General features: G+C 72.1%; 52 protein-coding genes (1 of these 52 cut by a window edge). 35 read left to right on the forward strand and 17 right to left on the reverse strand.

All coding sequences use genetic code 11. The features are described from left to right. Positions 1–119 precede the first annotated feature (119 nt). A complete protein-coding gene (locus ACIBVL_RS26315) occupies positions 120–1,403 on the reverse strand; it encodes a DUF1015 domain-containing protein (RefSeq protein ID WP_399100436.1) in 1,284 nt (427 codons plus the stop codon). Between the two features lie 95 nt (positions 1,404–1,498). Here ACIBVL_RS26315 and ACIBVL_RS26320 point away from each other — a divergent pair, with 95 nt between their 5' ends. From ACIBVL_RS26320 to ACIBVL_RS26335, 4 genes are read left to right on the forward strand one after another with little or no spacing between them, the layout of a single operon-like run. Further along, on the forward strand, positions 1,499–2,527 hold the full coding sequence (locus ACIBVL_RS26320; protein ID WP_399100438.1) for an HAD hydrolase-like protein: 1,029 nt from the start codon (positions 1,499–1,501) through the stop codon (positions 2,525–2,527). A 51-nt stretch (positions 2,528–2,578) separates the two neighbouring features. Further along, a complete protein-coding gene (locus tag ACIBVL_RS26325) occupies positions 2,579–3,622 on the forward strand; it encodes a FecCD family ABC transporter permease (protein WP_399100440.1) in 1,044 nt (347 codons plus the stop codon). After that, positions 3,619–4,689: a FecCD family ABC transporter permease gene (locus ACIBVL_RS26330; protein ID WP_399100442.1), complete on the forward strand. Its 1,071-nt coding sequence runs from the start codon at positions 3,619–3,621 to the stop codon at positions 4,687–4,689. The genes ACIBVL_RS26325 and ACIBVL_RS26330 overlap by 4 nt, the downstream gene beginning before the upstream one ends. Next, on the forward strand, positions 4,686–5,579 hold the full coding sequence (locus ACIBVL_RS26335) for an ABC transporter ATP-binding protein (protein WP_399100444.1): 894 nt from the start codon (positions 4,686–4,688) through the stop codon (positions 5,577–5,579). Before ACIBVL_RS26330 ends, ACIBVL_RS26335 begins: the two co-directional genes overlap by 4 nt. On the opposite strand, the gene ACIBVL_RS26340 is transcribed toward ACIBVL_RS26335, so the two are convergent. Beyond that, entirely contained in the window at positions 5,563–5,910 is a 348-nt protein-coding gene (locus ACIBVL_RS26340) for an SCP2 sterol-binding domain-containing protein (RefSeq protein WP_399100447.1), read from the reverse strand. The genes ACIBVL_RS26335 and ACIBVL_RS26340 overlap by 17 nt on opposite strands. Before the next feature lie 42 nt (positions 5,911–5,952). On the opposite strand from ACIBVL_RS26340, the gene ACIBVL_RS26345 reads away from it, so the two are divergent. The 5 genes from ACIBVL_RS26345 to ACIBVL_RS26365 all read left to right on the forward strand — a co-directional run bounded on the left by ACIBVL_RS26345 (position 5,953) and on the right by ACIBVL_RS26365 (position 11,178). Next, positions 5,953–6,261: a hypothetical protein gene (locus ACIBVL_RS26345; protein ID WP_399100449.1), complete on the forward strand. Its 309-nt coding sequence runs from the start codon at positions 5,953–5,955 to the stop codon at positions 6,259–6,261. Positions 6,262–6,268: 7 nt separating this feature from the next. Next, on the forward strand, positions 6,269–7,084 hold the full coding sequence (locus ACIBVL_RS26350) for a TlyA family RNA methyltransferase (protein WP_399100451.1): 816 nt from the start codon (positions 6,269–6,271) through the stop codon (positions 7,082–7,084). After that, positions 7,081–7,986: an NAD kinase gene (locus ACIBVL_RS26355; RefSeq protein WP_399100453.1), complete on the forward strand. Its 906-nt coding sequence runs from the start codon at positions 7,081–7,083 to the stop codon at positions 7,984–7,986. Before ACIBVL_RS26350 ends, ACIBVL_RS26355 begins: the two co-directional genes overlap by 4 nt. An 80-nt stretch (positions 7,987–8,066) precedes the next feature. Continuing rightward, positions 8,067–9,785 (forward strand): DNA repair protein RecN, encoded by a 1,719-nt coding sequence (gene recN / locus ACIBVL_RS26360; protein ID WP_399101219.1) that lies wholly within the window; start codon positions 8,067–8,069, stop codon positions 9,783–9,785. Between the two features lie 265 nt (positions 9,786–10,050). Then, positions 10,051–11,178: a glycosyltransferase family 4 protein gene (locus tag ACIBVL_RS26365; protein WP_399100455.1), complete on the forward strand. Its 1,128-nt coding sequence runs from the start codon at positions 10,051–10,053 to the stop codon at positions 11,176–11,178. Between the two features lie 6 nt (positions 11,179–11,184). Here ACIBVL_RS26365 and ACIBVL_RS26370 read toward each other — a convergent pair whose 3' ends face one another. From ACIBVL_RS26370 to ACIBVL_RS26380, 3 genes are all read right to left on the reverse strand, one after another. Continuing rightward, positions 11,185–12,864, reverse strand: a complete 1,680-nt coding sequence (locus ACIBVL_RS26370) for a PucR family transcriptional regulator (RefSeq protein WP_399100457.1) — start codon at positions 12,862–12,864, stop codon at positions 11,185–11,187. 67 nt (positions 12,865–12,931) lie between these two features. Further along, complete coding sequence (locus ACIBVL_RS26375; RefSeq protein WP_399100460.1) at positions 12,932–14,314, reverse strand: FAD-binding oxidoreductase; 1,383 nt, start codon at positions 14,312–14,314, stop codon at positions 12,932–12,934. 149 nt (positions 14,315–14,463) lie between these two features. Then, a complete protein-coding gene (locus tag ACIBVL_RS26380) occupies positions 14,464–16,266 on the reverse strand; it encodes a glycoside hydrolase family 15 protein (RefSeq protein WP_399101221.1) in 1,803 nt (600 codons plus the stop codon). Between the two features lie 492 nt (positions 16,267–16,758). Between ACIBVL_RS26380 and ACIBVL_RS26385 the strand changes: the two genes are divergently transcribed. The 11 genes from ACIBVL_RS26385 (at position 16,759) to ACIBVL_RS26435 (ending at position 29,443) form a co-directional block, all read left to right on the forward strand. Beyond that, positions 16,759–18,429: a CTP synthase gene (locus tag ACIBVL_RS26385; protein WP_399100462.1), complete on the forward strand. Its 1,671-nt coding sequence runs from the start codon at positions 16,759–16,761 to the stop codon at positions 18,427–18,429. Positions 18,430–18,518: 89 nt separating this feature from the next. After that, positions 18,519–19,145, forward strand: coding sequence for an NUDIX domain-containing protein (locus ACIBVL_RS26390; RefSeq protein WP_399100464.1), 627 nt, complete (start codon positions 18,519–18,521; stop codon positions 19,143–19,145). Positions 19,146–19,314: 169 nt separating this feature from the next. Beyond that, positions 19,315–21,345 (forward strand): tetratricopeptide repeat protein, encoded by a 2,031-nt coding sequence (locus ACIBVL_RS26395; RefSeq protein WP_399100466.1) that lies wholly within the window; start codon positions 19,315–19,317, stop codon positions 21,343–21,345. Between the two features lie 173 nt (positions 21,346–21,518). Continuing rightward, positions 21,519–22,643, forward strand: a complete 1,125-nt coding sequence (gene ald, locus ACIBVL_RS26400; RefSeq protein WP_399100468.1) for an alanine dehydrogenase — start codon at positions 21,519–21,521, stop codon at positions 22,641–22,643. A 416-nt stretch (positions 22,644–23,059) separates the two neighbouring features. After that, positions 23,060–24,196, forward strand: a complete 1,137-nt coding sequence (locus tag ACIBVL_RS26405) for a ParA family protein (RefSeq protein ID WP_399100470.1) — start codon at positions 23,060–23,062, stop codon at positions 24,194–24,196. Beyond that, positions 24,181–24,774, forward strand: coding sequence for a hypothetical protein (locus tag ACIBVL_RS26410; protein WP_399100472.1), 594 nt, complete (start codon positions 24,181–24,183; stop codon positions 24,772–24,774). The genes ACIBVL_RS26405 and ACIBVL_RS26410 overlap by 16 nt, the downstream gene beginning before the upstream one ends. Before the next feature lie 18 nt (positions 24,775–24,792). After that, a complete protein-coding gene (locus tag ACIBVL_RS26415; RefSeq protein ID WP_399100474.1) occupies positions 24,793–25,809 on the forward strand; it encodes a segregation and condensation protein A in 1,017 nt (338 codons plus the stop codon). After that, entirely contained in the window at positions 25,806–26,453 is a 648-nt protein-coding gene (gene scpB, locus ACIBVL_RS26420) for an SMC-Scp complex subunit ScpB (RefSeq protein WP_399100476.1), read from the forward strand. The genes ACIBVL_RS26415 and scpB overlap by 4 nt, the downstream gene beginning before the upstream one ends. Further along, positions 26,453–27,535, forward strand: coding sequence for a pseudouridine synthase (locus ACIBVL_RS26425; protein ID WP_399100478.1), 1,083 nt, complete (start codon positions 26,453–26,455; stop codon positions 27,533–27,535). Before scpB ends, ACIBVL_RS26425 begins: the two co-directional genes overlap by 1 nt. A 142-nt stretch (positions 27,536–27,677) precedes the next feature. Next, positions 27,678–28,424, forward strand: a complete 747-nt coding sequence (locus tag ACIBVL_RS26430) for an NUDIX hydrolase (protein WP_399100480.1) — start codon at positions 27,678–27,680, stop codon at positions 28,422–28,424. Then, positions 28,421–29,443, forward strand: a complete 1,023-nt coding sequence (locus tag ACIBVL_RS26435) for an ADP-ribosylglycohydrolase family protein (protein ID WP_399100482.1) — start codon at positions 28,421–28,423, stop codon at positions 29,441–29,443. The genes ACIBVL_RS26430 and ACIBVL_RS26435 overlap by 4 nt, the downstream gene beginning before the upstream one ends. Before the next feature lie 14 nt (positions 29,444–29,457). Here the strand turns inward: ACIBVL_RS26435 and ACIBVL_RS26440 are convergent, their stop codons facing one another. From ACIBVL_RS26440 to ACIBVL_RS26450, 3 genes are read right to left on the reverse strand one after another with little or no spacing between them, the layout of a single operon-like run. Beyond that, the gene (locus tag ACIBVL_RS26440) at positions 29,458–29,880 is read right to left on the reverse strand and encodes a Rieske (2Fe-2S) protein (RefSeq protein ID WP_399100484.1); all 423 of its coding nucleotides are present in this window, start codon (positions 29,878–29,880) and stop codon (positions 29,458–29,460) included. Then, a complete protein-coding gene (locus ACIBVL_RS26445; protein ID WP_399100486.1) occupies positions 29,877–30,458 on the reverse strand; it encodes a DUF6529 family protein in 582 nt (193 codons plus the stop codon). Before ACIBVL_RS26445 ends, ACIBVL_RS26440 begins: the two co-directional genes overlap by 4 nt. A gap of 21 nt (positions 30,459–30,479) precedes the next feature. Continuing rightward, positions 30,480–31,130, reverse strand: coding sequence for a hypothetical protein (locus tag ACIBVL_RS26450; RefSeq protein WP_399100489.1), 651 nt, complete (start codon positions 31,128–31,130; stop codon positions 30,480–30,482). 195 nt (positions 31,131–31,325) lie between these two features. On the opposite strand from ACIBVL_RS26450, the gene aroH reads away from it, so the two are divergent. The 5 genes from aroH to der all read left to right on the forward strand — a co-directional run bounded on the left by aroH (position 31,326) and on the right by der (position 35,764). Continuing rightward, positions 31,326–31,688 (forward strand): chorismate mutase, encoded by a 363-nt coding sequence (gene aroH, locus ACIBVL_RS26455; RefSeq protein ID WP_399100491.1) that lies wholly within the window; start codon positions 31,326–31,328, stop codon positions 31,686–31,688. Next, a complete protein-coding gene (locus ACIBVL_RS26460) occupies positions 31,685–32,770 on the forward strand; it encodes a prephenate dehydrogenase (protein ID WP_399100493.1) in 1,086 nt (361 codons plus the stop codon). The genes aroH and ACIBVL_RS26460 overlap by 4 nt, the downstream gene beginning before the upstream one ends. 103 nt (positions 32,771–32,873) lie before the next feature. Next, positions 32,874–33,560: a (d)CMP kinase gene (gene cmk, locus ACIBVL_RS26465; protein ID WP_399100495.1), complete on the forward strand. Its 687-nt coding sequence runs from the start codon at positions 32,874–32,876 to the stop codon at positions 33,558–33,560. Between the two features lie 56 nt (positions 33,561–33,616). Continuing rightward, positions 33,617–34,204 carry a lysophospholipid acyltransferase family protein gene (locus ACIBVL_RS26470; RefSeq protein WP_399101223.1) on the forward strand — a complete coding sequence of 196 codons (588 nt, stop codon included), beginning with the start codon at positions 33,617–33,619 and terminating at the stop codon, positions 34,202–34,204. A gap of 81 nt (positions 34,205–34,285) precedes the next feature. Next, a complete protein-coding gene (gene der / locus ACIBVL_RS26475; protein ID WP_399100497.1) occupies positions 34,286–35,764 on the forward strand; it encodes a ribosome biogenesis GTPase Der in 1,479 nt (492 codons plus the stop codon). 34 nt (positions 35,765–35,798) lie between these two features. Here der and ACIBVL_RS26480 read toward each other — a convergent pair whose 3' ends face one another. Continuing rightward, positions 35,799–36,194 carry a hypothetical protein gene (locus ACIBVL_RS26480; protein WP_399100499.1) on the reverse strand — a complete coding sequence of 132 codons (396 nt, stop codon included), beginning with the start codon at positions 36,192–36,194 and terminating at the stop codon, positions 35,799–35,801. Between the two features lie 155 nt (positions 36,195–36,349). Beyond that, positions 36,350–37,132, reverse strand: a complete 783-nt coding sequence (locus tag ACIBVL_RS26485; protein WP_399100501.1) for a hypothetical protein — start codon at positions 37,130–37,132, stop codon at positions 36,350–36,352. A 516-nt stretch (positions 37,133–37,648) separates the two neighbouring features. Here ACIBVL_RS26485 and ACIBVL_RS26490 point away from each other — a divergent pair. Then, the gene (locus tag ACIBVL_RS26490; RefSeq protein WP_399100503.1) at positions 37,649–38,317 is read left to right on the forward strand and encodes a transglycosylase family protein; all 669 of its coding nucleotides are present in this window, start codon (positions 37,649–37,651) and stop codon (positions 38,315–38,317) included. Between the two features lie 27 nt (positions 38,318–38,344). Here the strand turns inward: ACIBVL_RS26490 and ACIBVL_RS26495 are convergent, their stop codons facing one another. Genes ACIBVL_RS26495 through ACIBVL_RS26505 form a run of 3 tightly spaced genes read right to left on the reverse strand, consistent with a single transcriptional unit; the run spans position 38,345 to position 42,122 of the window. After that, complete coding sequence (locus ACIBVL_RS26495; protein ID WP_399100505.1) at positions 38,345–39,001, reverse strand: ABC transporter ATP-binding protein; 657 nt, start codon at positions 38,999–39,001, stop codon at positions 38,345–38,347. Then, a complete protein-coding gene (locus tag ACIBVL_RS26500) occupies positions 38,998–41,652 on the reverse strand; it encodes an ATP-binding cassette domain-containing protein (protein ID WP_399100507.1) in 2,655 nt (884 codons plus the stop codon). The genes ACIBVL_RS26495 and ACIBVL_RS26500 overlap by 4 nt, the downstream gene beginning before the upstream one ends. Next, the gene (locus ACIBVL_RS26505; RefSeq protein WP_399100508.1) at positions 41,652–42,122 is read right to left on the reverse strand and encodes a hypothetical protein; all 471 of its coding nucleotides are present in this window, start codon (positions 42,120–42,122) and stop codon (positions 41,652–41,654) included. The genes ACIBVL_RS26500 and ACIBVL_RS26505 overlap by 1 nt, the downstream gene beginning before the upstream one ends. Positions 42,123–42,243: 121 nt before the next feature. Here ACIBVL_RS26505 and ACIBVL_RS26510 point away from each other — a divergent pair, with 121 nt between their 5' ends. The 3 genes from ACIBVL_RS26510 (at position 42,244) to ACIBVL_RS26520 (ending at position 44,601) form a co-directional block, all read left to right on the forward strand. Further along, entirely contained in the window at positions 42,244–42,807 is a 564-nt protein-coding gene (locus tag ACIBVL_RS26510; RefSeq protein ID WP_399100510.1) for a hypothetical protein, read from the forward strand. Next, positions 42,776–44,068, forward strand: coding sequence for an ABC transporter substrate-binding protein (locus ACIBVL_RS26515; protein WP_399100512.1), 1,293 nt, complete (start codon positions 42,776–42,778; stop codon positions 44,066–44,068). Before ACIBVL_RS26510 ends, ACIBVL_RS26515 begins: the two co-directional genes overlap by 32 nt. Before the next feature lie 332 nt (positions 44,069–44,400). Further along, on the forward strand, positions 44,401–44,601 hold the full coding sequence (locus ACIBVL_RS26520; RefSeq protein WP_399100514.1) for an I78 family peptidase inhibitor: 201 nt from the start codon (positions 44,401–44,403) through the stop codon (positions 44,599–44,601). Positions 44,602–44,763: 162 nt separating this feature from the next. On the opposite strand, the gene ACIBVL_RS26525 is transcribed toward ACIBVL_RS26520, so the two are convergent. Together ACIBVL_RS26525 and ACIBVL_RS26530 are read right to left on the reverse strand one after the other, a co-directional pair. Further along, entirely contained in the window at positions 44,764–45,795 is a 1,032-nt protein-coding gene (locus tag ACIBVL_RS26525) for a phosphatase PAP2 family protein (protein ID WP_399100516.1), read from the reverse strand. Positions 45,796–45,991: 196 nt separating this feature from the next. Next, positions 45,992–47,266, reverse strand: coding sequence for a mannosyltransferase family protein (locus tag ACIBVL_RS26530; RefSeq protein ID WP_399100518.1), 1,275 nt, complete (start codon positions 47,264–47,266; stop codon positions 45,992–45,994). Positions 47,267–47,515: 249 nt separating this feature from the next. On the opposite strand from ACIBVL_RS26530, the gene ACIBVL_RS26535 reads away from it, so the two are divergent. Both ACIBVL_RS26535 and ACIBVL_RS26540 read left to right on the forward strand, forming a co-directional pair. Then, entirely contained in the window at positions 47,516–49,126 is a 1,611-nt protein-coding gene (locus ACIBVL_RS26535) for an MFS transporter (protein ID WP_399100520.1), read from the forward strand. 164 nt (positions 49,127–49,290) lie between these two features. Then, the gene (locus tag ACIBVL_RS26540) at positions 49,291–50,481 is read left to right on the forward strand and encodes an acyl-CoA dehydrogenase family protein (protein ID WP_399100522.1); all 1,191 of its coding nucleotides are present in this window, start codon (positions 49,291–49,293) and stop codon (positions 50,479–50,481) included. A gap of 44 nt (positions 50,482–50,525) precedes the next feature. On the opposite strand, the gene ACIBVL_RS26545 is transcribed toward ACIBVL_RS26540, so the two are convergent. Further along, positions 50,526–50,963, reverse strand: a complete 438-nt coding sequence (locus ACIBVL_RS26545) for a cell division protein SepF (RefSeq protein ID WP_399100524.1) — start codon at positions 50,961–50,963, stop codon at positions 50,526–50,528. A gap of 314 nt (positions 50,964–51,277) precedes the next feature. Between ACIBVL_RS26545 and ACIBVL_RS26550 the strand changes: the two genes are divergently transcribed. Beyond that, positions 51,278–52,474, forward strand: coding sequence for a DUF5685 family protein (locus tag ACIBVL_RS26550; RefSeq protein ID WP_399101225.1), 1,197 nt, complete (start codon positions 51,278–51,280; stop codon positions 52,472–52,474). A gap of 116 nt (positions 52,475–52,590) precedes the next feature. Further along, positions 52,591–53,184, forward strand: a complete 594-nt coding sequence (locus ACIBVL_RS26555) for a GTP-binding protein (RefSeq protein WP_399100525.1) — start codon at positions 52,591–52,593, stop codon at positions 53,182–53,184. A 192-nt stretch (positions 53,185–53,376) separates the two neighbouring features. On the opposite strand, the gene ACIBVL_RS26560 is transcribed toward ACIBVL_RS26555, so the two are convergent. Beyond that, a complete protein-coding gene (locus tag ACIBVL_RS26560) occupies positions 53,377–54,327 on the reverse strand; it encodes an ABC transporter substrate-binding protein (protein ID WP_399100528.1) in 951 nt (316 codons plus the stop codon). Positions 54,328–54,719: 392 nt separating this feature from the next. On the opposite strand from ACIBVL_RS26560, the gene ACIBVL_RS26565 reads away from it, so the two are divergent. Continuing rightward, the gene (locus ACIBVL_RS26565; RefSeq protein ID WP_399100530.1) at positions 54,720–55,577 is read left to right on the forward strand and encodes an amino acid ABC transporter permease; all 858 of its coding nucleotides are present in this window, start codon (positions 54,720–54,722) and stop codon (positions 55,575–55,577) included. Further along, positions 55,574–56,829: the 5' portion of an FAD/NAD(P)-binding protein gene (locus ACIBVL_RS26570; protein ID WP_399100532.1), read on the forward strand. 502 nt of this gene lie beyond the right edge of the window; only the first 1,256 of its 1,758 coding nucleotides appear in the window; it begins with the start codon at positions 55,574–55,576; its stop codon lies beyond the right edge, outside the window. The genes ACIBVL_RS26565 and ACIBVL_RS26570 overlap by 4 nt, the downstream gene beginning before the upstream one ends.

A 56,829-nucleotide genomic window follows, 5' to 3' on the forward strand; every position in this document is an offset into this window, starting at 1 on the left:
CGCCCACCACGCCCCCGCCGCCCCCCGCCCCCCCCCCCCCGGGGGGGGGGGGGGGGGGGGGGGGGGGCGGGGCCCGGGCGCCCCCCCCGCCCCCCCCCCCCCCCCGCCCCTGTTGGCGTTCACAGGTCCAGTGCGCGCAGGACCAGGCCGGAGGCCGGTTTGGGGCCGAAGGACGTCGACTTGCGGGGCATGGTGACGCCCTGGCGGGCGAGGTCGCGGACGACCTCCTCGCGGACGGGGTGGAGCAGGACCGCCGTGGCGCCGCTGCGTTCCGCCTTTCGCACGGTGGCGGCCGTGTCGTGGATGTAGGCGATGCGGGTCGGGTCGTCCTCGGGGATGTGCCACACGTGGTCGAGGAGCGCGGTGTGCAGGACGGTCGCGTCCAGGGTGCGCCAGGCCTGCGGGCGGTCCCGGGGGATCGTACGGTCCAGGAGAGCTGGGTCCGGGCGGTCGAGGAGGTGGAAGGCGCCGTCGCCGGCCAGCAGGAACGCGTTGCCGGCGCAGGCGGAGTCCGCGAGGGCCTCCAGGGCCTCCGGGAGGGGGACCTCCAGGTGCCGCACCCGGAACAGACCCTCGGCGGCGGCCAGGGCGTGCGCCACCGGCAGGCCGTGCAGGAGGCGGTGGATGGCGCGGACGCGCAGGGGGTAGCGGGCCGTGTCGACCAGGAGGACCAGGCCGTGATCCCAGGGGCTGGGGGAGGGGTGCTCGGCGCGGAGCCGGCGGTAGGTGGCCCAGCGGTGGTGGCCGTCGGCGATCAGGGCTTGGTGATGGGTGAGGTCCGCCTGGACCCGGGCCTGGTCGGCGGGGTCGGTGATCGCCCACAGACGGTGCCTGAAGCCGTCCTCCGTGGTGGTGGCCAGGAGCGGCGGGCGCTCTGCGGTGCGCTCCACGATCTCCGCCGCCGTGCCGTTCCCGCGGTAGGTGAGGAGGAGGGGCTCGAGGTTCGCGTAGGTGGCGCGCATCAGGGCCGCGCGTTCCGCGACGACGGGCGCGATGACGTCCTCGTGGGGGAGGACGACCCCTTCCGACGGCTCGGAGACGCGCAGGGTGCCGATGAGGCCGCGCTGGAGCATGCCGTCGGCGTGCCGCTGCTCGTAGACGTACAGCGCGGGCTCGGGGTCGGCCGTCAGGACGCCCTCGGCGAGCCAGCGGCGCAGCGCGTCGGCGGCCTGTTCGTTGCGGGCGCTGGGGGTGGTGGCCTGAGGGAGGATCAGGCGGACGATGTTGTAGGGGTCCGCGTCCTGGAGCTGGTGCAGGCCGTCGGGGCGGACGACGACGTCGTACGGCGGGGAGGTGACGGCGGCGAGACTGCCGACCCGGTCGGGGTCGTAGCGCAGGCCTCGGAACGGGGTGAGTTCCAGGCCTCGGGGCGCCGTTGCCTCAGGGTGACCTGCTGTGTTCATCCCGGCATCGTACGGCTCGCACCTGGGTGCGTACCGGTGTCAGGGGCATGCGCGATGATCGGGGGAGAGCGGATCGAGCTGAGGAGCGATGTGGAATGAGCCCGAGCGTCAGGACGAGGCCCGAGGGCAGTGGGCAGGCCCTGAGCGAGGCGTACGACACGGCGCTGCTCGACCTGGACGGGGTGGTGTACGCGGGTGGCAGTGCGATCGTGCACGCCGTCGAGTCGCTGGCCGCGGCTCGTGCGGGCGGGATGCGTCTCGCGTACGTCACCAACAACGCGCTGCGGACGCCGGACACGGTGGCCGGGCACCTCACCGAGCTGGGGATACCGACGGGGGCCGCGGAGGTCGTCACCTCGGCGCAGGCGGTCGCGCGGCTGATCAGTGAGCAGGTGCCGGCGGGAGCGCGGGTGCTGGTGATCGGTGGTGAGGGGCTGCGGGTGGCGCTGCGGGAGCGGGGGCTGACGCCGGTGGAGTCGGCGGACGACGATCCGGCGGCCGTGGTGCAGGGGTACGGCGGGCCGGATCTGCCGTGGGGGCGGTTCGCGGAGGCTTCGTACGCCGTCGCGCGCGGAGTGCCGTGGTTCGCGTCCAACACCGACCTGACGATTCCGAGCGGGCGGGGAATCGCGCCGGGGAACGGGGCGGCGGTGGAGGTCGTGCGGATTGCCACCGGTGCCGAGCCGCAGGTCGCGGGGAAGCCGTTGCCTCCGATGCACCGGGAGACGATCCTGCGGACGGGCGCTGAGCGGCCGTTGGTCGTCGGGGACCGGCTGGACACCGACATCGAGGGGGCGTTCAACGGGGAGGTGGACTCGCTGCTCGTCCTCACCGGTGTGACGGACGGAGCGCAGCTGCTGGCCGCGCCGCCGCAGCACCGGCCGACGTACGTGGATGCCGACCTGCGGGGGCTGCTCACCGGGCAGCCGGTGGTCAGCGTGGCCGGGGACGGGTTCCGGTGCGGCGGTTGGACGGCGACGGCGGGTGGCGAACGGCTGGAGCTGGACGGGGAGGGCGAAACGCTGGACGGGTTGCGGGCGTTGTGCGCGGCGGCCTGGACGGCGGCGGGAGACGGGAGTTGCGAGCTGGACGGGGGGAAGGCGCTGGCGCGGCTGGGTCTGTGAGGCGGCCCCCGGGGCGCTGACCTGCTTAGCAGGGTAGGCTAACCTAACTGCGTGTTGGTCGACAGTGTTCCCGAACAGCGCGCGGAGATCGCCCCCGCGCCCCCAACCCGCCGGGCGATCCGTTCGGTCGGACTGCTCGTCGCCGTGGCCGTCCTGGCCGCGGTGGCGGTGGCGAGCATCGCCGTCGGGGCCAAGGAGTTGTCCGTGGCCCAGGTCTGGCACGGGCTGTTCGAGGACTCGGGGACGTACGCGGACGTCGTCGTCGACGAGCGGTTGTCGAGGACCGTGCTCGGACTGCTGGTCGGTGCCGCGCTGGGGCTGTCGGGAGCCGTGCTCCAGGCCCTGACGCGCAACCCGCTGGCCGACCCGGGACTGCTCGGCATCAACGCGGGGGCCTCGGCGGCCGTCGTCACCGCGATCACGTTCCTCGGTGTGACGAGCCTGACCGGTTATGTGTGGTTCGCCTTCTCCGGGGCGGCCGCGGTCGGCGGGCTGGTCTGGTTCCTGGGCGGCAGCCGGGGGGCCACGCCCGTGCGGCTCGCGCTCGCCGGTACCGCGATCAGTGCCGCGTTGTACGGCTATCTCCAGGCCGTGATGATCATGGATGACGCGGCGCTCGCCCGGATGCGCTTCTGGACGGTTGGTTCGCTGTCCTCGGCGACCGACGAGACGATCCGGCAGGTGCTGCCCTTCCTGGTCGTCGGCACGGTCCTCGCGCTCGCGCTCGCCCGGCCGCTGAACGCCGTGGAGATGGGCGAGGACACGGCCAGGGCGCTCGGCGCCCACCTCAACCGCACCCGGGCGCTGGCCATGCTCGCCGCGACCGTGCTGTGCGGGGCCGCGACAGCCGCCTGTGGGCCGATCGTGTTCGTCGGGCTGATGGTCCCGCACATCGTCCGCTCCTTCACCGGCCCCGACCTGCGCTGGATCATGCCGTACGCGGCGATCCTGTCGCCGGTGCTGCTGCTGGGTTCCGATGTCATCGGCCGGGTCGTCGCCCGCCCGTCGGAGGTCCAGGTCGGCGTCATCACCGCGATCATCGGCGGGCCGGTCTTCATCATTCTCGTACGACGGCGGAGGACGGCCCAGCTGTGAAGACGGTGGACGAGGACAAGACCGCCCCCGGCAGCGGGCCCCGTGCGCTGCGCACGCCGGGCGGGCTGTCGGTGCGGCTGGACGTGCGGGCCCTGGTCGTCGTGGTGCTGTTGCTGCTCGCCGCGTTCGCCGCGAGTGTCGTGCTGATCGGCACCGGAGACTTCCCGATCTCGGCCGGCGACGTGGTGAGGACGCTGTTCGGCGAGGGGAACCCCGGTCAGGAACTGATCGTCAACGAGCTGCGGTTGCCACGGGTCCTGGTCGGGTTGTTGGTCGGGGCCTCCCTGGGGCTGGGCGGCGCGCTGTTCCAGGCCGTGTCGCGCAATCCGCTGGGCAGCCCGGACGTGCTCGGGCTCGGCCAGGGGGCCACGGCCGGCGCGCTTGTGATGATCGTGCTGTTCTCCGGGAGCACCACCCAGGTCACCCTCGGGGCGCTGGTGGGCGGGCTGGTGACCGGGGCCGCCATCTATCTGCTGGCGTGGCGGCGGGGCGTGCACGGCTACCGGCTGGTGCTCGTCGGCATCGGCGTGTCGGCCGTGGCGACCGCGGTCAACGGGTATCTGATCACCAAGGCCGACTTCGTCGACGCGGCCCGGGCCGTCGTATGGATGACCGGGACCCTCGACGGGCGGGACTGGAAGCAGGTCTGGCCGCTGCTCGTCCTGGTCTGCGTGTTCGTACCGCTCGCCCTCGGCAACGCGCGCGGGCTGCGGATGATGGAGATGGGCGACGACGTCTCCCACGCGCTCGGGGTGCGGGTGGAGCGCGTACGGCTGGTTCTGATGGTCTCCGCCGTCCTGCTCACCGCGGCCGCCACCGCCGCCGCGGGCCCCGTCAGCTTCGTGGCGCTCACCGCGCCGCAGCTCGCCCGGCGCCTGACCCGCTCGCCCGGGCCGAACCTCCTGCCGTCCCTGTGCATGGGCGCCGCCCTCCTGGTCACCGCCGACTGGGTCTCGCAGCGGCTCTTCGGCGACGGACAGCTGCCCGTCGGCGTGGTCACCGGGGTGCTGGGCGGGGTGTACCTGCTGTGGCTGCTCGTCACCGAACGCAAGGCGGGCCGGATATGAGCGGCGCAGCCGACCACCACGGCCGCTCGGCCGATCAGAACAACCGAAGGAGCACCGTGAACCGCCTGTCCGCCGAGAACGTCACCCTCGCCTACGACCAGCGGATCATCGCCGAGCAACTGTCGGTGGAGATACCCGACAACTCCTTCACCGTGATCGTCGGTCCCAACGCGTGCGGCAAGTCGACGCTGTTGCGGGCGTTGTCGCGGATGCTGAAGCCGTCGCAGGGGCGGGTGCTGCTCGACGGGCAGGTCATCCAGTCGATGCCGGCGAAGAAGGTGGCGCGCACCCTGGGCCTGCTGCCGCAGTCGTCCATCGCACCGGACGGGATCACCGTCGCCGATCTGGTGGGCCGGGGCCGCTATCCGCACCAGGGGATCCTGCGGCAGTGGTCGGCGCAGGACGAGCGGGTCGTGCAGGAGTCCATGGCGCAGACGGGGGTGGCCGAGCTCGCCGACCGGTACGTCGACGAGTTGTCCGGCGGCCAGCGCCAGCGCGTCTGGATCGCGATGGCCCTCGCCCAGCAGACCCCGCTGCTGCTGCTCGACGAGCCGACGACCTACCTCGACATCCAGCACCAGATCGACGTCCTCGACCTGTGCGCCGAACTGCACGAGGAGCAGGGCCGCACGCTCGTCGCCGTCCTGCACGACCTCAACCACGCGGCCCGGTACGCCACCCACCTCATCGCGCTGAAGGGCGGCCGGGTCATCGCGCAGGGCGCGCCGAACGACGTCGTCACGGCCGGGCTGGTCGAGGAGGTCTTCGGGCTGCGCTGCCAGGTCATCGACGACCCCGAGACGGGGACGCCGCTGGTGGTGCCGGCCGCGCGGAAGGCACGGACGGCGGCCGAGCGGGCGGTCGAAGCGGTCGCTACAGAAGTTTCCTGAGCTGGAACAGGTCCCGCAGACTCGCCTCCAGCTTCACCCGCCCCGAACCCCACGCCTTCGCGAAGTGCAGCTCGCCGTCGACCAGCGCGACCAGGTCGTCGCCGGTCATGGTCAGCCTGATCTGGGCCTTCTCCGGAGGAGGGCCCTGCAGGGTGTCCCGGACCACGATCCGGCCGTCCGTCATCCGGCCGACGAACGTGACGTCCAGGTCGGTGATCCAGCAGCTCACCGAACGGTCCAGGGCCGCGGCCGTACGGACGTCCCCTTCGGCGCTCTGCATGTTGTCCGAGAGCTTCTCGAGTGCCGCACGGCACTCCTCAATCGTGGCCATCGTGATCGACGGTACCGCAGGGGTTCGGGGTAGCGTCTGCGCATGAGCGACACAGTGCCGGAGAGCGAGGGCGCGCAGGACTCGGTGGGCGAACCCGAGTACGATCCCGCCGGGCCCGCCCCGCTCGCCGTCCCCCGCATCCCCACCGGCAACGCCGAGGTCGACGCCTGGCTGGACCGGCTCGCCGACGCCGACCACCTCGCCACGGACGGACACCTCGAGGTGTACGAGGATGTACACCGGGGCTTGCGCGACGCGCTCACCGCGCTCGACGCCCGCCCGGGGCCTCCGGCGCCCTCACCGTCGTACGACACGAGGACGCCTTCACCGTCGTATGGCACTAGGAGCTGAACCGAACGTGGCAGGAGTCGCACGTCGCCGTCTGGACGCGGAGCTGGTCCGCCGGAAGCTTGCGCGCTCGCGCGAGCACGCCGGGCAGCTGATCGCCGCCGGGCGGGTCAGCGTGGGCAGGACCGTCGCGACCAAGCCGGCCACGCAGGTGGAGACGGCGGCCGCGATCGTCGTCGCCGCCGACGACAACGACCCCGACTACGTGTCGCGGGGCGGGCACAAGCTCGCCGGCGCGCTCGAGGTGTTCGTGCCGCAGGGGCTCGTCGTCGGGGGGCGGCGGGCGCTGGACGCGGGGGCCTCCACCGGGGGGTTCACGGACGTGCTGCTGCGGGCGGGGGCCGCGCACGTCGTCGCCGTGGACGTCGGATACGGGCAACTCGCCTGGTCTCTTCGGAGCGATGAACGCGTCACCGTCAAGGACCGTACGAACGTACGCGAGTTGACGCTTGAAGCGATCGATGGGGAGCCTGTGGATCTTGTCGTGGGGGACTTGTCCTTCATTCCGCTGGGGCTGGTGCTGCCGGCCCTCGCGCGGTGCACCGAGCCGGACGCGGACCTGGTGATGATGGTCAAGCCGCAGTTCGAGGTGGGGAAGGAACGGCTCGGCAGCGGGGGCGTCGTACGCAGTCCCCAGCTGCGGGCCGAGGCGGTGCGCGGCGTCGCCGGGAAGGCGTGGGACCTGGGGCTCGGGGTGAAGGGTGTCACCGCCAGCCCGCTGCCCGGGCCCTCGGGCAATGTCGAGTATTTTCTGTGGCTCCGGGCCGGGGCGCCCGCCCTGGACCCGGCCGACGTCGACCGTGCAGTTGCGGAGGGGCCGCGTTGACACCGAACCGAGCTCGTACTGTTTTCCTGCTCGCCCACACGGGCCGGCCCGCCGCGATCCGCAGCGCGGAACTGGTGGTGAAGGGGCTGCTGCGCGAGGGCATCGGAGTGCGCGTCCTGGAGTACGAGGCGGCCGACCTGCCTCTGCCGGACGAGGTGGAACTGGTCTCCGAGGCCACCCCGCAGTGCCTGGAGGGGTGCGAGCTGCTCATCGTCCTCGGCGGTGACGGGACGCTGCTGCGGGGCGCGGAGTTCGCGCGGGCGTCCGGGGTGCCGATGCTCGGCGTCAACCTCGGGAGCGTCGGCTTCCTCGCGGAGGCCGAGCGCGACGATCTCGACAAGGTCGTGGACCGGGTGGTGTCCAAGGCGTACGAGGTCGAGGAGCGGATGACCGTCGATGTCGTCGTGCATCGCAACGGGGACATCGTGCACACGGACTGGGCGCTGAACGAGGCGGCGGTGCAGAAGGCCGGCGCCGAGAAGCTGCTGGAAGTCGTGCTGGAGATCGACGGGCGGCCGGTGACGGGGTTCGGGTGCGACGGGATCGTCCTGTCCACGCCGACCGGGTCCACGGCGTATGCCTTCTCCGCCGGTGGGCCCGTGGTGTGGCCCGAGGTCGAGGCGTTGTTGATGGTGCCGATCAGTGCGCACGCGCTGTTCGCGAAGCCGTTGGTGACCTCGCCGAACTCCGTGCTCGCGGTGGAGTTGCTGCCTCATATCCCGCCGGGGGTGCTGTGGTGTGACGGGCGGCGGACCTTCGAGTTGCCGCCGGGGGCTCGGGTGGAGGTGCGGCGGGGGGCGGTGCCGGTGCGGCTGGCTCGACTGCACCATGCCTCGTTCACCGATCGGCTGGTGGCGAAGTTCGCGCTGCCCGTTTCCGGGTGGCGGGGGGCTCGGCACTAGGGACGTCCACTCGGCCGGGTGACAGGGTGCCTCGCGCTTTCTCCGTCCGACCTCGTAAGGTCTTCCCCGTGTTGGAGGAGATGCGGATACGGTCGCTCGGAGTCATCGACGACGCTGTCGTCGAGCTGTCGCCCGGCTTCACCGCCGTCACCGGTGAGACGGGTGCGGGCAAGACCATGGTGGTCACCAGCCTCGGGCTGCTGCTGGGCGGACGCGCAGATGCCGCGCTCGTGCGGATCGGCGCCGAGCGGGCGGTCGTGGAGGGGCGGATCGCCGTGCCCTCGGACGCCTCGGTGCTCGTACGGGCCGAGGAGGCCGGCGCCGAGCTCGACGACGGGGCGTTGCTCATCAGCCGTACCGTTTCCGCCGAGGGGCGGTCGCGGGCGCATGTCGGCGGGCGGAGCGTGCCCGTGGGCGTGCTCGCGGAGCTGGCCGACGAGCTGGTCGCCGTGCACGGGCAGACCGACCAGCAGGGGCTGCTGAAGCTCTCCCGGCAGCGGCAGGCGCTCGACCGGTACGCGGGCGACGCCGTCGCCGTGCCGCTCGCCAAGTACACCGAGGCCTACCGGCGGCTGCGGGCCGTGGCCGTCGAGCTGGACGAGATCGTCACGCGCGCGCGTGAGCGGGCCCAGGAGGCCGACATGCTGCGCTACGGGCTCGACGAGGTCGCCGGCGTCGAGCCGCGCGCCGGGGAGGACGTGGAGCTCGCGGAGGAGGCGGGGCGGCTCGGGCACGCGGAGGCGCTGTCGTCGGCCGCCACGGCCGCGCACGGCGCTCTGGCGGGCAATCCGGAGGATCCCGAGGGCATCGACGCCGCAACCCTTGTGGCGGGCGCACAGCGGGCCCTGGAGGCCGTCAGGGCCTACGACCCGCAGCTCGCCGGGCTCGCCGACCGCATCGGTGAGATCGGGATCCTGCTGGGCGACGTGGCGGGGGAGCTCGCCGGGTACGCCGACGACCTGGACGCCGATCCGCTGCGGCTGGCGGCGGTCGAGGAGCGGCGGGCCGCGCTCACCGCGCTGACCCGCAAGTACGGCCCGGACGTGAACGCCGTGCTGGCGTGGGCCGAGCAGAGCGCCGCGCGGCTCACCGAACTGGACGGCGACGACGAGCGGATCGACGAGCTGACCGCCGAGCGGGACGCGCTCAGGACCGAACTGGGCGGGCTCGCGCAGGCACTGACGGACGCGCGCACGGAGGCCGCCGAGAGGTTCGCGGCGGCGGTGACCGCGGAGCTGGCCTCGCTGGCCATGCCGCACGCGCGTGTGTCGTTCGCCATCCGGCAGACCGAGGATCCCGAGGGCGTCGAGGTCGGCGGGCGTACGGTCGCCTACGGGCCGTCCGGTGCCGACGAGGTCGAACTGCTGCTCGCGCCACATCCGGGGGCGCCGCCCCGGCCCATCGCCAAGGGCGCCTCCGGTGGTGAGCTGTCGCGCGTGATGCTCGCCGTGGAGGTCGTGTTCGCGGGGACGGATCCCGTGCCGACGTACCTCTTCGACGAGGTCGACGCGGGTGTGGGCGGCAAGGCCGCCGTCGAGATCGGGCGGCGGCTCGCGAAGCTCGCGAAGAGCGCGCAGGTCGTGGTCGTCACCCACCTCCCGCAGGTCGCCGCCTTCGCCGACCGGCAGCTGCTGGTCGAGAAGACCAACGACGGATCGGTCACCCGGTCCGGTGTGAAGGTCCTGGAGGGCGAGGAGCGGATCCGGGAGCTGTCCCGGATGCTCGCCGGCCAGGAGGACTCGGAGACGGCCCGGGCACACGCGGAGGAACTGCTGGCGACGGCTCGGGCGGACGCGTAGGGGCGTCCCAGGCGGGCGCGTAAGGGACGTATCGGGTGTTCGTGCAGAGGACTTAATCGAACGGAACCCTGGGTTCGTTCACTCGTGTGGGTGACCTGTGCGGCCGTGTCGCCGCGTACCCCGGGTCCGGGCGGCCCGGAACACCCGTACGTGCTGGCATCCTTGGGCGTACTACGTGGAGGAAGCCGAGCGGTACACCCCTCCGCCCGGTCCCTCAGTACGTTCCTTCGTGACCGTCCGACGCCGAACCAGGAGCCCCGGCCACGTGAGCAGCCACTCACCGCACGGCCAGTCGTCGCTGCGCACCGTGCAGGTGCTGGGCGGCGGCAACGCCGGCAGCAGCGCACACGTGCGCTCCCTGGCCGCGGGGCTCGTCGCGCGGGGCGTGCGGGTGACGGTGTGCGCCCCCGCCGAGGCCGAAAGCCTCTACGACTTCACGGGTGCCGGCGCTGAACACGTGCACGTGCCGCGCAGCAGCGACCCGGGCTCGGTGGGGGCGCTGCGGGCGGCCTGCACGGACGCCGACCTGGTCCACGCCCACGGGCTGCACGCCTCCTTCCGGGCCGTCCTCGCACTCAGCGGCCGCCGCACCCCGCTCGTCGTCACCTGGCACAACCGGGCGCGCGCCGAAGGCGCCCGAGCCCATCTGCTGCGGCTGCTGGAGCGGCGCGTGGCCAAGGCGGCCGCCGTCGTGCTGGGCACCACCTCCGACCTGGTCGACCGGGCGCGCCGGACCGGGGCCCGGGACGCGCGGCTCGCCGGTGTGGCCCTGCCCGGGCCCGGGCGGAGCGAGGGGCACGAGGACGCCGATCAGCCGCGTCCCAAGGTGCGGGCCGACCTCGGCGCGACCGGCCGTCCGTTGCTCATCGCCGTCGGATCACTGGACCGGCACCGGGGCTACGACCTGCTGCTGGACGCCACGCGCGCGTGGCGCCGGCTGGATCCGGTGCCGCTGGTCGTCATCGCCGGGGAAGGGCCGCTGCGCCCGGCCCTCCAGCGCCGGATCGAGGACGAGGAGCTGCCGGTGCGGCTGCTGGGGCGACGGGACGACGTCGGGTACCTGCTCGCCGCCGCCGACCTCGCGCTGCTGCCGGGCGGCGACGAGGCCCGGTCGGTGCTGGCGCAGGAGGCGCTCCACGCGCGCGTGCCGCTCGTCGCAGCCGTGGCCGGCGGAGTCCGTGAACTCGTCGGCGACGCCGCCGAACTCGTTCCGGCCGATGACGCCGAGGCCTTCGCCGACGCCGTCGTACGCCTGCTCGACGATCCCGGGCGGTGCGAGCGGCTGCGGGAGCTGGGCACCCGTCAGGCGGCCACCTGGCCCACCGAGGACGAGACCGTCGCACAGGTCCTCAGCGTCTACGACGAGCTGACGCAGCCCCGGCCGATGATCTGAGCCGGCTCACGGCAGGAGTCTGCGCGCGCGCAGGGCCAGGCTGAGCGCCAGGACCGTCTGCGGGTCGTCCAGGTCGGTGCCCAGCAGCTCGCCGATGCGGGCGAGGCGGTTGTAGAGCGTCTGGCGGTTGAGGTGCAGCTCGCGGGCCGTCTCCGCCTTGCGGCCCGCGTGGGCCAGGTAGGTCTCCAGGGTGGGCAGCAGGGGCGGCTTGGAGCGGCGGTCGTGATCGCGGACGGGACCGATGGCCCGGTCCACGAAGGCCCCCAGGTCCGGGTGGTCGCGCAGGCGCCACAGCAGCAGGTCGATGTCCAGGCGGCGGGCGTCGTACCAGGGGCGGTCCGAAAGGCCCTGTGCGGCGGTCGCCGTCTCCGCCGCGTGCCGCAGCCCCGCGGAGGCCGCCGTCCAGCCGCCCGCGGCGCCGACCACCACGACCGGCGGCGGGGCGCCCGGCCGCCGCATTCCGGCCCGTTCCGCCCCGGCCCGCATGGCCGCCGCGACCCGGTCCGCGACCGCTTGGCGCTCCGAGTCCGACCGCAGGCCCAGCAGCAGCGGAACCCGGCCCTCCACCGGCCGTACGCCCAACAGCACCGGAACGCCCACCGACGCCAGCTCCTCAGCGACCGCCCGCGCGAGCACCGCCCAGCCCCCGCCGGGAGCAGGGGAGTCCCCCCGCTCGAGCGAAGCCGAAAGCGGGGGGACGTCGCCGAGCCGCATCACGACCGGCAGCAGGGGGCCGGCACCGGGCTTGAAGCCGAGCACGCGCGCCTGCGCCGGAGCGTCCTCCGCCGTGATGCGGCCCTCGGCGAGGTCGGTCAGGAAGTCGCCCCGGCCGCGCGCGGCCAGCTCCTCCTCCTGACGGGCCTGCATCAGCACCAGGGCCAGGATCCCGGCCGCCCGCTCGGCGGCGATGCGGTGCACCGGTGCGAGCGGGGCGCGCACGGGCAGGAGGGCGAGCCGGGCGCGGACCGAACCCGTCCCGGGGCCGCCCCCGGGCACGTCCACCAGCACCGAACCGGCGGGCGGCGGCGCGTCCTTGCGCGGGCCGCGCAGCCCCTCCCACACCTGGAGCGGATCCGCCCCCTGCGGTCCCTCCCCGGCGGTGTACAGGAGCCTGCCGTCCGTCGTCTCCAGGAACACCGGGTTGCCGCTGAAGTCGGCCAGGATGCCCAGGACCTGAGGGATTCCGCCGCCGCCCAGCAGGGCCTCCGTGCAGCGGCGGTGCACTTCCTCCGCGCGCTGGAGCAGGGCGTAGTGGCCGTTGACGATCTCGGTGTGGATCTCCTCGGTGACCGTCACGAACGGAACCTCGCGGTGCAGTTGGACCAGCGGGAGGCCGGTCGCCCTCGCCGTCTCCACCAGGGCCGCGGGCAGCCGGGTGAAGCGCGGGCCCAGTTCGATCACCAGGGCCGCGATGCCCCGGTCGGCCAGGGTCCGCACGAACACCCGCTGCTCGGCCGGGCGGGTGCCGAGGCCGTAGCCCGTGGTCAGCAGCAGTTCGCCGCCCTTGAGCAGCGAGGCGATGTGCGGGACCTCACCGGCGTGCACCCAGCGCACGGTCCGCCCCAGCCGGTCGGCGCCCGCGAGGATCTCGGGCAGCCCGCTGCGCAGGCCGGGCAGCTCCAGCGCCCGCCGCACGGTGATACCGGCGGCCTGGCTGTCGGGACGGTGATCCGGGCGGCTGTCCATGCAGCGGACGCTACCTGCGAAAACGCGTCGGCGACATCTCTCCGGGGAGCGGGCGGCCGACGGTGCCTCAGGCCGGCCTGATGTTGTGGTTGAAGCGGAAGACGTTGTCCGGGTCGTACCGCCGTTTCACGTCCGCGAGACGGCGGGTGTTCTCCGTGCCGAGGCCCGCCACCACCCGCTCGGTGCCCTCGTCGCCGATGAAGTTCAGGTACACGTCCCCGGTGCTCCACGGGCGCACATCGGCGCGGACGTCCCGCACCCACTGGACGCAGCGCTCGTCGTCCGCCGGGTCCGCCCAGATCCCGAAGGGGTGCACCGCCCAGGCGGCGTCCCGGTACGGCACCGGATACTCGTGCGGCCCGTCGGCCACCGCGCCGCCCTGCGGCCACAGCAGGTGCTGGGTGCCCGTCGGTACGGGCATGGAGTCCCCGAGCGCGCAGTAGGCGTCCACGAAGTCGTCGGGCGCGCCGGTCAGATACTCCGCCGACCAGTAGTTCCGCATCCCGGGCGGATCGTCGATCATGCACTGGACGTCCGCGTACGGCATCGCCCCGACGATCTCCGTCTCGTGCGGCAGGGCCAGCAGCGGCTGGGCGAGCTTGCGCATGTCCTCCTCGGTGCCGGCGTACGTCAGCAGCGCGCCGCTCAGCCGCTTGCCGACCAGGTGGGACGGTACGAACTCGTCGGGCGGGCCAGTGAGGTAGAGGACCGCGCCGCTCGCCTCGACGGGGGCCGCCTCGATCACGTCGCGGTAGGTGCGCACGACCTCGCGGCCGTACTCCGGGAGGTACAGCACCAGTGCGATGGAGAACTCGGGCAGCTCGTACAGCTTCAGGGTGAGCGCGGTGGCGATGCCGAAGTTGCCGCCGCCGCCGTGCAGGGCCCAGAACAGGTCGGGGTGTTCGTCGGCGCTCGCGTGCACCCGCTCGCCGTCGGCGGTGACCAGTTCGACGCCGAGCAGGTTGTCGACCGCCAGGCCGCAGCAGCGGTCCAGCCAGCCCGAGCCGCCGCCCAGGACGAAGCCGCCGACACCGGTGGTGGAGGCCCGGCCGCCGGTCGTGGCGAGACGGAACGGCTCGCAGGCGCGGTCCAGGTCGCTCATCGTCGCACCGCCCGCGACCCGTACCGCCTCGGCCGCCGGATCGACGGTGACCGCCCGCATGTGCCGCAGATCGACCACCACGGCGCCGTCCCCGAGTGCCTGGCCCGCCACGCTGTGCCCGCCGCCGCGCACCGCGATCTTCAGGTCGAGGTCACGGGCGAAGCGGACCGTGCGGACGACGTCGGCCTCGTCCACGCACTGGGCGATCACCGCCGGGCGCCGGTCGATCATGGCGTTGAAGACGGTACGGGCCTCGTCGTAGCCCACGTCTCCCTGGGCGAACACGTCGCCGACCAGATCCTCGCGGAACGCGGCGAGTGCCGCGCCCGCCTTCGACGGGGAGGCCATGAGGCGCCCCCTTCCGTGCAGGGGCTGATCCTCCCAGCCTAGGACGTGTGGTGAAAGTCCCGCCTGCCCGGCGGGGCAGGACGACGCTACTTTCACCACACACCTGGGCGGGCCCGGCCGGGCCCGCCCGCCCGCCGAGCCTGAACGGTTCAGCCGCCGTACGCCCCGGACGCCGTCAGGCGCAGGGCCGTGTCGATCAGGGGCACGTGGCTGAAGGCCTGCGGGAAGTTGCCCACCTGGCGCTTGAGACGCGGGTCCCACTCCTCGGCGAGCAGACCCAGGTCGTTGCGCAGGGACAGCAGCTTCTCGAAGAGCTTGCGGGCCTCGTCGACCCGGCCGATCATCGCCAGGTCGTCCGCCATCCAGAACGAACAGGCCAGGAAGGCGCCCTCGTCGCCGGGGAGGCCGTCGACGCCCTCGTTGTCGCCCGAGGTCGGGTAGCGCAGGATGAAGCCGTCCGGGGTGGACAGCTCGCGCTGGATCGCCTCGATGGTGCCGATGACGCGCTTGTCGTCGGGCGGCAGGAATCCCATCTGGGGGATGAGCAGCAGCGAGGCGTCCAGCTCCTTGGAGCCGTAGGACTGGGTGAACGTGTTGCGCTCCTTGTCGTAGCCCTTCTCGCACACGTCCCGGTGGATGTCGTCGCGCAGTTCGCGCCACCGCTCCAGCGGGCCGTCCGCGTCGCCGGACTCGATCAGCTTGATGGTGCGGTCGACGGCGACCCAGGCCATGACCTTGGAGTGCACGAAGTGGCGGCGCGGGCCGCGCACCTCCCAGATGCCCTCGTCCGGCGTGTCCCAGTGCTTCTCCAGGTAGCGGATCAGCTTCAGCTGGAGGAGGGAGGCGTAGTCGTTGCGGGCCAGGCCGGTCATGTGGCCGAGGTGCAGGGCCTCGGTGACCTCGCCGTACACGTCCAGCTGGAGCTGGTGCGCCGCACCGTTGCCGACGCGCACCGGGGCGGAGTTCTCGTAGCCCGGCAGCCAGTCCAGCTCGGCCTCGCCCAGCTCGCGCTCGCCCGCGATGCCGTACATGATCTGCAGGTTCTCGGGGTCGCCGGCGACCGCGCGCAGCAGCCACTCGCGCCAGGCGCGGGCCTCCTCGCGGTAGCCGGTGCGCAGCAGCGAGGACAGGGTGATCGCGGCGTCGCGCAGCCAGGTGTAGCGGTAGTCCCAGTTGCGGACGCCGCCGATGTCCTCGGGGAGGGAGGTGGTGGGGGCCGCCACGATGCCGCCGGTGGGGGCGTAGGTCAGCGCCTTGAGGGTGATCAGCGAGCGGATCACCGCCTCGCGGTAGGGGCCGTGGTACGTGCAGTGCTCGACCCACTCGCGCCAGAACTCCTCCGTCGCCTCCAGTGCCTGCTCCGGCTCCGGCAGGGCCGGCGGCTGCTTGTGCGAGGGCTCCCAGGAGATCGTGAACGCGATGCGGTCACCGGGGGCGACCGTGAAGTCCGCGTACGTCGTCAGCGACTTTCCGTAGGTCTCCGCGGTGGTGTCGAACCACACCGAGTCGGGGCCCGCGACGGCGACGGTGCGCCCCTCGTGCTTGTGCACCCACGGGACCACACGGCCGTAGGAGAAGCGCATCCGCAGGGTGGAACGCATGGGGACGCGGCCCGAGACGCCCTCGACGATGCGGATCAGCTGGGGCGCGCCGTCACGAGGCGGCATGAAATCGGTCACGCGGACCGTGCCGCGCGGGGTGTCCCACTCGGATTCGAGGATCAGGGAGTCGCCGCGGTAGGTGCGGCGGGCCGCGCGCGGCGGCGGTGCGTCGGAGGCGTGCGCGGGGCCGAGGCGCCAGAATCCGTGTTCCTCGGTGCCCAGCAGACCGGCGAAGATCGCGTGCGAGTCGAAGCGGGGCAGGCACAGCCAGTCCACTGTCCCGTCACGGCAGACCAGGGCAGCGGTCTGCATGTCTCCGATGAGTGCGTAGTCTTCGATGCGCCCGGCCACGTGCAACTCCAGTCGAACGGCCACGTCACCCCCACGCGAACGGGGGCTGTCGCTAGTGCGGTCAAGGGGGTCGATGTAATGCGTCGTTGAGCGATGAAGCAAAGCAGTCGCTCCGCCGTATGGGCAAAACGCCAATTGTTGCTCAACGAACTGTCGAGCTCTCGTTGTTCCGGTGGATACGGGCTGGGGTGTGCCGTCTGTCCGGCCGGGCTCGGCAGCGAGTGTCCGAGCAGGATACGACGCACGTAGAAGATCTGTGTGTCGCTCCGGGCAACGCGGGTACGCCGAACGGGTGAGCCATCGGTGAGAAGCCCGTAAGAGAAGTCTGCCTGGCTCTCGCGGCAGGTGCGTCGGGTGTCCGCGCGTGCGCGGAGCGTGGCCGGAAGCCATCTCCCCGAGGCGCTGATACCCTGGTAGCCCGTGGACCGGAGGGCTCGAAACCCCCGAACCGCAGCGACCCCAGACCGCGACCACGGGAGCCCCCTCTTGGCCATGTTGCCGAAATCCACGACGACCAAGCACATCTTCGTCACCGGGGGTGTCGCCTCCTCGCTCGGCAAGGGTCTGACGGCCTCCAGCCTCGGCATGCTGCTCAAGGCACGGGGTCTGCGCGTCGTGATGCAGAAGCTCGACCCGTATCTGAACGTCGACCCGGGCACGATGAACCCCTTCCAGCACGGTGAGGTGTTCGTCACCAACGACGGCGCCGAGACCGACCTGGACATCGGCCACTACGAGCGCTTCCTCGACCGCGACCTCGACGGCTCCGCGAACGTCACCACCGGTCAGGTCTACTCGACGGTGATCGCCAAGGAGCGCCGGGGCGAGTACCTGGGCGACACCGTGCAGGTCATCCCGCACATCACCAACGAGATCAAGCACCGCATCCGCCGGATGGCGACGGACGAGGTCGACGTGGTGATCACCGAGGTCGGCGGCACGGTCGGTGACATCGAGTCGCTGCCCTTCCTGGAGACCGTCCGCCAGGTCCGGCACGAGGTCGGCCGGGACAACGTCTTCGTGGTGCACATCTCGCTCCTGCCCTACATCGGGCCGTCCGGCGAGCTGAAGACCAAGCCCACCCAGCACTCCGTGGCCGCCCTGCGCAACATCGGTATCCAGCCGGACGCGATCGTGCTGCGCTGCGACCGCGAGGTGCCGACCGCGATCAAGCGCAAGATCTCGCTGATGTGCGACGTGGACGAGGCCGCCGTGGTCGCCTGCCCCGACGCCCGGTCGATCTACGACATCCCGAAGACCGTGCACGGCGAGGGCCTGGACGCGTATGTCGTGCGCAAGCTGGACCTGCCGTTCCGTGACGTGGACTGGACGACGTGGGACGACCTGCTCGACCGCGTCCACAACCCCGACCACGAGATCACCCTCGCCCTGGTCGGCAAGTACATCGACCTGCCCGACGCCTACCTGTCGGTCACCGAGGCGCTGCGCGCCGGCGGCTTCGCCAACAAGGCCCGTGTGAAGATCAAGTGGGTCACCTCGGACGACTGCAAGACCCCGGCCGGGGCCAAGGCGCAGCTCGCCGACGTGGACGGCATCTGCATCCCGGGCGGCTTCGGTGACCGCGGTGTGCTCGGCAAGGTCGGCGCGATCCGCTACGCCCGCGAGAACAGGATCCCGCTCCTCGGTCTCTGCCTGGGCCTGCAGTGCATCGTGATCGAGGCGGCCCGCAACCTCGCCGACATCGGCGACGCCAACTCCACCGAGTTCGACCCGGCCACCTCCCACCCCGTCATCTCCACCATGGCCGAGCAGCTCGACATCGTCGCGGGCGAGGGCGACATGGGAGGAACGATGCGCCTGGGCATGTACCCGGCCAAGCTGGCGGAAGGTTCGATCGTCCGCGAGGTGTACGACGGCAAGGAGTACGTCGAGGAGCGGCACCGTCACCGGTACGAGGTGAACAACGCCTACCGCGCCGAGCTGGAGAAGAAGGCGGGCATCCTGTTCTCCGGCACTTCCCCGGACGGCAAGCTCGTCGAGTACGTCGAGTACCCGCGTGACGTCCATCCCTACCTGGTCGCCACGCAGGCCCACCCCGAGCTGCGCTCGCGGCCGACGCGTCCGCACCCGCTCTTCGCGGGCCTGGTGAAGGCGGCCGTAGAGCGTCAGCGGGCCGAGGGCACGCGGCAGAATTCCGAGTAACACACCAGCTTGTACGGTGGCCGGGGTGCATACCTTCAACGGTGGGCACCCCGGTTTTCGTTCGTGCAGGTGGAAGGACGGCAAGGGCAATGACGATCAAGGACACCCCCGAGGCCTGGGAGATCCGTTCCACGGAGACCCCCTTCGCGGGCAACAAGACCTCCGTGCGCACTGATGAGGTGGTCATGCCCAACGGCTCGGTGGTCCGCCGCGATTACCAGGTCCACCCGGGTTCCGTGGCCGTCCTCGCGCTCGACGACGAGGACCGGGTCCTGCTCATCAAGCAGTACCGCCACCCCGTGCGGCACAAGCTGTGGGAGATCCCGGCCGGCCTGCTCGACGTGCCCGGTGAGAACCCGCTGCGCGCCGCCCAGCGCGAGCTGTACGAGGAGGCGCACGTCAAGGCCGAGGACTGGCGGGTGCTGACCGACGTGTACACGACTCCGGGCGGCTGTGACGAGTCCGTACGGATCTTCCTCGCCCAGGGGCTGTCCGAGGCGGACGGGCAGCGCTTCGAGGTGGAGGACGAGGAGGCCGACATGGAGCACGCGCGCGTGCCCGTCGCCGAGCTCGTCCGGGCCGTGCTCGCCGGCGATGTGCACAACAACTGCCTCGTGGTGGGTGTGCTGTCGCTGGTCGCCGCGCGGGCCGGGGACGGCATCGACGCGCTGCGTCCGGCGGAGGCGCCCTGGCCGGCCCGCCCGTTCGAGGCGTGAGGTCCTTCTCGCCCTGCGCGGTGTGACGATCACCTGATCCGATCGGGGGATGTCCCGGCCGTGCCCGCCGTCCTCCGCCCGGGACGTCGCAGAGCGTGAACTAGGCTCTGGAAGCGCCCGAACCGGAGTCCCGGCGGGCCGGCGTGCGCGTGGGACGGGAGTGTGGCCCGTGACGGATCAGGCAGTGGACACAGGCGGCGTGCAGCTGTCCGGACACGCTGCGACACCGGGCCGATTCCTGGGCCGTACCCGGGAGTTGAAGGAACTGCGCGCCGACATCGAACGCACCGGCCTGGACACTCTGACCGGGAAGAAGGCGCCCCGCGCCCGCGTGCTCCTCATCGCCGGCCGGCCCGGCTCCGGGCGCACGGCGCTCGCCGAGGAACTCGTACGACAGGTCGCCGGCCGCTACCGCGACGGTGTTCTGCGCGCCCGCCTCGCCGAACCCGACGGCACCCCCGTCCCCGTCGAGCGCGCCGCGCGCGAACTGCTCACCGCCCTGGACGCGCCCGCCCCGGCCGGCGCCGACGAGGACGAGCTCGCGGCCACCCTGCGCGCGGCCCTCGCCGACCGGCGGGCGCTGATCCTGCTGGACGACGCGGCCGGCGCCGACCAGGTCGACGCGCTGCTGCCGGACACCCCGGAGTGTCTGCTCGTCGCCGTCTCCGCGGGCCCCCTCACCGGCATCTCGGACGTCCGCCCCTGCACCCTGGGCGGCCTGGACACCAAGTCCGCCCTGGAACTCCTCACCCGCTACACCGGCTCCGTCCGTATCACCGTCGACCCGCGCGCCGCCGAGGGCCTGGCCGAGGCCTGCCAGGGCCATCCCGCCGCGCTGATCCTGGCGGGCGGCTGGCTCGCCGCCCGTCCCCAGGCGGCCGTCTCCGACCTCGCCAAGCAACTGCACGCCGAAGGCGACGAGGGCACCCCGCTCAGCCGCGTCTTCGGGCTCGTCCACGCCACCCTGCCCGCCCCCGCCGCCCGCACCCTGCGCCTGCTCTCCCTCGCCCCGGCCGGACTGGTCGACCCGCACACCGCCTCCGCGCTCGCTGGCTGCTCGGTGAGCGCCGCCCGCACCACCCTGGACGACCTCACCGCCCTCGGCCTGCTGCGGGCCGTCGACTCCCCGCTGCCCGAGTACGAGGTCCCCGGCTGTCTGCACCCCCTGCTGCGCGCCGCCGCCGAGACCCACGAACGCCCGGCCGAGCTCCGGCTGGCCCGCGCCCGCATGCTGGAGCGGACGGTACGGCTGCTGCAGTCCTGCCGGGCCGTGACCGAGCCGGAGAACCCGCAGGCCCGCGAGAAGCTCCAGGAGACGCCCCGCGCCCTGCGCTTCCCCACCCAGCGCGACGCCGCCGACTGGCTGAGCCGCCGCAGGCCCGCCCTGCTGGCCGCCGCCCGGGCGGCCGTCGGGGACGGCGAGCTGGACACGCTGGCCCGCCGGCTGATGTCCCAGCTGGTCCGGGCGATGGTCGCGCACTTCGGCACCCAGGCCGCCGCGCCCGACCTCTACGGCATCCACCAGCTCGTCCTCGACGTGGCCGAGCGCCGCGACCTGCCCCGGGAGCGGGCCGCCGCCCTGCTGAACCTGGCGGACGTCGACGCCCGCACCGGGCGCACGGCGGAGGCACTGGTGCGCTATCGGGCGGCTCTGGACGCCGGACGGGAGGCGAACGACCCGTACGCGACCGGCCGCGCGATGGAATCCGTGGGCGGTGCGCATCTGGAGCTGGGGGACTACGACCGGGCCGCCGACTGGTTCGGCCGGGCCCTCGCCCAGCGCCTGGCCCGCGACGAGCGCGCGGACGCGGCCCGGCTGTACGGCCGGATCGCCACCGCGCACACCTACGCGGGCCGCTACGGCGAGGCGCAGCGGGCCTGGCGGGCTGCGGTGGCCGGACACCGCAAGAACGGCGATGTGGCCGCCTGCGCGCGGGCGTTGAGCGAGCTGGCGCGGGTCCAGGAGTACGCGGGCCGGCCCGAGGAGTCGCTGCGCACCTGCGAGGAGGCGCTGGAGTGGGCGCGGCGTGCCGAGGACACCCGGCTGCAGGCGGCGGTGCGGCTGCGGCTGGCCGACACCCTGGACCACCTCGGCGATCCGACGGCCGCCCGGCTGCACCGCGGCGCGGCCGAGCGTCTCCTGGAAGAGGAGCCCCAGGAGAGGGAGCCGGACCAGGAAACGGCTGGAACACAGCCCTAACACCTGCGAAATCCGTAGTACACCCGCTGAAGATTGATGCATTGAAAGGCTGGACAGCGGGAACACCTTCATTAGACTGGCTCTGCCGCACCTTCTCCTGCGGTGTATCCCGGTGTACCCCTTGTATCCGGGTATGTATTGCTGTGCCCACCACACCCTCTGAGCCAAGGACCGTGATCGACGTGAAGGTCGGCATCCCCCGCGAGGTCAAGAACAACGAGTTCCGGGTGGCCATCACCCCCGCCGGTGTGCACGAGCTGGTGCGCCACGGCCACCAGGTCGTCGTCGAGCGAAACGCCGGCGTCGGCTCGTCGATCACCGACGAGGAGTACGTGGCCGCCGGTGCCGAGATCCTCGGGACGGCCGACGAGGTGTGGGCCACCGCCGACCTGCTGCTGAAGGTCAAGGAGCCCATCGCCGAGGAGTACCACCGCCTCCGCAAGGACCAGACGCTCTTCACCTACCTGCACCTGGCCGCGTCCAAGGAGTGCACGGACGCCCTGCTGGAGTCCGGGACGACCGCGATCGCGTACGAGACCGTCGAGCTCCCGAGCCGCGCGCTGCCGCTGCTCGCGCCCATGTCCGAGGTCGCGGGCCGGCTGGCCCCGCAGGTCGGCGCCTACCACCTGATGCGCGCCAACGGCGGCCGCGGCGTCCTGCCCGGTGGTGTCCCCGGCGTGCTGGCCGCCAGGGCGGTCGTCATCGGCGGTGGTGTCTCCGGCTGGAACGCGGCGCAGATCGCCATCGGCATGGGCTTCCACGTGACCCTGCTCGACAAGGACATCAACAAGCTCAAGGAAGCCGACAAGATCTTCGGTACGAAGATCCAGACCGTCGTCTCCAACGCCTTCGAGCTGGAGAAGGCCTGCCTCGAGGCCGACCTCGTCATCGGCGCCGTCCTCATCCCGGGCGCCAAGGCCCCGAAGCTGGTCACCAACGAGCTGGTGTCCCGCATGAAGCCCGGAAGTGTCCTTGTCGACATCGCGATCGACCAGGGCGGCTGCTTCGAGGACTCCCGGCCGACCACCCACGCCGAGCCGACCTTCCAGGTCCACAACTCGGTCTTCTACTGCGTCGCCAACATGCCCGGCGCGGTCCCCAACACCTCCACCTACGCGCTCACCAACGCCACCCTGCCCTACATCGTCGAACTCGCCGACAAGGGCTGGGCGGAGGCGCTGCGCCGCGACGCCGCGCTGGCCAGGGGACTCAACACCCATGACGGAAAGGTCGTTTACCGCGAGGTGGCCGAGGCGCACGGCCTGGAGCACGTGGAGCTCGACCAGCTCCTCGGCTGAGCCCCCGTTGCCGGGCGCCCCGCTCAAGTCACCTTTTCGCAAAGGCGATACGTCAACAAGGCGCGTCAACGGCACAGATGCCGGCCGGACCTTGCCCGACAAGGTCCGGCCCGATGTGTGTATGGTCACTTTGCGGCTCTCGGCCAACTCGCCTCGAACGTAACCCTTCGACCGATTCGCACACCGGTTGAACCTGCCGTGCGACGGCCGTACGCCCTTGACAGCGGGATGTTTCATTGCCGACACATCGGGCCGGGTCCGGCGGATTGTGTTGCTGCGGACGCCCGACACGCCATAGAGTCGCCAACCGTCGGCATGGTGCCACGCTGACCTTGTCTAGAAGTTTCCTGGTCACCAAGGAGGTAAGACGACTTGTGAATGAGTCGACATTTGCTCCCGGGGGTGGTCAACCAGGAATGCCTACGCGGGGCCCGGGCCCCACGGGGCTCGAGGCTGTCGGCTCCGTCGCTGTCCGAACCTTCGCAGCCCACCAGAGCCAGACCAGCCCCCATACGGCTCTGTCAGCACACCAGAGCATGGACGGTCATCACGTGAACGCCATGGCCGGCGACGGAAGTGGCGCGCCCCACAACCACTTCGCCGACTACGACGAACTGCCCGAAGGGCACTTCTACGACCCCGACGCCGAATACGAGCCGGACCCGGAGTACGCGGCCACGCTCGCGCCCGACGCTGCCCGTCAGCGCCGGGAGCGCATCGGCCCGACCGGACGCCCGCTGCCGTACTTCCCGATCCCGGGACCGCTCACCAACCACGGTCCCGCGACGATCATCGCGATGTGCAACCAGAAGGGCGGCGTCGGCAAGACCACGTCGACCATCAACCTGGGTGCCGCGCTCGCGGAGTACGGACGCCGGGTGCTGCTCGTGGACTTCGACCCGCAGGGCGCGCTGTCGGTCGGCCTCGGTGTCAATCCGATGGAGCTCGACCTCACGGTCTACAACCTGCTCATGGAGCGGGGCATGTCCGCCGACGAGGTGCTCCTGAAGACCGCGGTCCCCAACATGGACCTGCTGCCCAGCAACATCGACCTGTCGGCCGCCGAGGTCCAGTTGGTCTCGGAGGTCGCGCGCGAGTCGACCCTCCAGCGGGCGCTGAAGCCGCTGATGGACGACTACGACTACATCGTCATCGACTGCCAGCCCTCGCTCGGCCTGCTCACGGTCAACGCGCTGACGGCCGCGCACAAGGTGATCGTGCCGCTGGAGTGCGAGTTCTTCGCCCTCCGCGGGGTGGCGCTGCTGACCGAGACCATCGAGAAGGTCCAGGAGCGGCTCAACCCCGAGCTGGAGCTCGACGGGATCCTCGCGACCATGTACGACTCGCGCACCGTGCACAGCCGTGAGGTGCTCGCGCGGGTCGTCGAGGCGTTCGACGACCACGTCTACCACACGGTCATCGGGCGCACGGTCCGCTTCCCGGAGACCACGGTCGCCGGTGAGCCGATCACCACGTACGCCTCCAACTCCGTCGGTGCCGCCGCCTACCGCCAGCTCGCCAGGGAGGTGCTCGCCCGGTGTCACGCCGAGTGAGTCTGCCGGGGGCCGACGAACTCTTCCGTACGACAGGGGGAATGGCGCTGCAGCCGTCCGCACCCCGGCGCCAGGCCAACGGCGAGGCCCGGGTGCCCGCGCCGGCGGGCGAGAGCGACGGGGTCGCGGCCGGCTCGGGCGAGGACGCGCCACAGGCCGTGCCCGCGCAGGGCGGGGACGGCGAGGGCGCGGAGCATGCGGCGGCCGACGCCGAACAGACCGAGGCCGAGTCCCGCAGCCGGACGCTTCCCGGGGAGCGCTCCGCGCGTCGGCAGGGGGCGCAGCCGCAGGAAGGTTCTGCCGCCGCTGCCGTCTCCGACGACGGGCAGCCGCGCAAGCGGGGGCGGGCCGCGGCTCGCCGGCCCAGTGGACGGGAGCGGCACGACGAGAAGATCACCGTGTATGTGTCCGCCGAGGAGCTGATGGACCTGGAGCATGCCCGGCTGGTGCTCCGCGGTGAGCACGGGCTGGCCGTGGACCGGGGCCGGATCGTGCGGGAGGCGGTGGCCGTGGTGCTGGCCGACCTGGAGAGCCGCGGGGACGCCAGCATCCTCGTACGACGACTGCGTGGGCGGTAGGGGTAGCCTGCGGGGGCTATGACCTCCTCGACCTCCTCGAACGACGTTCCCGCCCCCGGTGCGGCCGGTGGCCGTCGGCGTGCGCTGGGGCGGGGGCCGGGGACGGCGCCGGTGCCGGTCGAGCCGGAGCCCGAGCCCGAACCCGTGGTCGCCGTACAGGAACCTGTTGCTCCGGTTGCTCCGGCACCGGATCCCGGTCCCGGTCCCGGTCCCGATCAAACTCCCGATGGGGTCTTCAAGGTTCGGCTTGCCAACTTCGAGGGGCCCTTCGATCTGCTGCTTCAGCTGATTTCCAAGCACAAGCTGGATGTCACCGAGGTCGCGCTGTCGAAGGTGACCGACGAGTTCATGGCGCACATCCGGGCGATGGGGCCGGACTGGGATCTGGATCAGACGACCGAGTTCCTGGTCGTGGCGGCCACGCTGCTCGACCTGAAGGCCGCCCGGCTGCTGCCCGCCGCCGAGGTGGAGGACGAGGCGGACCTGGCGTTGCTGGAGGCGCGGGACCTGTTGTTCGCGCGGCTGCTTCAGTACCGCGCGTACAAGCAGGTCGCCGACGTCTTCACCGGGCGGCTGGAGGACGAGGCCCGCCGGTATCCGCGGACCGTCGGGCTCGAACCGCACCATGCCGAACTGCTGCCCGAGGTGGTCATCAGCATCGGGGCGGAAGGCTTCGCCAGGCTCGCCGTGAAGGCGATGCAGCCCAAGCCCAAGCCGCAGGTCTACATCGACCACATCCACGCGCCGCTGGTGAGCGTGCAGGAGCAGGCGGGGATCGTGGTGGCGCGGCTGCGGGAGCTGGGGGAGGCCAGCTTCCGGGTGCTCGTGGAGGACACCGACGACACACTGACCGTCGTGGCCCGCTTCCTCGCGCTGCTGGAGCTGTACCGGGAGAAGGCGGTCGCGCTCGACCAGGAGACCGCGCTCGGGGAGCTGCTGGTCCGCTGGACGGGTGGGGACGGCGACGAGACGCCCATGGTCACCGACGAGTTCGACCGGCCGCCCGAGGAGCCCGAGAAGGAGAAGAAGCCGTGACCGAGAACACCGTCGCCGCACTCGACCTCAAGGGCGCCCTGGAGGCCGTCCTGATGGTCGTGGACGAGCCCGCGACCGAGGAGTACCTCGCGAAGATCGTGGAGCGGCCGCGGCGGCGGGTCGCGGACGCGCTGCGGGAACTGGCCGACGAGTACACCGTGCAGGGGCGGGGCTTCGAGCTGCGGTTCGTCGCGGGCGGCTGGCGGTTCTACACCCGGGCCGAGTACGCCCCGGCCGTGGAGCGGTTCGTCCTCGACGGGCAGCAGGCCCGGCTCACCCAGGCCGCCCTGGAGACGCTCGCGGTGGTCGCGTACCGGCAACCGGTCAGCCGCAGCCGGGTCTCCGCCGTGCGCGGAGTCAACTGCGACGGTGTGATGCGCACCCTCCTGCAACGGGGTCTGGTCGAGGAGGCGGGCACGGAACCCGAAACAGGTGCGATCCTGTATGCGACGACGAACTACTTCCTGGAGCGGATGGGCCTGCGCGGTCTGGACGAGCTCCCGGAGCTCGCGCCCTTCCTCCCGGAGGCGGAGGCGATCGAGGCCGAGACCCAGGAAGCCGTACCGTCGTTCGACCCGGACGCCCCGGACGCGGACGACGGGCCCACGACGAACATGCCTAACACGACGACGACGGAACTTTGATGCGAAGCAGTGGCAGCGGTAGCGGAAGCGGCAAGAGCGGCGGGCGCGGTAACTACCGCGGGGCCGGGAACAGCAGGGACCAGAAGCAGGGCCAGGGCCAGGGGCGTCCGCGCAAGCCCCGTCCCGAGGAGCGCCGTTACGACGTCGGTCCCGGCGCGACTCCGGACGGGCCGAAGTCGGGTCGGGGCGGCTCCGCGCGCGGGGGTGCCAAGGGCGGTCCCAAGAAGGCCCAGCCGCAGCGCGGGCGTACGGCTCCGGCGAGCTCCCGGGAGTACGACGTGCGCGCCGAGGAGCGCAACCGCGAGCGGTACGCCGGCAAGAAGGACGTCAAGCTGCCCAAGACCTTCCCGGGCGCCGAGCAGGAGGGCGAGCGGCTGCAGAAGGTCCTCGCCCGCGCGGGCTACGGTTCCCGGCGGGCCTGCGAGGAGCTGATCGAGCAGGCGCGGGTCGAGGTCAACGGCGAGATCGTGCTCGAGCAGGGCAAGCGGGTCGACCCGGAGAAGGACGAGGTCAAGGTCGACGGCCTCACGGTCGCCACGCAGTCGTACCAGTTCTTCTCGCTCAACAAGCCCGCCGGTGTCGTGTCGACCATGGAGGACCCGGAGGGACGGCAGTGCCTCGGTGACTACGTGACCAACCGCGAGACCCGGCTCTTCCACGTCGGCCGGCTCGACACCGAGACCGAGGGCGTCATCCTGCTCACCAACCACGGCGAACTGGCGCACCGGCTGACCCACCCCAAGTACGGCGTGAAGAAGACCTATCTCGCCGCCATCGTGGGCCCGATCCCGCGCGACCTGGGCAAGAGGCTCAAGGACGGCATCCAGCTGGAGGACGGGTACGCGCGCGCCGACCACTTCCGGGTCGTCGAGCAGACCGGCAAGAACTACCTCGTCGAGGTCACCCTCCACGAGGGCCGCAAGCACATCGTGCGGCGCATGCTCGCCGAGGCGGGCTTCCCGGTGGAGAAGCTCGTGCGCACCGCCTTCGGACCGATCACCCTGGGCGACCAGAAGTCGGGCTGGCTGCGGCGGCTGTCCAACACCGAGGTCGGCATGCTGATGAAGGAGGTCGACCTCTAGGAGCGCCTTCAGGGGGTCTGTGGTGGCCGGTTCCGGGTTTCCCGGTGCCGGCCGCTTCCGTGTGTGGGAAAGCGGCTCAGCGAGGCGCTGAGGGGTTGTGGAGCCGGGGTGGTGTTCTTTATAGTCGTCATGACTATTAGTCATGCTGACCATAAAGGGGGTGACGGGTGTGCAGGGCTATGACAAGCACGCCTACGAACCCTTCGCCGTCACCGTCGACCTCGCCGTCCTGACGATTCGCGCCGGCGCGCTGCAGGTGCTGCTCGTCGAGCGGGGGCAGGAGCCGTACGCCGGGCGGTGGGCGCTGCCCGGGGGGTTCGTGCTGCCGGACGAGTCCGCCGAGACGGCCGCCCGGCGCGAACTCGCCGAGGAGACCGGCCTGGACGGCCTCTCCGGGCTGCATCTGGAGCAGCTGCGCACGTACAGCGAGCCCGGCCGCGATCCCCGGATGCGGGTCGTCTCCGTCGCCTTCGCCGCGCTGCTGCCGGACGCGCCCGAGCCGCGGGGCGGCGGTGACGCGGCGCAGGCCCGCTGGCTGCCGTACGACACCGTCGGGCCGCTGGCCTTCGACCACGACCGGATCCTGGCCGACGCCCATGACCGCGTCGGCGCCAAACTCGAGTACACCTGCCTCGCGACCGCGTTCTGCCCGTCCGAGTTCACGCTCGGGGAGCTCCAGCGGGTCTACGAGACGGTGTGGGGGACGGGGCTCGACCGTCCCAACTTCCGCCGCAAGGTGCTGGCCACACCGGGATTCGTCGAGCCCGTGCCCGGCGCCGCACGCCTGACCGGCGGCCGCGGCAAACCGGCCGCCCTCTACCGCGCGGGCACCGCCACCGCGCTCCACCCGCCCCTGCTGCGACCGCCCCGGGAAGGACGTTCCGCATGACCATGACCACAGTGAGGAAGCGCGCCGCCACCGGGTCCCTGCTGGGACTCGCCCTCGGGGACGCGCTCGGCTTCCCCACCGAGTTCGACGACGTCCCCTCGATCCTCGCCAAGTGCGGGCCCTGGCGGGAGATGGAACTGCCGGAGCGGGCCTTCGTCTCCGACGACACACAGATGACGCTGGCCGTGGCGCGGGCCCTGCGCACCGCGATGGACCGCGGACTGCTCGTGCCCACGCGGCTGGAGCGGCCCCTGCGCGAGGAGTTCGTGGACTGGTACCAGTCGCCGGAGAACAACCGGGCCCCGGGCCGGACCTGCCTGACCGCCTGCAATCTGCTCAAGGACGAGAAGCGGTTGTGGCAGGACGCCAGCCAGATCGGCTCCAAGGGCTGCGGCGCCAACATGCGCGTCGCCCCGATCGGCCTGGCCCCCGGCCTCAGCGAGGAACAGCGCGCCGGGGCCGCCCAGTTCCAGTCCGGTCTCACCCACGGCCACCCCACCGCGCTCGCCGCTTCCGACCTCACCGCCCACGCCGTGCGGCTCCTCGCGCAGGGTGCGGAGCCCGGGGGCCTGGTCGGGCTGCTGCGGTCGTACGCCGTCGAGAACCGGACCCGCTACCACCACCGCTGGCTCGGCGACCTGTGGACCCGCAGCCAGGACCCCAGCGCGGAGCACTTCATCGCGCGCGGGTGGGACGAATGCCTCGGCGTGCTGGACCGGCTGGAGGCGGCCCTGCGCGCCCCCGCGCCCGAGGACGACCCGTGCCTGGCCACGGGGGCGGGCTGGATCGCCGAGGAGGCACTGGCCACCGGGCTGCTGTGCTTCCTGCTCTTCCCCGGCGAGCCGGTGACCGCGCTGCGCCGGGCCGCCTGCTCCTCCGGCGACTCCGACTCCATCGCCTGCCTGGCGGGCGCCTTCGCCGGCGCGTACGCCGGTGCGGACGCCTGGCCGACGGAATGGGCGGACCGGATCGAGTACCAGGGGGAGCTGGTGACGCTCGGGGCGCTGTGGGACCTGTGACCGGGCGGGCCCGATCACGTCACGGTGATGGAGCCGCCCTGCACCGTGATCTGCTTGGCGGGCAGCGGCTTGGGCGCCGGGCCCCCCGCCACCGAGCCGTCGGCGATGCGGAACTTGCTCTGGTGGCAGGGGCAGTTGATCGTGCCGTCGGTGACGCTGCCGACCGTGCAGCCCTGGTGGGTGCAGATGGCGGAGAAGGCCTTGAAGTCGTCCTTCGTGGGCTGGGTGACCACGACCTTCCGGTCCTTGAAGATCTTGCCGCCCCCCACGGGGATGTCCGTCGTCTTCGCCAGCGCGGTGCCTGCGGCCGCGCTGGAGGAGTCGCTGCCGTCGTTGCCGTCCTTGTCGTCGCCGTAGCTGCTGCAGGCCGCGGTGAGCGCCGCTGCCGCGCCGCCCGCCGCGATGAGGACCGTGCGCCGTGTGGGGGAGTAGGTCATGTCGTCACTCCGAAGGTGCGGAAGAACCAGAGGGCGGAGGTCAGCCAGATGATCGTGAGCGCGGCGAAGACGATTCCGCCGATGATCGGCAGCAGCCATCCGGGGAGTCGCTCCGAGCGGAGCAGCAGCATCTTGGCGCTGAAGGCTCCGAAGAAGAAGCAACCCAGGAGGGAGTGCCACAGAACGCGCGTTTCGTACGTCTGATAGCCAAGCGCGTACAGGCAGTGCACCGCAACCGGGACCGCGATCAGGAAGGCCGCCCGGCCCGACCAGCGGTGCAGGGCGCCGGACCACCCCGGACCCGGCAGCCTGCCGTACAGCATCAGCGCCGACACGACCTGGACCGACGCGAAGAGCACCGCCGCCGACGCCAGCCACGACTTCACCGCGCCCGTACTGCTGAAGCCGGCGAAGTTGAAGGCCGTGCCGGCCGGGTCGTGGACCTTGCCGTACGCGCCCAGCGCCACCGCCACCGCGGCCGCCACGAGAGCCGGGACCAGATAGCGGGCGGGGTGCGGGCGCGAGGCCCCGGGCGGCGTGGGGAAGTCTTGCGTGGCGGCGTTCGGGTCGACGGTCATGGTGGCTCCCCGGGGAAGAGGTCAGGGGGTCGCGGGTCGGGCCGTGAGCTGCTGTCCGTCGACCGTCACCGCGCCGGTCTCCGGGTCGATGCGGGGCGCGGGCGCGGGCTCGCCGTCACGAGTGAGGACGCCGACCTGGGTGCCGTCCTTCAGCACGATCCAGCCGGCGTCGATCTTCGCCGAGCGCACGGTGGCCGTCGCCCGGTACAGCCCCGAGGGCTTCTTCGCCTTGTCCGCGGTGAAGGCCTGGTGCGTGCCCGCGACGTCCACCGTGCCGCGGATCCGCTTGCCCTCCCTGAGCGTGCCGTCCAGCGTCGCGCCCTGCCCGCCCGTGAGACGGAGCGTGCCGTCGTCCTCGACGTCGCCCCGGAGCCAGGACTCCTTGGCGCGGCCGTCGCAGAAGTACGCGATCGCCTTCCCGTCGCGCACCGAGACGGCGATCGCGGCCGAGTCGTCGTCGGTCCGGCCGGCGTAGTCGGCGTCCGGGGGCGGGGTGCGCGTCGGTTCCGGGGAGGCGTCGGCGCGGGTGGGCGTCGGGCTCGGTGACCGCTCCTCGTACGAGGACGAGGCGTTCGTCGTCCTCGACGTCCCCGTCGTCGCGTTCAGCGTCAACAGGAACAGGCCGAGCACCAGTCCCGCGAGAAGGGTGAGCAGGGGTCCTGGACGCTTCATGTCGGGCCTTCCCCGAGCCGGGTGTCCTGCCGTCGGTGCCGTCAAAGTGTCATGAGAGCGCAGGACGCACCCGGCGTAAAGGGCGTATGGGGGTGTTCCCGTCTCGCTGGGCGGGCGACACGCCCCCGACCGGCGCGGGCTGACTAGGCTGGATGAGCGAAGAGCCGTACATCGACACCAGCAAGGAGCAGCGCCGTGGCGGTACGAGCGGTCCGGGGAGCCGTCCAACTGGAACGGGACGAGGCCGGGCACATGGACGAGCAGGTCGGAGCCCTGCTCACCGCCGTCCTGGAGCGGAACGACCTCGGCGTCGACGACCTCATCAGCATCTGGTTCACGGCCACGCCCGACCTGCACAGCGACTTCCCGGCGGCCGCTGCGCGCAAGCTGGGCATCGTCGACGTACCGCTGATCTGCGCGCAGGAGCTCGACATCGAGGGTGCCATGCCGCGCGTGGTGCGGATACTCGCGCACATCGAGTCCGACCGGCCGCGCGCCGAGATCAGCCATGTCTACCTCGGTGCCGCCGCCGCCCTGCGCAAGGACATCGCCCAGTGAGGACCGCGCTCGTCATCGGAACCGGTCTCATCGGTACGTCCATCGCCCTGGCCCTCGCCCAGCGAGGTGTCGTCGTCCACCTGGAGGACCACGACCCGGGACAGGCCCGTACGGCGGCCGCGCTCGGCGCCGGCACCGACGAGGCGCCCGAGAAACCGGTCGACCTCGCGGTCGTCGCCGCCCCGCCCGCCCATGTGGCCGCCGTCCTCGCCGACGCCATGCGCCGGGGCGCGGCCCGCGGCTACCTCGACGTGGCCAGTGTCAAGGGCGGGCCGCGCCGCGAGCTGGAGGCGCTCGGCCTGGACCTGTCGGCGTACATCGGGACGCATCCCATGTCCGGACGGGAGAAGTCCGGGCCGCTGGCGGCGACCGGTGACCTCTTCGAGGGCCGGCCCTGGGTGCTGACCCCGACCCGGGACACCGACACCGAGGTGCTGAACCTCGCCCTGGAACTGGTCTCGCACTGCCGGGCCGTCCCCGTGGTGATGGACGCGGACGCCCACGACCGCGCGGTGGCCCTCGTCTCCCACATGCCCCACCTGGTCTCGAGCATGGTCGCCGCGCGTCTGGAGCACGCCGAGGAGGCCGCCGTACGGCTGTGCGGGCAGGGCATCCGGGACGTCACCCGGATCGCCGCCTCCGATCCCCGGATGTGGATCGACATCCTCTCCGCGAACCCGGGGCCGGTCGCCGACCTGCTCACCGATGTCGCCGCCGACCTGACGGAGACCGTCGGGGCCCTGCGCGCCCTGCAGTCCTCCGACGACGCCAAGCGCCGTGCGGGCGTGGACGGCATCGAGGACGTCCTGCGCCGCGGCAACGCCGGGCAGGTCCGCGTTCCGGGCAAGCACGGGGCCGCGCCGCGGACGTACGAGGTCGTCGCGGTGCTGATCGACGACCAGCCGGGTCAGCTGGCCCGCATCTTCGCGGACGCGGGGCAGGCCGGGGTCAACATCGAGGACGTCCGCATCGAGCACGCGACGGGGCAGCAGGCGGGGCTGGTGCAGCTGATGGTCGAGCCGAAGTCCGCGGTGGTGTTGTCGTCGGCGTTGCGCGAGCGTGGGTGGGCGATCCGGCAGTAGGTGGTGCGGACCTCGGCCAGAAGGGTGACGCGTGCCCGGTAACCTTGTGCGGGGCACAGTCGCGCCCCCTACCCACCGCCTCGCACCAGGAAGGTGTCCCCCCGTGGAAAACGGCGCCGCCCAGCCCGTGATTGTCGCCATCGACGGCCCCTCCGGCACGGGCAAGTCGAGCACGTCCAAGGCCGTGGCCGCCCAGCTCGGGCTGAGCTACCTGGACACCGGCGCCCAGTACCGGGCGATCACGTGGTGGATGGTGACCAACGGGATCGACATCGAGGACCCCACGGCGATCGCCGCCGTCGTCGGCAAGGCGGAGATCGTCTCCGGCACCGACCCGGCCAACCCGACGATCACCGTCGACGGCGTCGACGTCGCCGGCCCGATCCGCACCCAGGAGGTCACCTCCAAGGTCAGCGCGGTGAGCGCGGTCCCCGAGGTGCGGGCCCGGATCACCGAGTTGCAGCGGTCGCTGGCCGCGGGCGCCGAGAGGGGGATCGTCGTCGAGGGGCGGGACATCGGTACGACCGTACTGCCCGACGCCGACCTGAAGATCTTCCTCACCGCCTCCCCGGAGGCCCGCGCCGCCCGCCGCAGCGGGGAGCTGAAGGGCGCCGACGTGCACGCCACCCGCGAGGCGCTGGTCAAGCGGGACGCGGCCGACTCCTCCCGCAAGACCTCCCCGCTCGCCAAGGCGGACGACGCCGTCGAGGTGGACACCACCGAGCTGACGCTGACCCAGGTCATCGAGTGCGTCGTCACCCTCGTCGAGGAGAAGCGAGCCGCGAAGTGAGCGAGCTGCCCTCCGAGAAGGGCGCCGAGGTCGGACGGCGCATCGGTGTCGGCCTGATGTACGGGCTGTGGAAGCCGCGCGTGCTGGGCGCCTGGCGGGTGCCCGCGAGCGGGCCCGTGATCTTCGCGGTCAACCACTCCCACAACATCGACGGCCCGATGGTCATGGGTGTGGCGCCCCGGCCGACGCACTTCCTGATCAAGAAGGAGGCGTTCGTCGGCCCGCTCGACCCGTTCCTGACCCGGATCGGACAGCTCAAGGTCGACCGCGACACCACCGACCGCACGGCGATCACGCGCGCGCTGGGCGTGCTGGAGAGCGGCGGTGTCCTCGGCATCTTCCCGGAGGGCACCCGAGGCGAGGGCGACTTCGCCTCCCTGCGCGCCGGGCTCGCCTACTTCGCCGTCCGCAGCGGGGCGCCGATCGTGCCCGTCGCCGTCCTGGGAAGTTCCGAGAAGCCCGGACGGTTGATAAAGGCGCTGCCCCCGTTGCGCTCCCGCGTCGACGTCGTCTTCGGCGACCCGTTCGAGGCGGGCGACGGCAGCGGCCGGCGCACCCGCGGGGCGCTGGACGAGGCGACCGAGCGCATCCAGAAGCAGCTGGCCGACCACCTGGAAAACGCCCGGCGTCTCACCGGGCGCTGAGCCACACTTGAGTAGTGGATCACCTGGAACAAACCGGGCGATCCACCGACCACCACGAATGAACGACGAGGTACGGACTTCATGAACGACCACATCCAGCCCGGCGGCTCGGACGGATTCGAGCACGACCACGGGGCGCTCGGCGACGCCGAGTACGCGGAGTTCATGGAGCTCGCCGCGGAAGAGGGCTTCGACATCGAGGACGTCGAGGGCGCCATCGAGGAGGCGGGTCACGGCCCGCTGCCCGTGCTCGCCGTCGTCGGCCGCCCGAACGTCGGCAAGTCGACCCTCGTCAACCGGATCATCGGGCGGCGCGAGGCAGTCGTCGAGGACAAGCCGGGCGTGACCCGCGACCGCGTCACCTACGAGGCCGAGTGGGCGGGCCGCCGCTTCAAGGTCGTCGACACCGGCGGCTGGGAGCAGGACGTCCTCGGTATCGACGCCTCCGTGGCCGCGCAGGCCGAGTACGCGATCGAGGCGGCCGACGCCGTCGTGTTCGTCGTCGACGCCAAGGTCGGCGCCACCGACACAGACGAGGCGGTCGTACGGCTCCTGCGCAAGGCCGGCAAGCCCGTCGTGCTGGCCGCCAACAAGGTCGACGGCCCGAGCGGTGAGGCCGACGCGGCCTACCTCTGGTCGCTGGGCCTCGGTGAGCCGCACCCCGTCTCCGCGCTGCACGGCCGCGGCACCGGCGACATGCTGGACGCCGTTCTCGAGGTGCTGCCGGACGCCCCCGAGCAGACCTTCGGCACCGCCGTCGGCGGCCCGCGCCGTATCGCTCTCATCGGCCGCCCGAACGTCGGCAAGTCCTCCCTGCTGAACAAGGTGGCGGGCGAGGAGCGCGTCGTCGTCAACGAACTCGCGGGCACCACCCGCGACCCGGTCGACGAGCTGATCGAACTCGGCGGCGTGACCTGGAAGTTCGTCGACACCGCCGGTATCCGCAAGCGGGTCCACCTCCAGCAGGGCGCCGACTACTACGCCTCGCTGCGCACCGCCGCGGCCGTGGAGAAGGCCGAGGTGGCGGTCATCCTGATCGACGCCTCCGAGTCGATCTCGGTGCAGGACCAGCGGATCGTGACGATGGCCGTCGAGGCCGGGCGCGCGATGGTCATCGCCTACAACAAGTGGGACACCCTCGACGAGGAGCGCCGCTACTACCTGGAGCGGGAGATCGAGACCGAGTTCGGCCAGGTCGCCTGGGCGCCCCGGGTGAACGTCTCCGCGCGCACCGGGCGGCACATGGAGAAGCTGGTTCCGGCGATCGAGACCGCCCTCGCCGGCTGGGAGACACGGGTTCCGACGGGCCGCCTCAACGCCTTCCTGGGCGAGCTGGTCGCCGCCCACCCGCACCCGATCCGGGGCGGCAAGCAGCCGCGCATCCTCTTCGGTACCCAGGCCGGCACCAAGCCGCCGCGGTTCGTCCTCTTCGCCTCCGGCTTCATCGAGGCGGGCTACCGGCGCTTCATCGAGCGCCGTCTGCGCGAGGAGTTCGGCTTCGAGGGCACCCCGATCCACATCTCGGTGCGGGTGCGCGAGAAGCGCGGCAAGAAGAAGTGACGACCGAGGGGGCCGCCGGCGGTGGCCCCCTCAGTCAGAAACCCCTGCGCGCTCCCGGCGGCAACGCCGCCGGTACGGGCACCATGGCGGTCTGCGTCTGCTGCTGGCCGACCTGGCCCACCCGCTGCCACTGCGACTGCTGCCGCGCGCTCTGCGCGCCCGCGCTGTAGGCGCTGTAGGAGTGGCTGAACGAGCCCGGCCGGTACGTGGTCGGCGAGCCCGTGGTGTGCGGGATGTTCCCGAAGGCGGTGAACCCCAGGTCGTCCTCGCCGCTGCGGTCACCCGGCAGCGAGCGGAACGTCTTGACGTACTCCGCGTAGAGCGCGTCGTAGATCGGCGTGGCCGATGGGCCGCCCCGGGAGTCCGAGGCCGGTCGCGCGGACGGGATCGGCTGGAAGCCCTGGCGGCGGGGAACGTCGTAGGTGTGCACGTATGTCCAAACGACGGCGCACTGCAAGAGATGCGGTTGTGGAGCGCCCCTGAAGGGGCGCGGGCCGTGGACATGGGCGGCTGGGCCGCGTAGGCGGATCGATCACGGATCGCCCGCGGAGGCCGAATTCTCCGCGGCTCCCGCTCGGATGGTGCTCAGGTTCCCGCCAGAGGCAACGCGGCCCCGACCAACTGTCCGTTCGACGCCGCCTTGTCCAGCGCGTCCCGCAGCAGATCCTCCCGCGGCTGACGCCCGATCGACCCCACCGGCGCCGCGAACATCAGCACCTGCTGGTGCTTGTTGGCGGCGGCCCGCCACCCCTCCGTCACCTGCAGCGGCTGATGCGCCTGCCACCAGGCCACCGGCTGCCCGCCGTTCGCCGAGGGCTGCAGTACGGCGTGCAGCTGACCCATCGCCAGCAGCACGGACCAGCCGTGCTGCACCGGCGGGACCTCGGACAGCTCGGACAGCGGCATGAAGCCCTGCTCGATCAGCAGCGGCAGGAAGTCGTCGCCTGCGCCGACGGTGCCGGGGCGCACGATGGGCGCGGTGGGCTCGACCACCAGTGCGGGGTGCAACTCCCCGGCGAGCAGCACGAGTCCGCTGGTCACACCGAGCACGGCCTGCTCGGGGACGACCTTCGCCGGGTCGAGGTCGACGGTGTCGCCGCTGATGGAGCGGACGGCGCCCTGAAGCTGTTCCTCGGTGACCTGGACGATCTGCGACGGCAGGCAGGTGGCGTGGGCGAAGGCGAGGACGGCGGTCTCGTCCCCGATGAAGAGGACGGTGCTGGTGCGCTCGTGCTCGGAGTCGCCCGGGGTGCGGCAGGACGTGCAGTCGTAACTGCCCGGGGCGTTCTCTCCGGCGAGCAGCCGGTCGGCTTCTTCGTCGCCGATCTCGGCGCGTACCTCGTCGCTGACGTCGAGCATGCGCGGCACGGGTGACTCCCTCGGAATGCGGTGCGTTGGCGGGCCGGGTGGGTCCCCGGCTCATGAAGATGACAACGGGGGACCTGTGGTGGGGGTCACGCTGTAGGGCGCACGCGATCGAACCGTCGAACACGGATGGTCACGTTGGGTATGGAATCTGGCACTCCTTGTCAAGTAACGGGAAGGTCACGGAGGTTGGTTCCGTGACCTGACTCACAGCGCGCTCGAGTCGTTGGCCAGGAAAGCATGACATGGATGGATATAGTGGGTGGCCGGAATTGGCCGCTACTTGCGGTAACGGCCAACTGGCCTGCGACAACAGGGATTTGGTTGATAACGGCTCGTCAGGCTCCCTAGATTGCTCCGCCGTGTGCAGCGAGCACCGCCTGGGTACGTCCACCGGCCGCGCAGAGCCAGACAAGCGCAGCAAGACCGCCGGTGGACGGGGCGGAGCGCGACACCCGCGTCGACACGCGGGAAGCGTTCCGCCTTGGGGGAGGCCCGGGTTCGCAGAGAGGGATCTTCATGTCCGAGTGTGCCGATAACAACACCCGCAAGTCCCGTACTACGGCGGTCCTCGCCGGGGCGGCCCTGCTCGCCCCCCTCGGACTGCTGGCCGCGACCGGCAACGCCGCGGCGGCGGACAGCGGGGTGTGGGACCGCATCGCCCAGTGCGAGAGCGGCGGCAACTGGCACATCAACACCGGCAACGGCTACTACGGCGGCCTGCAGTTCTCCGCCGGCACCTGGCGCGCGTACGGCGGCACCGCCTACGCGTCCACCGCCGACAAGGCGACCAAGGCGCAGCAGATCTCCGTAGCCACCAAGGTCCAGAAGTCCCAGGGGTGGGGCGCGTGGCCGGTCTGCTCGGCACGGGCCGGAGCGACGGGCAGCGCACCGGCGGCCTCCGGGTCGACCGAGTCGACCTCGGCCCGGTCGACCAAGTCGACCACCCCGTCCGGCTCGTCGAAGAGCGGTTCCTCGAAGAAGGGCTCGGCCACGGCGGGCGAGCGCACGACGACCAACACCTCCCGTGGCACCTCGCGCGGTGACTACACCGTCCGTGTGGGCGACACGCTCAGCACCATCGCGGCCGCGCACAACACCACCTGGCAGCGGCTCTACGCCGCCAACAAGACCGCCATCGGCGGCGACCCCGACCTGATCCTGCCGGGCCAGCGCCTCGCGTTCTGACCCGATCGCGGTGCGGCCCCATCCGGTTCAGCCACCGGATGGGGCCGCACCGTCGCGGGCGCGCCCCGCCCACTCGCCCGCCTCCCCGCCGAACACCACGGAGCCACGCCGCAGTTCGTAGACGAAGGCCGCACGGCCGTGCAGCGCGGGCGGCAGCCGCTGCTCGGCGAGCACCACGCACGCGTCGAGCGAGGCCAGCAGGGCGTAGGTGCGGGCCGCGACCGCCGGGGACATGCCCTGTGCCGGCTCGTCGACGAGGACCACGCGCGCGCGTGCCGACAGGGCGCGGCACAGGGCCACCATCCGCTGCTCCCCGCCCGACAGGGTGCCGGCGCGGCGCTCGAGCAGGGGCTCCAGCCTCGGGTAGAGGGTGTGGTCGGCCCCGACGAGGTCCAGGTTCTCCCGCACCGTCAGCGAGCCGAACACCGCCCGCCGTTCGGGAACCAGGCACAGGCCGCGCCGCGCCCGCTCGAACGCGGGCATCCGGGTCACATCCGCCCCGTCCCAGATCACCGCGCCCTGCGCCAGCGGGACGGCCCCGGCCAGCGCCCGCAGCACCGTCGTACGGCCGGAGCCGTTGCGGCCCAGCAGCACGGTGAGGCCCGGGCCGGGGGCGGTGAGGGTGACACCGTGCAGGGCCTCCAGGGGGCCGTAGCGCACGCGCGCGTGCCGCAGTGAGATCACGAGGCCTCCAGGGCGTCGAGGACGCGGTCGGGCGGACCCGAGGCGACGATCCGGCCGGCCGCCATGACATGCACGACGTCGGCGAGACCGGCGACCAGGTCGAGATCGTGCTCGACGACGAGCAGGGCGGTGCCGTCGGCGGCCAGGGCGCCCAGGATCCGGGCGAGCGCGGTCACCTCGGCGGTGTCGAGTCCGGCGGCCGGCTCGTCGAGCAGCAGCACGCGCGGGCTCCCCGCGAAGGCCCGGGCCAGCTCGACCCGGCGCAGGGTGCCGGTGGGAAGCGCGGCGGCGGGCAGCGCACGGACCGGCCCGTCCAGCCCGAACAGCGCGAGCGCCCGCTCCACGGCCTCCGGACCGGCGGCCCGCCCCTGTTCCGCCCCCACCCGGACGTTCTCCGCCACGGTCAGCGACGGGAACACGGCCAGCTGCTGGAAGGTCCGCGCGACTCCGAGACGGGTACGGGCGTGCGCGGGCAGCCGGGTGATGTCCCGCCCGCCGAGCACCACCTGCCCGTGCGCGGGGCGCAGGGTGCCGGCGAGACAGTGGAACAGCGTGCTCTTCCCCGCCCCGTTGGGCCCGACGACGGCGGCGACCCGACCGGCACGGACCTCGAGCCCGACCCCGTCGAGCGCGGTGAAGCCCCCGTAATGGACTCGCAGGTGCCGAGCGGTGAGGAGGGGAGGGGGCGGTGTGCGGGCGGGCCGGGGCGCGTGGTGGGGGAGGCCGTCCGGTGGGGGTGACGTGCGGGCGGGCCGGGGCGCGGGGTGGGGGAGGCCGTCCGGTGGGGGTGACGTGCGGGCGGGCTCGGTGCGCAGTCTCCGTCGCAGCCGCGCACCCGCCGGGGTCAGTGTCGCCCTGCGCCGAGCCCGTTCGCGCGCCGCTCGCAGTGCCTCGTACGGGCCGTCGGGGAACCGGCCGACCAGTACCGCCAGCACGCCCACCAGCGCCGCCGCCACCCCGCCCCGTGCGCCCGCGTCCAGTCCCACCAGCAGGGCCGCCGCCGTCAGGGCGCCCAGCGCGTTGTCGGCGCCCAGGACCACCACCGCCGCGAACCAGAGCAGGCCGCGCACGGGGTCGTAGGCCGCCGCGTCGAAGGCCCGCAGGCCCATGCCGAGCATGCCGCCGCCGAGCGCGGCCAGCGCGGCCCCGGCGACGAAGGCCAGGAGCTTCAGGGACGGGACGCGGACGCCCGCCGCCGAGGCGCCCTGCTCATGGTCCCGCATCGCCGCGAGGGCCCGTCCGGTCCGCCCCCGGCGCAGTGCCCGTGTCACCAGCAGGGCGACGGTCAGGAGTACCAGCTCCAGGACGTAGTAGGCGCGGTCCCCGTCGAAGCCGGCCGGGCGGCCCAGGGACAGCCCCGAGGTGGCGTACGGCTGGACGAAGACGAAGCGGCTCACACCGACGCCGACCGCGAAGGTCGCGAGGGCCAGGGCGAGGCCGTGCCGGTTGATCGCGGGCCGGCCGGTCAGCAGTCCCAGCGGGGCCACCAGGAGGACCGCCCCGGCCAGCGCGGCCAGCTCCGGCAGGCGGGGCAGCCCCGGGAAGCGGCCCGCCGCCAGCAGCGCCGTGAACAGGGCGCCCAGACCCGCGTAGGCCGCCTGACCGAGGGAGATCTGGCCGCCGCGGCCGGTGACCACCACCAGGGACAGCAGGATCACGCCCAGGGCGGGCACCTGGACCGACGTGTGCAGGTCCGCGCCCGCGAGGCCCAGCGGCAGCAGGAACAGCACCACCGCCACGATCCACGCGCCCGGCGGGGTCGTCACCCGCCCGGTCACCGTGCGCGGCAGCGCGTCACGCGTGCCCACACCCGGCAGGACGAGCGCGGCGACCAGGAGGGCCACCACGAAGAGGTTCGCGCCGATCGCCTGCAGAAGCGGCGCGGCCCAGCCCGACGGATGCAGCCGGGTCAGCTGGCTCTGCGCGATGCCGATGCCCAGCGCCACCACCACCGCGACGGCCAGGCTGCGCATCCTCGCCGCCACCGCGACCGCGACCACCTCCATCACGAGCAGCGGGAGCCCGTACGGGTCGAGGCGTACGTACGGCGCCAGCAGCACGCCCGTCAGACCGGCCGTGAACGAGCCGAACGCCCAGCCCGCCGCCGCCACCCGGTCCGCGTCGATCCCGCCGAGCACGGCCAGCTCCCGGTCGTCGACCACGGCCCGCAGCTCCCGCCCGAACGGCGTCCACCGGATGACCGCGCCGACCCCGGCCGCAAGGACCAGCACCACCGCCAGCTGTCCCCAAGGATCCGCCGGCGCCGGCTCCGGCACGTCGTCCCGCGCCCCCTGCCCCCACACCAGCGCCGCCCCGCCCACCAGCAGCACGAACACACCGATCGACGCCACCAGGGACCGCGCCGGATCGCCGCCCAGGACCGCGAGCGGACGGAAGACGAACCGTTCCAGCACCACCCCGATCCCCGGCGCGAGCAGCAGCAGTGTCACCGCCGCCGCCTGCCACAGGGGCCAGCCCCACTCCACCACGCACTGCCGCAGCACGTACGCGCAGACCATCGCGATCGCCCCGTGCGCGAAGTTGAGCACGCCGGTCGCCCGGTAGGTGACGATCAGGCCGATCCCGGTGAGGGCGGCCGCGCCGCCGATCGCGAGACCGGCGAGCGTGAGGTCGTAGGTGAGCGACGACATCAGGAGTCCGCCGCGTCGGGCTCGCAGATCGGGCAGGGCGCCAGTTCGCCGCCGGCCAGGAGTGTGCCGTCCACGGGCACCGCCTCGGGTTTCCCGGCGACCAGCGGGCAGTCCGCCCGGTGCCACAGCGTGCCCCCGGGCACCATCCGCAGCTCACCGCTGACCGCGACCGGTGCCGCCACGGGCTCCTCCGCCTCCGGCGGCTCGGCGGCGGCCACCAGAAGGCCGTACAGCTCCTCCACGCGCGCCGAGGCGGCATGCGCGCGTCCATGCGTCAGCAGGACCGCCCCGGCCACGATCAGCGCGGCGCCCGGGACCGTGCAGGAGGCGAGGTAGGGCAGCTGCCGTTCGGCGAAGCGCTCGCCGGAGACGCCGTACCAGCCGACCACGCACAGCACCGCGCCGGCGGCCAGCGCGGCCCAGCCGGCCCACAGGACGGGGTGCACGGTCCGCAGTCGTCCTGTCCGCATCTCCGGCTCCCACACGTCGTACGACGGTCATGTCGGCCAATGGCTTGCACTATGCCCTCTGCAAGCTGACCCTGAAAGGACCGGGCGCGCACGCCCGGACCGACACCCGGTGGTGAGCCAGATGGTTCTCGGGAGCGACCGCAGGCGGGGGAAGGCGCGACGGGGAAGCGGTCCACGCGCGGCGGGACGGGGCACGGCACTCGCGGCCGCCCTCGTCCTCGTGCTCGCCCCGGCGCTCGCGGCCTGCAGCGACGACGGAGGCGGCGGCGGGGCCGGTACGGCTCCCATGACGAGCAGCGCGCCGGCCGCCACCGCGCCCGCCGACCCGGCGGCGGCCGAACAGCAGATCCGGCAGAACTGGCAGAAGTTCTTCGACCCGGCCAGCTCCACCGAGGACAAGCTGGCCGTCCTGGAGAACGGCGAGCGGATGGGTCCCGTCCTCCAGGCGTTCGGCGGTGACCGGCGCGGCGGACAGGTGGCGGCGAAGGTCGAGAAGGTCGAGTTCACCCGGCCGACCGAGGCGACCGTGACGTACACCCTCACCCTCGACGGCGCGACCGCCCTCCCGCACGCCTCCGGACGGGCCGTCCAGCAGGAGGGCACCTGGAAGGTCTCCGTCACCACCCTCTGCGCCCTCGTCCAGCTGAGCGGCAATGAGTCCGGGTCGGCGGTGCCGGGCTGCTGAGACCGCTGCCGCCGTGCTGCTGCTCCTGCTGAGCGCGGCCTGCGGCAGCCGGCTCCCGGAGAGCGACTTCGCACATGATCGCGGCACCCCTCGCGCCACCACGCGGGAGCCGATCCGGGTCGGCATCATCACCAGCGCCACCAGCCCCGTCGGCGGGAGCGCCTTCACGGGGCCCCGCGACGGTGCCCGGGCCTGGTTCGACCACCTCAACTCGCGCGGGGGCATCGCCGGCCGCCGGGTCGAGGTGCGGCTGTGCGACGACGGCGGCAGCGGGGTCGGCAACAACACCTGCGTGCACAAGCTGCTGGACGAGGACAGGGTCGTCGCCCTCGTCGCCACCACCGCCCTCGACTACGCGGGCGCCTCCCGGGTCTCCCACGCGCGCGTGCCCGACGTCGGCGGCCAGCCCCTCGGCGCCGCCTACGACACCTGGCCGCACCTGTACGGCATCTACGGCAGCCTCGCGCCCCGCGACGGCACCCCGGGCTGGGACGGAAAGCTGTACGGCGGCACCGAGGTCTACCGCTACTTCAAGCGCGAGCACGGCGCCCGCACGGCCGCCGTCGTCTCCTACAACCAGTCCGCGTCCGCCGCCTACGCCCGGCTCGTCGAACAGGGACTGAAGGCCGAGGGGTACAAGGTGGTGGACGAACAGGTCGACTTCGCGCTGCCCAACTTCCGGGCCGTCGCGGCCGACCTGAAGGCGGAGGGCGCGGACCTCGTCTTCGACGCCCTCGACACACACGGCAACGCCCGACTGTGCGAGGCGATGGACGAGGTCGGGGCACGGGTCACCGCCAAGGTGACCAACGTGCAGAACTGGACGTCCACCGTCCCCGACGACTACAAGGACTCCCCGGCCTGCCGCAACGTCCTGTGGGCCACCGGATCCAGCCGCAACTTCCAGGACACCTCCCAGCCGGCGGCAAGGGAGTTCCAGGAGGCGACCGAGGGGCTCCGGACGCACTCGCAGTGGCAGCTGGAGGGGTGGGCGGCCGCGAAGTGGTTCACGCGGGCGGCGCAGGCGTGCGCCGACCGGGGCGTCACCCGCGCGTGCGTCGACGACTTCATGAACCGCGGCCAGGACTACGACGCCGACGGGCTGCTGCTTCCCGTGCGCTTCGAGCGCCTCACCGCACCGCCGGGGACCCGGCGGACGTGTCTGTCGGTGGCGCGCTGGGAGGACGGCCGGGGGTGGGTCTCGCAGGGGGAGATGACCCGCACCTGCTTCGACGTGCCGCAACTGGCGTACACGCCCTGAGCCGCCCGCGCGGCGAGCAGGGGTGCGGAGGATGTGTGGCGGAGTGGTGCATTTCCTATGAGGTGTCAGCTTGCCCGGCCCTGTACGGAATGGCGGCGGAAAGGGTCCGGAAGTGGGTTCTCCGGGGACTTTCCGCCGGGTTTTCCGAGGAGTCGCGGTGACGGGCGGGAATTACGTTCGAATGTGCTCGGAAGGGCCCTGGAACCGCTCGTACGTGTGACGAAGGGCGACCGAAACATGTGTCGTGATCCTGTGACAGAAGTGTGACCGGAGTGATCCACATCCCCCTTCCGGGGTTTCCCGGCGGCTGTCCGAGGCCTAGCGTGGGCGGCATGGCACCGAATGAACCCCAGGACAGTCCGGACGGATACGTCGGTCTCGAGGCCGAGCGGGCCGAGCGGCTCGCCCGCGAACGGGGGTGGTCGACGGTGCGCTCGCTGCCGCCGGGGGCGATCATCACCATGGAGTACCGCTTCGGACGGCTGAACTTCGAGGTGCGCGACGGCCGCGTGGCGCGGGCCTGGAAGGGCTAGGTGTATTGATCACGAGCGTTGTTGACACTCGACGGTGCTTGATCATGGCGAAGACCACCTAGGGCGTGGACGGCGAAGGCCCCGGTTCCCGTCAGGTGGGAACCGGGGCCTTCGTGCGCGGGACCGGGGCTGTGCGTACCGGTGGTCCCGCCGATCGAGGGGTCAGCCGCCGGTCAGGGGGCGGGCCGCCGAGGCGGTCGCGCCGCGCGGGAGGCGGTCGGAGTGCGGGGGTCTGCGGCTGCCGACGGGCGTGACCGGGGTGCGCTCGGAGCGAGCCGTGTGCGGGCCGGGGGCGAGGTAGACCGGCGCGCGGGGCGAACGGGGCGCGGCGACCGTCTCACGGGCCGCGGCGGCCTCGTCCTGCGGCGCCGCCGTGCGCGGCGTGAAGGGCATCGGTACGGCGACGGGGGCGGCCGGCACCGGCAGGGTGCCGGTGCGGTGCTCGCGCCGACGGTCGCGCAGGTCCAGGATGGCGACCTCGGCACGGGCGATCAGCGGCTCGCACCAGGGCAGGGCCAGCAGGATCAGCAGACCGGCGGCCCAGCCGAGCACGACGTCGCTCAGCCAGTGCGTACCGAGGTAGACGGTGGTGAGTCCGACGCCGAGCGAGACCACCGCGGAGACGGCCGACAGCCAGCGGCGGGCCCTCGGGGTGGAGGCCAGATACGCCAGGATTCCCCAGGTCACGACCGCGTTGGCGGTGTGACCGCTGGGGAATATGTCGCCGCCCAGGCCCATCTCGTTCGCGCCGATGGTGGTGGCGTAGTGCGGTCCGAGCCGGCCCATGCCGAGCTTGGCGGCGCCGACGGTGATGTTCAGCAGAAGCAGCGAGGCGCCCAGGGTGAGCAGCGGGCGCAGGGTGTGCTGGCGCCAGGATCTCCAGCCGAGCCAGGCGGCGACCATGACGGCGGTCGGGCCGCGCTGGCCGAGAACCACGTAGTAGTCCAGGAACGCGTGGATCTCGGGCCACTGCTGGTACGGCCGGAAGAACATGACCTGCCAGTCGAGGCGGACCAGCCACGAGGTGATCACCACGAGCCACACGATGGCCAGGTAGAAGGCCAGGGTCGCCGCGAACAGCGCGATCCGGTGCCTGCTCATCCTCGGCACGTCGATGTGGGTGGGCCGTTCGGGCTCACGGTCGAGCCTGGCGAACACCCGGTCCAGACGGGTGAGGTTTCGTTCGGTACGCACCTAAACGACGTTACAGCGAGTGAGCTCGGCACTCGGCCGATTCCGCTGGTTTGTGATGACGATGTGATGTGGGATTGCTCTCAGAAGGGATCTTTATTCCTACGGATTCAGTAATCCTCGAACACCGGTCCCTTCAATTCCTTTGATCATTGGCGGGGATAGTTTTAAGGAACTTATGAATGAGTTCACCTGAAACTCATGGAGGACCGGAGCCGTTCAGCCACCACGCGCCGTACACGGCCGACGCCATCGCGACACCGCCCGCGACCAGCGCCGCACGCGAGGTCCGCGGCCGGGCCAGGGCCAGGGCGAGGGGGAACAGCAGCGGGAAGGCGGGCAGCAGCAGGCGCGGCTTCGAGCCGAAGTAGCTCGACGCGCACAGGGCGAGGGCGAGGACCACACCCGCGTACACCAGCAGCGCAAGCGGCTGGCGCTGCCGTACGCAGGTGACGTACAGCCGGACCAGCAGGGCGACGCCGACGACCAGTCCGAGGCCGGCCAGGGCGGACGGGAATGACGTGAACTTGTCGGCGACGAAGCGTGCGAAGGCGTAGCCGCCGTCGAAGCCGTTGCGCCAGCCCGCCTGGACGTCGAGATAGCCGAGCGGGCCCTTGCCGGTCCGGTGGCCGACCCACAGGACGTACCCGGCGGCGCCCAGCGGGGCGAGGAGCATGCCAAGGGCGCGGATCCCGGCAGGAGCGCCGTCGGGTGTCCGTTCGTGCCGGAGAGCGGCGTCCGTGGGCGTGCCGGGGGCGTGCTCGTCGGCGCGCGCGCCGGGCTCGGGCGCCGCGCTGCGCTTGCGCCCGAACGAGAGCCCCGGGGGGACGCCCCGGTCCCGCAGGAAGGACGCCACGCCGGCCGCCCAGACCGCGGCGACCACCGCGAGTCCCACCGGCCGGGTCAGACCGGACAACAGTGCGAGGACGCCGGCGGTCACCCACCCTCCGGTGAGCACCGCGTACAGCGACCAGGCGGCCAGAGCGGTGAACAGCGACTCGCTGTACGCCATCGACTGCACGATCCCGACCGGCAGGACGGCCCACACCAGAACCGCGCAGACCCCCACCCGGCGGCCGTACACATGGTCGGCCACCGCGAAGATCCCCCAGGCCGCGGCGAGCGAGGCGACCAGGGAGACGGTGAAACCGGCGTCGGCGTACGACAGCGGCGTCACCGCCTGCAGGAGTCGTTCCAGCCAGGGCAGCAGCGGGAAGAACGCGAGGTTGGAGTGGACGTCGCCGTTGGGCAGCCGGACCTCGTAGCCGTACCCCGCCTCGGCGACCCTCGTGTACCAGAGGGAGTCCCAGCGGGCCGTCAGCAGCGTGTACGCGCTCTTGTCGCGGGCGGCGCTCCACAGGGCGAGGACGAGCAGGCCCAGGGCCCGTACGGCCGCGTACCCCAGCAGGGCGGGGGCCGCCCGGCGCAGGGCCGCGGAGCCGGCGGGCGCCACGCGCGTTGCAAGATCGGTCACGGGCCCGATTATCGACCGGGCGCCGCGGGCGCGGGGAAAGCCGCCGCTCGGGGAGTGGTGTACGCCACATGGGTTCGCTGTGAAGGGTGAGAGCTCCGCCACGTGGCCCTGGCGCGAACTCGCGTACGCTGCGTCTCACTCGTGTTCGTTTGCGCGGGCCGGAGACCACCGCTCCTCTCCGGCCGAGTCGCGGGGAGCCCCCCACCCCGCGAGCCCGCCGGATCGAGGGATCACCTGGGAGGTACGTTCATGTCCGGGACGACCACGGCTGCCGTCGGGCTGCGCCGTCGGGCGGCCGGGGCCGGTGCCAACCGCTGGGTCGTACTGGTGGTGCTGTGCGTCAGCCTGCTCCTGGTCGCGGTCGACGCGACCGTGCTGCACGTCGCGGTGCCCGCGGTCACCGAGGACCTCAGGCCCGGCGCGATCGAGCTGCTCTGGATCGTCGACACCTATCCACTGGTCTGCGCCTCGCTGCTGATCCTCTTCGGCACGCTCGGCGACAGGGTCGGCCGACGGCGGGTCCTGCTGCTCGGGTACGCCCTGTTCGGCGTCGCCTCCGCGCTGGCGGCGTTCGCCGGGAGCGCCGAGACGCTGATCGTGGCGCGGGCGCTGCTCGGCGTCGGCGGCGCGATGATCATGCCGGCCACGCTGTCGATCCTGCGGCAGGTCTTTCCCGACCGGCGGGAACGGGCGCTCGCGATAGGCATCTGGAGTGCCGTGGCCGCGGTCGGCGCGGCGGTCGGCCCGTTGCTGGGCGGCTTCCTCCTCGAGCACTTCTGGTGGGGTTCGGTCTTCCTCGTCAACATCCCGCTGATGCTGGTCAGCCTCCCGGTGGGTCGGCTGCTGCTGCCGGAGTCGCGGGGTGTGGAGGACGGGCCCTGGGACGTGGTCGGCGCGCTGATGGCGGCGGCCGGGCTGTTCGGTGTCGTCCTGGGCGTGAAGCGGCTGGGCGGCGGCGAGCTCGGGGCGTTCACCCTGGTGCCGGTGGCGGTCGGTGCGGTGCTGCTCACTCTCTTCGTACGACGCCAGCGACGGCGGGCGCATCCCCTGGTGGACCTGCGGATGTTCGCGCGGCCGGCGTTCAGTACGTCGGTGGGGTGCATCGTGCTGGCGATGCTGGCGCTGGTGGGGCTCGAACTGATCGCGGCGCAGTATCTGCAGCTGGTGCTGGGGCTGTCTCCGCTGGAGACGGGCCTGCGACTCCTGCCCCTGACCTTCGCCGCGATGGCGGCGGGGCTGGCCGGGGCGCGGCTGCTGCGGGGGTTCGGGCCGCGGCGGATGGTGTGCGGGGGATTCCTCCTCACGGCGCTGGCGGTGCTGCTGCTGACCGCGATGGGCGGAGCCGACAACGCGGCGCTGCTGTTGTTCGGGTTCGTACTGCTCGGGTTCGGTCTGGAGACGACGCTGTTCGCGGCGTACGAGTCGATGCTGAGCGAGGCGCCGGCGGAACGGGCGGGAGGCGCCGCGGCGATCGGCGAGACGTCCTACCAGCTGGGGGCGGGTATCGGCATCGCCCTGCTGGGCAGCGTGATGAACGCGGCCTACGCGCCCGGGCTGTCGTCCGTGCCCGGGGTGCCGGCGTCCGCGTCGGCGGCCGCCGGGCATTCGCTGGGCGAGGCCTATGAGGTGGCCGGGCAGCTGGGCGGGCCGGCCGGGGCCGCGCTGCGGCGGGTCGCGAAGGACAGCTTCGTGCACGGACTGCATGCCACGCTGCTGGTGAGTGCGGGGTTGTTGTTGCTGGGGGCGGTGATGGCGTTGCGGTTGCCGCGGGTCATGCAGTGCGAGTCCGCCGCGGTCGGGCTGCCCGCTCCGCGGGAGGCCGGGTCTGCCACCCACGCACCACCGGTAACCGTTCGTTGAGTGGTGATCGTCGCCCGTGCGGGTGACGCGCCGTCGGCGGCTTCGCGTGGCCGGGTGGGCATCGCCTTCGCCCCTGTCGTGCCTCGCCGTCGCGGCGCGTTTGGTAGCGTCGGCCGGACATCGTAACTAGCGTTGCTAGTTTTCGTGCTCCCGGAGGCTGCCGTATGTCCGCGTCCTCGAAGTTGCCGCCGTTCGATCCCGCCGATCCGCTGGGGATCGATGATCTGCTGGAGCCAGAGGATCTCGCCGTCCGTGACACGGTGCGGAGCTGGGCGGCGGACCGGGTGGTGCCGTATGTGGCCGAGTGGTACGAGCGCGGGGAGCTGCCGGGGATCCGGGAGCTGGCGCGGGAGCTCGGCGGGATCGGGGCGCTCGGGATGTCGCTCAGCGGGTACGGGTGTGCCGGGGCGAGTGCCGTGCAGTACGGGCTGGCCTGTCTGGAGCTGGAGGCCGCCGACTCCGGGATCCGGTCGCTGGTGTCCGTGCAGGGGTCCCTCGCCATGTACGCCGTCCACCGGTTCGGCTCCGAGGAGCAGAAGCAGGAGTGGCTGCCCCGGATGGCGAGCGGGGACGTCATCGGATGCTTCGGGCTCACCGAACCCGATCACGGGTCCGACCCCGCGGGCATGCGGACCTACGCCAAGCGGGACGGCTCGGACTGGGTGCTCAACGGGCGGAAGATGTGGATCACCAACGGGTCCGTCGCCGGGGTCGCCGTGGTCTGGGCCCGGACCGACGGGGGGATCCGCGGGTTCGTGGTGCCCGCCGACAGCGCCGGGTTCTCCGCGCCGGAGATCAAGCACAAGTGGTCGCTGCGGGCCAGTGTGACCAGCGAGCTCGTGCTCGACGACGTGCGGCTGCCCGCCGACTCCGTGCTGCCGGAGGTCACCGGGCTGCGGGGGCCGCTCAGTTGTCTGTCCCACGCGCGGTACGGGATCGTCTGGGGTGCGATGGGAGCGGCGCGCGCCTGTTTCGAGACCGCCGTCGAGTACGCGCGGACGCGGGAGCAGTTCGGGCGGCCCATCGGGGGGTTCCAGCTCACCCAGGCCAAGCTCGCCGACATGGCGGTCGAACTGCACAAGGGGATTCTGCTCGCCCACCATCTGGGGCGGCGCATGGACGCCGGCCGCCTGCGTCCCGAGCAGGTCAGCTTCGGCAAGCTCAACAACGTACGGGAGGCGATCGAGATCTGCCGTACGGCGCGGACGATCCTCGGTGCCAACGGGATCTCGCTCGAATACCCCGTCATGCGGCACGCGACCAACCTCGAGTCGGTGCTCACCTACGAGGGCACCGTCGAGATGCACCAGCTCGTGCTGGGCAAGGCGCTCACCGGACTCGACGCCTTCCGCTGACCCGGCCCCAAGGGGCCGGGGCAGGGCCGGTGAGCGGCCCTGCCTCAGCTCTGGTTGAAGAAACCGTCCCCCCGGTGCGGGGCCGGATCGCCGTTCACGATCTCCGTGTTGGACGGGGTCAGCAGGAACACCCGGGTGGAGACCCGCTCGATCGAACCGCGCAGGCCGAAGATCAGCCCGGCCGCGAAGTCGACGACGCGCTTGGCGTCGGCCGCCTCCATGGCCGTGAGGTTCATGATGACCGGCACGCCCTCGCGGAACAGCTCACCGATCGCGCGCGCGTCCCGGAAGCTGTCCGGGGTGACGGTGCCGATCCGGCGGCCCTTCTCCTCGGCCGTGTCCGTGGCCACCTTCACGCGGGGGTCGGTGACCCAGGCGTCGCCGGAGTCGGTCCCCTCGGAATAGTCGTCGTCGTAGTAACGCTCGTCATCGTTGTCGTCGACGAGGCCAAGCCAGGCACTCGCCTTGCGCACCGATCCCATGGACGCCTCCTCTCACAGCGGTCTTTCTTCCTTTCCGCATTCCCCATGGTCGTCCATGATGCGGATGTCGCGCCAAGTGGATAGACGCCGCGCGGGGGGTTTGTGACGGTACTGGTGCACAGCGAATCCGTCGAGAGCCCGCGTCCCCCAAGGGTCCTGCCGTGCACGGCTGCTGACTGAGAGTGAAATATGACTGTTCGTGGCGTACGGGTGATACACGGTGCGTACGGGTGAACAGGGCAGAGCGTTCAACGGTGATTATCGGCCGATAGCATGCGGCAGCTCAATGTCTGACTATGGCTACGGGGGTCGTCGTGTTCGGAATCGTCAGGCCGTGCAGCCACCGGCTCGGTGAGCGGCTCAAGACCCAGTGGATGGCGCACCTGTGCGGGCTCTGTCTCGCGCTGCGCGGCGATCACGGCCAGTTCGCCCGGGTCGTCACCAACTACGACGGGCTGCTCGTCTCGGTCCTGACGGAGGCTCAGGCCGAGACGGCCACCGGGTGGCGGCGTACGGCGGGACCCTGCCCGTTGCGCGGGATGCGCACCGCGTCCGTCGCGCAGGGGGAGGGCGCGCGGCTCGCGGCGGCCGTCTCGCTGGTGCTGGCCTCGGCCAAGGTCCGCGACCATGTCGCCGACGGGGACGGGCTCCTGGCGCGACGGCCGGTGGCCGCGGCCGCGCGCAGGGTCGCGCGGAGCTGGGGGCGGGCGGGGGAGCGCGGTGGAGCGGCGGTCGGGTTCGACACCGCGGTTCTGGTGGACGCCGTGGACCGGCAGGTCGGGATCGAGGCGCTCGCCGGGCCCGGCACGTCTCTGCTGACGGTCACCGAGCCGACCGAGACCGCCACCGCCGCCGCCCTCGCGCACACCGCCGTGCTGGCCGGCCGGCCGGGCAACGCCGCACCGCTCGCCGAGGCCGGCCGCCTCTTCGGGCGCCTCGCGCATCTGCTGGACGCCGTCGAGGACCAGGCGGCCGACGCCGCGTCCGGTGCCTGGAACCCGCTGACGGCGACGGGGACCCCGCGCACCGAGGCCCGGCGGCTCGCCGACGACGCCCTGCACGGCATCCGGCTCGCGCTGCGGGATGTGGAGTTCACCGACGGCAGGCTGGCGCATCTGCTGCTCGCGCACGAGCTGGGGCGGTCGGTGGACCGGGCGTTCGGGACGTCCTCGTGCGGCCACGCGCATGCGCCTCAGGGCGCCTTCGGCCCGCCGACCGGGCCGTACGCCCCGCAGGGCCCGGTCGATCCGAACGCACCCGGCAATCCGTACGGCAACCCCTTCGGCGGTGAGCCGCCGCGCCCCGGCAAACGGGGCTTCTGGGCCGGGTGCGCGGTCGCGCTCGGGCTGTGCTGCACCTGCAAGGCGTGCTGCGCCGACGAGTTCGAGGGGCCCTGGTCGAGAAAGAAGCGTGAAGGATGGTGCAGCGACGGCTGCGGCAACTGTGACTGCTGCGAGACATGCGAGTGCTGCGAATGCTGTGAGTGCTGCGCCTGCGACTGCTCCTGCTGACACAGCGTCATCCTCAGGTCTACGCGGCGCTCTGTGAGGGGCGTCACGGTGAGCGTCGAGCACGCCCGGGACGTATCCCGTGTCGAGGACGCGGACGCTCGAAAGGACCAGGGACCATGCCCGGGCGCTCTGACAGGATCGTGCCGCTCGCCGTGAAGATCGTGGTGAGCGGAGGGCTCGGGGTCGGCAAGACGACCTTCATCGGGGCCGTCTCCGAGATCGAGCCCCTCGACACCGAGGCGGCGATGACGCAGGTGTCGGTGGGTGTCGACTCGCTGGACGGCGTGGAGTCCAAGACCAGGACCACCGTCGCGCTCGACTTCGGCCGGATCGCCCTCGACCCGGCCATCGCGCTGTATCTGTTCGGGACGCCCGGGCAGGACCGGTTCTCCTTTCTGTGGGACGACCTGGTGGAGGGCGCGTTGGGGACGGTCGTCCTCGCGGACACCCGGCGGATCGAGGAATGCTTCCCCGCCGTCGACTACTTCGAGGCCCGGGGCGCCCCGTTCGTGCTCGCCGTGAATCGGTTCGACGGGGCGGAACACCGTGAACTCGACGATGTCCGGGACGCGTTGGGACTCGGCGCGGAGGTTCCGGTACTGGAGTGCGACGCACGGGAACGGGGGTCCGTCCGGGATGTCCTGGGTGCTCTGATGGATCGGGTGATCGGGGTTCGGGCCGAGCTCAGAGGGCGGGCGGTCGCGGGTTAGGGCCTGTCCGGCGGATCATGCCGCAGACGCGGGGCTTGGCACGCCCATCCGCGGCGTTGCCGTCGGTTGCCGACGCTCCGCGTCGACGCCCTCCTCCGCCTTGCAGCTGGACGCACCAAGCCCCGCTCACCTGCGCCGAGGAGCCGGCGTCGGTTTCCTGCGACTTGATCCGCCGGACAGGCCCAAGGCCGCTTACCGCTCCGGAGGGGAGATCTCCGACTTGGTGATGGCCGAGCCCGTCGTGCCCCACTTCTTCAGGATCCTGGCGTATGTGCCGTCGGCGATCAGGCTGTTGACCGCCGCCTGGAAGGCCGGCGCCAGCTCTGTGCCCTTCTTGAAGGCGAAGCCGACGTCCAGGCGGTGGTACTCGTTGAGGAACTTCACGCCTTCCTGATGGGCCACGGCGTAGCGCAGGCCGTTGATCGTGGACATCACGATGTCGCTGCGGCCCTGCTGGAGCGAGGACCAGATCGCGCCCTGCTCGCTGTACGTCTGGACCTTGTACGCCGTCTCGCCCGCGTCGGCGCAGACGTGCTTGTTCTCCTCCAGGGTGGCCTCGAAGGTGGTGCCGGCGCCGGTGGCGACGTTCAGGCCGCACAGCTGCCTCAGGTCGGTGATCTTGGAGAGCTTGCTGTCCTCGCGGGTGGCGAAGCCCTGGCCGTCGTTGATGTAGGTGACGAAGTCGATGGTCTTGAGGCGTTCGGTCGTCACGCCGAAGTTGCTGACGCCGAAGTCGTACTTGCCGCTGTCGAGGGCGGGCAGGATCGCCTCGAAACTGGCCTGTTCCGTCGTGACCTCGATCCCGAGCACGTGGGCGACCGCGTGGGTGAAGTCGACGTCCTGGCCCGCCAGGGTCTTGCCGTCGGCCAGATAGCCGGTGCCCGGCGGGGTGCCGCCGACGCTCAGGCCCACGGTCAGACCGGTCACGCCGGACGGCAGCAGCTCGGCGGCCGCGTCGTCCTTCTTGACGGAGGACACGACGTCCGTCGTGGGGATCGCGTCCGACGTGGCGGCCGCCTCGGCCGTCCCGGTACCGGTTGGGCCGGAGCCGCACGCGGTGAGGAGCAGGGTCGCGGAGGTGATGAGGGCGAAGGGGATGAAAGGGGTGAAACGCCTGGTGCGGATACGCGTGAGCGTGCGCATGGTGTGCGGTCTCCTGGCGGCAGGGGTGAGGGTGGCGCGAGGGGAGGGGTGCGCGTGTGAAGGCGAAGGGGGAGAACGCGAAAGGCGCCCCTCCGGTCAGGAGGCCGGGGCGCGCAGGGGGTCAGCTCAACAGGACGAGGACCACACTCGACCGAAGTCGATGTGGGAGCGTGTGACCAGCCACTGCTGCGGATGCATGGGCCAAGTGGAGCAGGTCTCCGATTACCCGTCAACCGACTTGAGACGTACGGCTCACAGTTCGGACAGCCTTGACAGTGAGGGGAAACACCCCCGTACTCTCGCTGTACGGCCCTGCTGAGGGGCTCGGCCGTATCTCTTTCCGTGTGAAGGCATCCACCCGTGTTCGACCCACCGCGTCACGGAGCCTTCGCATGTCTTCCGACACCCTCGCCACAGTCCCCGCCGTCCCGGACGCGCCGGACCACGCGGACACCCCGCGCATCGTTCCGCGGCGCCGTCTCGGTCAGTGGACGGCCGCCGCCGTCGTGCTCGTCCTGCTCGCGCTCGCCGTCAACTCGGTGCTGCGCAACGACGCGTTCCAGTGGGCCGTCGTCGCCGACTACTTCACCACCGACTCCGTCCTGCGCGGACTGTGGCTCACGCTGTGGCTGACGGCGGTGGTGATGGGGCTCGGGTTCGTCCTGGGCACCCTGCTGGCCGCCGCCCGGTTGTCCGCCAACCCCGTGCTGAGGGCGGTCAGTTGGGGGTACGTCTGGCTTTTCCGCTCGATCCCGATCCTGGTGCAGCTGCTGCTGTGGTTCAACATCGGGGCGTTGTATCCGCAGGTGTTCGGTGTGAAGACCGTGAACCTGCTCACGCCCGTCGCCGTCGCGATCATCGGGCTCACCCTGCACGAGGCCGCCTACGCCGCCGAGGTGGTGCGCGGCGGGATCCTCTCCGTGGACCGGGGGCAGGTCGAGGCCGCCCAGGCGCTCGGGCTGAGCCGGTGGCGCCGCTGGCGGCGGATCGTGCTGCCGCAGGCCATGCGCTCCATCGTGCCGCCGGCCGGGAACATGCTGATCGGCACTCTCAAGGGCACCTCCGTCGTCAGCGTCATCGCCGTCCAGGACCTGCTGTTCTCGGTGCAGCTCGTCTACCACCGCACGTACCAGGTCATTCCGCTGCTGATGGTGGCCACCGTCTGGTACACCGTCGTCACCTCGGTGCTCGGCGTCGGTCAGTACTACGTGGAGAAGCACTACGCGCGCGGGACGGGAGACCGGCGATGAGGCGGTCTCTCGTGATCGTCGGGGCCGGGCCGCGGGGCACCGGCCTGATCGAACGCATCGCCGCCAACGCGCCCGAGCTGTACGCCGGTCCGGGCCTCGACATCCATCTCGTGGACCCGCATCCACCGGGCGCCGGACGCATCTGGCGGGCCGCCCAGTCGCCGCTGCTGTGGATGAACTCGCACGCCGAGGACGTCACCATGTTCACCGACGAGACCGTGCAGATGGACGGTCCGGTGCGGCCCGGGCCCACCCTGCACGAGTGGGCCGGCGTCGACGGGCGACTCTTCGCCGACCGGCAGCTCCAGGGCGCCTACCTGCGCTGGGTGCACGAACAGGCCGTCGCCGCGCTGCCTCCGCAGATCGGCGTCCACCACCATCCCCGGCGCGCGCTACGGGTGAGCGGGCCGCGCGAAGGACGTCAGCAGGTGTGGCTGGAGGGGCGGCCCCGGCCGCTCCTCGCCGACCTCGTCGTCCTCGCCCTGGGCCATCTCGACGCCGAACTCGACGATCAGCAGAGCGAGTTGGCGGCGTACGCCCACGAGCACGGGCTCACCCACCTGCCGCCCGACTTCACCGCAGACAGCGACCTGTCCGCGCTCCGGGCCGGCGAACCCGTCCTCGTGCGCGGCTTCGGGCTGGCCTTCGTCGACCTGATGGTGCTGCTCACCGAGGGGCGCGGCGGACGGTACGAGGGGGACACCTATGTGCCCTCGGGGCGGGAGCCGGTGCTGTACGTCGGATCGCGGCGCGGGGTGCCGTACCACTCGAAGATCGGCTACGACTGGACGGGGGAGCGCCCGCCGCTGCCCCGGTTCCTCGGGCCCGCCGACATCGACGCGCTGCTCGCGCGGCCGGAGGGCTTCGACTTCCGGCGGGACGTGTGGCCGCTGGTGGTGAAGGAGCTGGGCTTCGCCCACTACCACCGGCTGTTCACCGCCCACCCCGAGCGGACCGCGATCGCCCGGGCGGACTTCGAGGAGAAGTACGCGGCGGCCGACGACGCGGCCGAGCTGGACGCCCTGGTCGCGTCCGCCGTGCCCGATCCCGCCGACCGGCTTGACCTCGCCGTGCTCGACCGGCCGCTGGACGGGGTGCGGTACGCCTCCCACGAGGAGTTCCAGGACGGGCTGCGGCGGTATGTCGAGGACGATCTGAGCCGTCGTCACGACCCTTCCCACAGCGCCGACCTGTCCGTGTTCCTCGGACTGCTGTCCGTCTACGGGCAGCTCGTGCGGCTCGGGGACATCGG

This window comes from Streptomyces sp. NPDC049687, assembly GCF_044465285.1.
Lineage (GTDB): Bacteria > Actinomycetota > Actinomycetes > Streptomycetales > Streptomycetaceae > Streptomyces.

Bases quoted from the DNA above. Each gene is read 5' to 3' on its own strand.
- recN (WP_399101219.1), top strand. From the start codon at position 8,067: ATGCGGATACGGTCGCTCGGAGTCATCGACGACGCTGTCGTCGAGCTG.
- ACIBVL_RS26450 (WP_399100489.1), bottom strand. From the start codon at position 31,130: ATGAAGCGTCCAGGACCCCTGCTCACCCTTCTCGCGGGACTGGTGCTC.
- ACIBVL_RS26430 (WP_399100480.1), top strand. From the start codon at position 27,678: ATGCTGACCATAAAGGGGGTGACGGGTGTGCAGGGCTATGACAAGCAC.
- ACIBVL_RS26415 (WP_399100474.1), top strand. From the start codon at position 24,793: ATGACCTCCTCGACCTCCTCGAACGACGTTCCCGCCCCCGGTGCGGCC.
- ACIBVL_RS26385 (WP_399100462.1), top strand. From the start codon at position 16,759: ATGTTGCCGAAATCCACGACGACCAAGCACATCTTCGTCACCGGGGGT.
- der (WP_399100497.1), top strand. From the start codon at position 34,286: ATGAACGACCACATCCAGCCCGGCGGCTCGGACGGATTCGAGCACGAC.
- ACIBVL_RS26470 (WP_399101223.1), top strand. From the start codon at position 33,617: ATGTACGGGCTGTGGAAGCCGCGCGTGCTGGGCGCCTGGCGGGTGCCC.
- ACIBVL_RS26565 (WP_399100530.1), top strand. From the start codon at position 54,720: ATGTCTTCCGACACCCTCGCCACAGTCCCCGCCGTCCCGGACGCGCCG.
- ACIBVL_RS26345 (WP_399100449.1), top strand. From the start codon at position 5,953: ATGAGCGACACAGTGCCGGAGAGCGAGGGCGCGCAGGACTCGGTGGGC.
- ACIBVL_RS26315 (WP_399100436.1), bottom strand. From the start codon at position 1,403: ATGAACACAGCAGGTCACCCTGAGGCAACGGCGCCCCGAGGCCTGGAA.
- ACIBVL_RS26490 (WP_399100503.1), top strand. From the start codon at position 37,649: ATGTCCGAGTGTGCCGATAACAACACCCGCAAGTCCCGTACTACGGCG.
- ACIBVL_RS26555 (WP_399100525.1), top strand. From the start codon at position 52,591: ATGCCCGGGCGCTCTGACAGGATCGTGCCGCTCGCCGTGAAGATCGTG.
- ACIBVL_RS26540 (WP_399100522.1), top strand. From the start codon at position 49,291: ATGTCCGCGTCCTCGAAGTTGCCGCCGTTCGATCCCGCCGATCCGCTG.
- ACIBVL_RS26520 (WP_399100514.1), top strand. From the start codon at position 44,401: ATGGCACCGAATGAACCCCAGGACAGTCCGGACGGATACGTCGGTCTC.
- ACIBVL_RS26500 (WP_399100507.1), bottom strand. From the start codon at position 41,652: ATGTCGTCGCTCACCTACGACCTCACGCTCGCCGGTCTCGCGATCGGC.
- ACIBVL_RS26535 (WP_399100520.1), top strand. From the start codon at position 47,516: ATGTCCGGGACGACCACGGCTGCCGTCGGGCTGCGCCGTCGGGCGGCC.
- ACIBVL_RS26405 (WP_399100470.1), top strand. From the start codon at position 23,060: ATGCCTACGCGGGGCCCGGGCCCCACGGGGCTCGAGGCTGTCGGCTCC.
- ACIBVL_RS26440 (WP_399100484.1), bottom strand. From the start codon at position 29,880: ATGACCTACTCCCCCACACGGCGCACGGTCCTCATCGCGGCGGGCGGC.
- ACIBVL_RS26335 (WP_399100444.1), top strand. From the start codon at position 4,686: ATGAGCGGCGCAGCCGACCACCACGGCCGCTCGGCCGATCAGAACAAC.
- ACIBVL_RS26445 (WP_399100486.1), bottom strand. From the start codon at position 30,458: ATGACCGTCGACCCGAACGCCGCCACGCAAGACTTCCCCACGCCGCCC.
- ACIBVL_RS26375 (WP_399100460.1), bottom strand. From the start codon at position 14,314: ATGGCCTCCCCGTCGAAGGCGGGCGCGGCACTCGCCGCGTTCCGCGAG.
- ACIBVL_RS26340 (WP_399100447.1), bottom strand. From the start codon at position 5,910: ATGGCCACGATTGAGGAGTGCCGTGCGGCACTCGAGAAGCTCTCGGAC.
- ACIBVL_RS26435 (WP_399100482.1), top strand. From the start codon at position 28,421: ATGACCATGACCACAGTGAGGAAGCGCGCCGCCACCGGGTCCCTGCTG.
- ACIBVL_RS26505 (WP_399100508.1), bottom strand. From the start codon at position 42,122: ATGCGGACAGGACGACTGCGGACCGTGCACCCCGTCCTGTGGGCCGGC.
- ACIBVL_RS26545 (WP_399100524.1), bottom strand. From the start codon at position 50,963: ATGGGATCGGTGCGCAAGGCGAGTGCCTGGCTTGGCCTCGTCGACGAC.
- ACIBVL_RS26510 (WP_399100510.1), top strand. From the start codon at position 42,244: ATGGTTCTCGGGAGCGACCGCAGGCGGGGGAAGGCGCGACGGGGAAGC.
- ACIBVL_RS26390 (WP_399100464.1), top strand. From the start codon at position 18,519: ATGACGATCAAGGACACCCCCGAGGCCTGGGAGATCCGTTCCACGGAG.
- ACIBVL_RS26515 (WP_399100512.1), top strand. From the start codon at position 42,776: ATGAGTCCGGGTCGGCGGTGCCGGGCTGCTGAGACCGCTGCCGCCGTG.
- ACIBVL_RS26425 (WP_399100478.1), top strand. From the start codon at position 26,453: ATGCGAAGCAGTGGCAGCGGTAGCGGAAGCGGCAAGAGCGGCGGGCGC.
- ACIBVL_RS26560 (WP_399100528.1), bottom strand. From the start codon at position 54,327: ATGCGCACGCTCACGCGTATCCGCACCAGGCGTTTCACCCCTTTCATC.
- ACIBVL_RS26370 (WP_399100457.1), bottom strand. From the start codon at position 12,864: ATGGACAGCCGCCCGGATCACCGTCCCGACAGCCAGGCCGCCGGTATC.
- ACIBVL_RS26320 (WP_399100438.1), top strand. From the start codon at position 1,499: ATGAGCCCGAGCGTCAGGACGAGGCCCGAGGGCAGTGGGCAGGCCCTG.